Source organism: Stutzerimonas nitrititolerans (assembly GCF_003696285.1).
GTDB classification, from domain to species: Bacteria; Pseudomonadota; Gammaproteobacteria; order Pseudomonadales; family Pseudomonadaceae; genus Stutzerimonas; species Stutzerimonas nitrititolerans.
Genome location: NZ_RFFL01000015.1, coordinates 1 through 56832, shown reverse-complemented (window position 1 = coordinate 56832; position 56832 = coordinate 1). Strand labels below are relative to the sequence as shown.

Below are 56832 nucleotides of genomic sequence, written 5' to 3'. Positions count from 1 at the left end.
TTCGGCGGCAACTGGAAGCTGACTGCAGAGAACGGTGCGGACGGCTACCACGTCACCGCCGTGCACTGGAACTACGCCGCCACCCAGAACCAGCGCAAGTTGCGCGAGGCCGGCGAGGAAATCCGCACTATGAGCGCCGGCGGCTGGGGCAAGAAGGGCGGTGGTTTCTATTCCTTCGAGAACGGCCACCTGCTGCTCTGGACGCGCTGGGACAACCCCGAGGACCGGCCGCTGTACAGCCGCCGAGACGAGCTGGTCGCCGAAGTCGGCGAGGCCCGCGCCGACTGGATGATCGGCAACTCGCGCAACCTCTGCCTCTACCCGAACCTGTACCTGATGGACCAGTTCGGCTCGCAGCTGCGCATCGCCCGGCCGATCTCGGTGGACGAGACCGAAGTCACCATCTACTGCATCGCACCCAAGGGCGAGAGCGCGGCGGCACGCGCCGCCCGTATCCGCCAGTACGAGGACTTCTTCAATGTCAGCGGTATGGCCACGCCGGACGACCTGGAGGAGTTCCGCGCCTGCCAGGCCGGCTTCCAGGGCCGCGCCATGGAATGGAACGACATGTCCCGTGGCGCCAAGCACTGGATCGACGGCCCCGACGAAGGTGCCAGGGAAATCGATCTGCATCCCTTGCTCAGCGGTGTCCGTTCCGAGGACGAAGGGCTGTTTGTCATGCAGCACCAGTACTGGCAGCAGCAGATGATCAAGGCCGTGAAGGCGGAACAGGATCAGCTGATTCATGTGGAGGGCGCATAGATGACCATTTCCTATGAAGCCGCGCGTGATTTTCTCTACCGCGAAGCACGCTATCTCGACGACAAGGAGTGGGACGCCTGGCTCGAACTCTATGCGCCGGATGCCAGCTTCTGGATGCCGGCCTGGGATGATCGCGACCAGCTGACCGAAGACCCCCAGAGCGAAATCTCGCTGATCTGGTACGGCAACCGCAGTGGCCTGGAAGACCGCGTGTTCCGCATCAAGACCGAGCGCTCCAGCGCCACTATTCCGGACACCCGCACCACCCATAACATCAGCAATCTCGAGCTGCTCGAGCAGGCCGATGGCTTCTGCAAGCTGCGCTACAACTGGCACACCATGAGTTTCCGTTACAAGACGGTCGATCACTTCTACGGCACCAACTTCTACACCTTGGATGTGCGCGGCGAGAACCCGCTGATCAAGGCCAAGAAGGTCGTGCTGAAGAACGACTACATCCGCCAGATGATCGACGTGTACCACCTGTGAGGGCGCAGCCATGACCTACAACATCGCACTGAATTTCGAAGACGGCGTAACCCGCTTCATCGAAACCAACCTCGGCGAAACCGTGGCCGATGCCGCCTACCGCCAGGGCATCAACATCCCGCTGGATTGCCGTGACGGCGCCTGCGGTGCCTGCAAGTGCTTCGCCGAAGCCGGCCGCTACGACCTCGGCGAGGAATACATCGAGGATGCGCTGAGCGAAGAAGAAGCCGAGCAGGGTTACGTGCTGACCTGCCAGATGCGCGCCGAGAGCGATTGCGTGATCCGCGTACCGGCCTCCTCGCAGGTGTGCAAGACCGAGCAGGTCTGTTTCGAAGCCGCCATCAGCGGTGTCCGCCAGCTGTCCGAAAGCACCATCGCGCTGTCGGTCAAGGGCGAGGCCCTGAACCAGCTGGCGTTCCTGCCGGGGCAGTACGTCAACCTCAAGGTGCCGGGCAGCGATCAGAGCCGGGCCTATTCCTTCAGCTCGCTCCCCAGGGATGGCGAAGTCAGCTTCCTGATCCGCAACGTGCCAGGCGGGCTGATGAGCAGCTTCCTTACCGGCCTGGCCAAGGCGGGCGACAGTCTGACCCTGGCCGGTCCGCTGGGCAGCTTCTACCTGCGCGATATCAAGCGTCCGCTGCTGCTGCTGGCGGGCGGCACCGGCCTCGCGCCATTCACCGCCATGCTGGAGAAGATCGCCGAGCAGGGCAGCGAGCATCCGCTGCATCTGATCTACGGCGTGACCCTCGATCACGACCTGGTGGAAATGGACAAGCTCGAAGTCTTCGCCGCGCGCATCCCCAACTTCACCTACAGCGCCTGCGTGGCCAGCCCCGACAGCGCTTACCCGCAGAAAGGCTACGTCACCCAGCACATCGAGCCGAAGCACCTGAATGACGGCGAGGTGGACATCTACCTCTGCGGCCCGCCGCCAATGGTCGAGGCGGTCAGCCAGTTCATCCGTGAGCAGGGCTTGCAGCCGGCGAATTTCTACTACGAGAAATTCGCGGCCAGCGCCTGAAGGCAGCGCTCAAGGTTCCTTTGTAGGAGCGAGCTTGCTCGCGAAAAGGTCAGCAGGTTCGCCTGGATCACGTCTCCAAAAGCTTCGCGAGCAAGCTCGCTCCTATAAGGGTTTGTGCGTGGCTTCGACTACATCGAGGGTAGGTAGATGAACAAACGTTTCCAGAACAAAGTCGCGGTCATCACCGGCGCGGCCCAGGGCATCGGTCGTCGCGTGGCCGAGCGCTTCGTCGCCGAAGGCGGACGGTTGCTGGCGGTGGATCGCTCCGAGCTGGTGCACGAACTCGTCGATCAGTTGGGGCAGGGCGCCGAGGTGCTGACCCTGACCGCCGACCTCGAACAGTTCGCCGACTGCCATCGGGTGATGGATGCAGCGAAGGAGCGCTTCGGACGGCTCGACATCCTGATCAACAACGTCGGCGGCACCATCTGGGCCAAGCCGTTCGAGCATTACCAGGAGCACGAGATCGAGGCCGAAGTGCGCCGCTCGCTGTTTCCCACGCTGTGGTGCTGCCATGCCGCGCTGCCGCACATGCTGGAGCAGGGCAGTGGCGCCATCGTCAACGTCTCTTCCATCGCCACCCGCAGCCTCAACCGTGTGCCTTACGGCGCGGCCAAGGGCGGCGTGAACGCGCTGACCGCCTGCCTCGCGTTCGAGAACGCCCAGCGCGGCATTCGCGTCAACGCCACCGCGCCGGGCGGCACCGAGGCGCCGCCGCGGCGCATTCCGCGCAACACGGCCGAGCAGAGCGAGCAGGAACGAGTCTGGTACCAGCAGATCGTCGACCAGACCGTCGATTCCACGCTGATGAAGCGCTACGGCAGCGTCGACGAGCAGGCCGGCGCGATTCTGTTCCTGGCCTCCGACGAGGCCAGCTACATCACCGGCGTCACCCTGCCGGTGGGTGGCGGAGATCTGGGCTGACCGCGAGCCGCGTAGCGGCTTCGGCCCCGAGAGATACGACGCAGTTTCTACAACAAAAACAAAAGAGAGACCGATGCCATGCGAAAAGTAGACGTTCACCCAATCATCGATAACGCCCGTTTCAGCGGGTTCCACTGGCTGGTCATGTGCCTCTGCGCGCTGCTGCTGATCTTCGACGGCTACGACCTGTTCATCTACGGCGTGGTCTTGCCGGTGATCATGCAGGAGTGGGGGCTGACCCCGCTGCAGGCCGGTGCGCTGGGCAGCTACGCGCTGTTCGGCATGATGTTCGGCGCGCTGATCTTCGGCACCCTGGCCGATCGCATCGGGCGCAAGAAGGGCATCGCCATCTGCTTCGTGCTGTTCAGCGGCGCCACGGTGCTCAACGGCTTCGCCAGCACACCGACCGAGTTCGGCATCTTCCGCTTCCTGGCCGGGCTCGGTTGCGGCGGGCTGATGCCCAACGTGGTGGCGCTGATGAACGAATACGCGCCGAAGAAGCTGCGCAGCACACTGGTGGCGATCATGTTCAGCGGTTATTCGCTGGGCGGCATGTTCTCTGCCGGGCTGGGCATCTACATGCTGCCGCGCTTCGGCTGGGAAGCGATGTTCTTCGCCGCCGCCGTGCCGTTGCTGTTGTTGCCGGTGATTCTCTGGAAATTGCCGGAATCGGTGGGTTTCCTGGTGCGCCAGGGCCGTACCGAACAGGCGCTCAAGCTGCTCAATCGCATCGACCCCAGCCTTGCACTCAGTGCCGGCGACGAGCTGGTGATGACCGAGGTGAAGGGCAAGAGCGCTTCGGTGCTGGAACTGTTCCGCGATGGCCGCGGCGTGCGCACCCGGTCGATCTGGATCGCCTTCTTTTGCTGCCTGCTGATGGTCTACGCGCTGGGTTCCTGGTTGCCGAAGCTGATGGCCAACGCCGGCTACAGCCTGGGTTCCAGCCTGTCGTTCCTGGTGGCGCTGAATCTGGGCGGCATGTTCGGCGCGATTCTCGGCGGCTGGCTGGGCGATCGCTTCAACCTGGCCAAGGTCGTGGTGGCCTTCTTCGCGGTGTCGGTGGCGTCCATCAGCCTGCTGGGCTTCAAGACGCCGATGCCGGTGCTCTACACGCTGATCACTATCGCCGGCGCCACCGTGATCGGTACGCAGATCCTGCTCTACGCCAGCGCCGCGCAATTCTACGGCCTGTCGATTCGCTCCACCGGCCTGGGCTGGGCGTCCGGCATCGGCCGCAACGGCGCCATCGTCGGCCCGCTGCTGGGCGGTGCGCTGCTGGGCATCAACCTGCCGCTGCAACTGAATTTCATCGCCTTCGCCATCCCTGGCGTGATCGCCGCGCTGGCCATGACCGTCTTCGCCGTTTCCGGGCAGCGCAGCAGCGATGCCGCGCCGGCTGCGCTGGCGACGGCGAAGGCCTGATTCACTGAAAACTGGGAAATCGGAAGCTGATATGAGCCACACCCTGATCGAAAGCATCCAGACGGTGATCGTCGACCTGCCGACCATCCGTCCGCACAAGCTGGCCATGCACACGATGCAGCAGCAGACGCTGGTGATCATCCGCATGCGCTGCAGCGATGGCATCGAAGGCATCGGCGAATCCACCACCATCGGTGGCTTGGCCTACGGCAACGAAAGCCCGGAGAGCATCAAGACCAACATCGACAGCCACCTCGGCCCGCTGCTGATCGGCCAGGATGCGGCCAACATCAATGCCGCCATGCTGCGGCTGGACAAGGCGGCCAAGGGCAACACCTTCGCCAAGTCCGGTCTGGAGAGTGCGCTGCTCGATGCTCAGGGCAAGCGCCTGGGGCTGCCGGTCAGCGAGCTGCTCGGCGGGCGGGTGCGCGACAGCCTGGAAGTCGCCTGGACCCTGGCCAGCGGCGATACCGACCGCGATATCGCCGAAGCCGAGCAGATGCTCGACATCCGTCGCCATCGCCTGTTCAAACTGAAAATCGGTGCCAACGAGGTCAGCGCCGATCTCAAGCACGTCATCGCCATCAAGAAGGCCCTGGGCGAGCGCGCCAGCGTGCGTGTGGACGTCAATCAGTATTGGGACGAGTCCCAGGCGATCCGCGCCTGCCGGATGCTGGGCGACAACGGCATCGACCTGATCGAGCAACCGATCTCGCGCATCAACCGCGCTGGCCAGGTGCGCCTGAACCAGCGCAGCCCGGCGCCGATCATGGTCGACGAGTCCATCGAAAGCGTCGAGGACGCCTTCAGCCTCGCCGCCGACGGGGCCGCCAGCGTCTTCGCTCTGAAGATCGCCAAGAACGGCGGGCCGCGCGCCGTACTGCGCACCGCGCAGATCGCCGAAGCGGCCGGCATCGCGCTGTACGGCGGGACCATGCTCGAAGGCGCCGTCGGCACCCTGGCCTCGGCCCATGCCTTCGTCACCTTGAACGCACTTACCTGGGGCACCGAGCTGTTCGGCCCGCTGCTGCTCACCGAAGAAATCGTCACCGAGGCGCCGGTCTATCGCGACTTCCAGCTGCAAGTGCCGCGCACGCCGGGCCTCGGCCTGACCCTGGACGAAGAGCGCCTGGCGTTCTTCAGCCGCAAGTAAAACGGAGGTTCGCAAGATGCTGTTCCACGTAAAGATGATCGTGAAGTTGCCGCTGGACATGGACCCGGCCAAGGCCGCCAAGCTCAAGGCCGACGAGAAGGAGCTGGCCCAGGGCCTGATGCGCGAGGGCAAGTGGCGTCATCTCTGGCGCATCGCCGGGCAGTACGCCAACTACAGCGTGTTCGACGTCGCCAGCGTGCAGGAGCTGCACGACACCCTGATGCAACTGCCGCTGTTTCCCTACATGGATATCGAGGTCAGCGCGCTGTGCCGCCACCCGTCCTCGATTCGTGAGGACGACCGCTGATTCCGTTCCAGGCCGGGGTCTGTCCCGGCCAGCCAACCGCGTAACGACAATTACAAGATGAGGCCTGAACCATGACTGTGAAAATCTCTCACTCCGATTCCATCCAGCAGTTCTTCAAGGAAGCCAGCGGCTTCAACAACGACGCCGGCGATAGCCGCCTGAAGACGGTGATCAACCGCATCCTGGTCGACACCGCGAAGATCGTCGAAGAGCTGGAAATCACCCAGGACGAGTTCTGGAAGGCGGTGGACTACATCAACCGTCTCGGTGGTCGCAACGAGGCGGGCCTGCTGGCGGCGGGCCTGGGCCTGGAGCACTACCTCGACCTGCTGCAGGACGCCAAGGACGAGCAGCAAGGCCTGGTCGGCGGCACGCCGCGCACCATCGAAGGCCCGCTGTACGTGGCCGGTGCGCCAGTCGTGGAGGGCGAGGCGCGCATGGATGACGGCAGCGAAGACGCGGTCGCCACCCCGATGTTCCTGCAGGGCCGCGTCACCGGTCCGGATGGCCAGCCGGTGGCCGGTGCGGTGGTGGACCTGTGGCATGCCAACACCAAGGGCAACTACTCGTATTTCGACAAGAGCCAGTCCGAGTACAACCTGCGTCGCCGCATCGTCACCGACGAGAACGGCTATTACCGCGCCCGCAGCATCGTGCCGTCCGGCTATGGCTGCTCGCCCGATGGCCCGACCCAGGAATGCCTCGACCTGCTCGGCCGCCACGGCCAGCGCCCGGCGCATATTCACTTCTTCATCTCGGCGCCGGGCCATCGCCACCTGACCACGCAGATCAACCTGGCGGGCGACCGGTACCTGTGGGACGACTTCGCCTACGCGACCCGCGACGGCCTGATCGGCGACATCCATTTCAACGACGATCCCGAAGCGGCCCATGCCCGTGGCGTGGAAGGGCGCTTCGCCGAAGTGGTGTTCGACTTCCAGTTGCAACAGGCGCCGGCGCCAGAGGCCGAGCAGCGTAGCCAGCGTCCGCGGGCTTTGCAGGAAGCCTGATTGGGTCGGATTGCTGATCGATGTCGTCCGGCGAGCGTAGGGTGGATGACGGTCTTTTCATCCACCTTGTTTTGCGGGTGCCGGCGGTGGACGGGAAAAGCGCCATCCACCCTACGCTTAACCGATTCATATGCCGCGACCCACAACAAGAGCGATCCGGACTGCGTCACGGATGGCCAGGCCTGTCTTGCGAGGCGTCATGAAAAGACTGCTCAGAGATTGTTCCCTCTCCGCCGTGGTTGCCGGCTTCATCGCGACCGTCATTTCCTATGCCGGCCCGCTGGTGATCATCTTCCAGGCGGCCAAGGCGGGCGGTCTGCCCCATGAGCTGATGTCGTCATGGGTCTGGACCATCTCCATCGGCAGCGGTGTGCTCGGCATCCTGCTGAGCCTGCGCTACCGGGTGCCGATCGTCATCGCCTGGTCGGCACCCGGCTCGGCGCTGCTGGTGACCATGCTGCCGGACGTCAGCATGAACCAGGCGGTAGGCGCTTACCTGGTATCGAACCTGGTCATACTGCTGGTGGGGCTCTCCGGCGCTTTCGACAAGGTGATCGGCAAGCTGCCGGCGGCGATTTCCGCGGCGATGCTGGCCGGCATCCTGTTTCGTTTCGGCACCGACCTGTTCGTGTCGGTGAAGGATCAGCCCTGGCTGGTGCTGGCGATGTTCGCCACCTACCTGCTGTTCAAGCGGGCCATGCCGCGCTACGCCGTGATGGCGGTGCTGCTGGTGGGCGTCGCGATGGCAGTCGGCGGCGGCGAGCTGCGCAGCGAAGCGCTGGTGCTGGGCCTGGCCAAGCCGGTCTGGATTACCCCGGAATTCAGCTGGCAGGTGATCTTGGGCGTGGCCTTTCCGCTGGTGATGGTGGCGCTGACCGGGCAGTTCGTGCCCGGCATGGCCGTGCTGCGCAATGCCGGCTACCAGACACCGGCAAGCCCGCTGATCAGCGGCAGTGCCCTGGGTACGCTGCTGCTGGCGCCTTTCGGTTGCCACGGCCTGAACCTCGCCGCGATCACTGCGGCGATCTGCACCGGCAGGGAAGCCCACGAAGACCCGGGCAAACGCTATATAGCCGGTGTTTCCGGCGGAGTGTTCTACCTGCTGCTGGGCATCTTCGGGGCGACCCTGGTATCGGTCTTCACCGCCTTTCCCGCCGCACTGATCGCTGCATTGGCCGGCCTGGCGCTGCTGTCGGCCATCGGTGCCGCCCTGCATGGCGCCATGTCGGTTCCGGCGGATCGCGAGGCGGCGCTGATCACCTTTCTCGTCACCGCCTCGGGCATGTCGCTGCTCGGCCTGTCCGCCGCCTTCTGGGGGCTGATCTTCGGCATCGCGGCGCACCTGCTGCTGACGCTCCGGAAACCGGCAGCGGCGCCGGCGAAGCAGGGCGCCTGCCTGTCACGGGAGCAACCCGCGCGCTGAAGGCCGCGCGCCACGCATCACCGAAAACTCTTGTCGCGCTCATCCGGCTACACCGGAAGGGCACGGCAGCGTGCACCTTGAAAAACAACAACAACGAGGAAAATCATGAAAAACCAGACGCATATCTCTCGACTCTCATTGGCCATCGGCGCGCTTCTCGGCGCCTGCGAAGCGGTTGCCGAAGAGGGCTTCATCGAAGGCGCCAGCGCCACCCTGCAGGCGCGCAACTACTACTTCAGCCGGGACTTCTCCGACATCGTCGGCGCCAACCAGCAGTCGAAGTCGGAGGAGTGGGCGCAGGGCTTCATCCTCAACATCAAATCAGGCTACACACCGGGCACGGTGGGTTTCGGCATCGACGTGCTCGGTCAGTTGGGCATCAAGCTCGACAGCAGCGTCGATCGAGTCAACACCGGCTTGCTGCCTACCGGCGGTGACGGCAAGGCGGCGGACGACTTCGGTCGCATCGGTGCCGCGCTCAAGGCGCGGCTGTCGAAAACCGAGCTGAAGGTCGGCGAGCTGACGCCCAACCTGCCGGTGCTGACCTTCAGCGATATCCGCCTGCTGCCGCCGACCTATCAGGGTGCCAGTCTCGTCTCCCAGGAGATCGAAGGGCTGACGCTGCAAGCCGGCCAACTCCGTTCCGGCAGCCTGCTCAACGAGGCCGGCGATGGCAAGATGCGCGCCAAGCTCGGCCACGTGCCGCAGCTGGCCGGCAACGCCGAGACCGATCGCTTCAACTATGCCGGTGCCGATTACGCCTTCAACGACAAGCGCACTTCGGCGGGCGTCTGGTATGCGCAGCTGGAAGACATCTACAACCAGCGCTTCTACAGCCTCAAGCACAGCGAGCCGGTGGGCGACTGGGTACTGGGCGCCAACCTCGGTTTCTACGATTCGAAGGAAGACGGCAAACGACTGCTGGGCGATATCGACAACCGCGCCCTGTTCACGCTGCTGTCGGCCAAGCGTGGGGGGCACACCTTTTCCGTCGGCTACCAGGCGATGTTCGGCGATGATGCCTTCCCGCGCGTGTTCAACAACATCACGCCGCTGGGCAACGAAGTGCCCACCTATGAATTCGCCGGCGCCGACGAACGTTCCTGGCAGGTGCGGCATGACTTCGATTTCGCCGCCGTTGGCATTCCGGGGCTGGTCTCCACGCTGCGCTACATCCGTGGCGATAACGTCGATACCGGTGCCGGCTTCGAAGGCAAGGAGTGGGAGCGCGACCTGGATCTCGGTTACACCTTCCAGAGCGGCTGGCTGAGCGGCCTCGGCATACGGGTGCGCAACGTGGTGGCGCGGTCCAACTACCGCAGCGACATCGACGAGAACCGGCTGATCTTCAACTACACTTGGCAGCTGCTGTAGCGGGCCATTTCAGCCTGGCCAAAAGAAAAGCCCGCATCCAGCGATGCGGGCTTTTTCGTGGCTTGCCGTGCGGGACTGCTTAGCCGCGCCTGCGGAACAGCGGCAAGGCGTCGTCCGCTGCCGATTGGTAGGTGACCGAGAAATCCTTCAGGCCTTCCAGCGCGTCATAGGGATCGCGATCGGGGCGCACGGCGTAGGCGTCAAAACCGCAGCGGCGCATCAGGAACAGCTGGTCGCGCAGCACGTCGCCAATGGCGCGGATCTCCCCCTTGTAGCCATAGCGCTCGCGCAGCAGGCGCGCGCTGGAGAAATGCCGGCCGTCGGTGAACACCGGGAAGTTCAGCGCCACGACCTGGAAGTGTTCGAGGTCGTTGACTATGTCCTCGATGGCTTCGTCGGCCTCCAGCCAGATACCCAGGCCGCCATCGCGCGCCTTGAGGGCGTGGGCGTGTTCCAGCCAGAGTTGCATCGGCACTATCACATCGTCGCTGTTCGGTATCTCTGCCAGCGGGACGTCCTTGGCCAGCAGGTGCCAGGTTTCGTCGACGACCTGGTCGCCCTTAATGATTCGCTGCATAGACGCGTTCCTTGAAGGGATCGATGCCGATACGGCGGAAAGTGTCGAGAAACTGTTCATCTTCGTTACGTTGCTCCACGTAGACGCCAATGATCTTTTCGATGACGTCGGGCATGTCGTCCTGGGCGAAGGATGGGCCGAGGATCTGGCCCAGGGTGGTGTCGCGACCCGAGCTGCCGCCGATGGAAACCTGATAGAACTCCGCGCCTTTCTTGTCGACGCCGAGGATGCCGATGTGGCCGACGTGGTGGTGTCCACAGGCGTTCATGCAGCCGGAAATGTTCAGGTCCAGGTCGCCGATGTCGAACAGGTAGTCCAGGTCATCGAAGCGGCGCTGGATGGCCTCGGCGATCGGGATCGACTTGGCGTTGGCCAGCGAGCAGAAGTCGCCGCCGGGGCAGCAGATGATGTCGGTCAGCAGGCCGATGTTCGGCGTGGCGACGCCCAGCTCGCGCAGTTCGTGCCAGAGCTCGAACAGGCGCGATTGTTCGACGTCGGCAAGGATCATGTTCTGCTCGTGGGAGTTGCGCACCTCGCCGAAGCTGTAGCGATCGGCGAGGTCGGCGATCATGTCCAGCTGCTTGTCGGTGACGTCGCCGGGCGCAACGCCGGTGCTTTTCAGCGACAGCGTCACCGCGGCATAACCGGGCTTCTTGTGCGCAACCACGTTGCGCTCGCGCCAGCGGGCGAAGCCGGGATGCTCGGCATCCAGTTGACGGAGGGCTTCGTCTTGGTCTTCGAGCGCCTTGTAGGCCGGGTCGACGAAATACTGGGCGACCCGCTGGACTTCCTCGTCGGTCAGGGTGCTGGGGCCGTCCTTGAGGTATTCCCATTCGGCATCGACCCGCTCGGCGAAGACTTCCGGAGTCAGCGCCTTGACCAGGATCTTGATGCGCGCCTTGAACTTGTTGTCGCGGCGGCCATAGCGGTTGTACACGCGCAGAATGGCTTCGAGATAGGTCAGCAGGTGCTTCCAGGGCAGGAATTCATTGATGAAGCTGCCAACGATCGGGGTACGACCCAGGCCGCCACCGACGGCCACGCGGAAGCCCAGCTCGCCTTCGGCGTTCTTCACCGCTTCGAGACCGATGTCGTGCACGCCGATGGCCGCACGGTCGCTCACGGCGCCGTTGATGGCGATCTTGAACTTGCGCGGCAGGCGCACGAACTCGGGGTGGAAGGTCGACCACTGACGGATGATTTCGCACCAGGGGCGCGGGTCGACCAGCTCGTCCTTGGCCACACCGGCGAACTGGTCGGTGGTGGTGTTGCGGATGCAGTTGCCGCTGGTCTGGATCGAGTGCATCTGCACCGTGGCGAGCTCGGCGAGGATCTCCGGCACGTCTTCGAGATCCGGCCAGTTCAGCTGCACGTTGGTACGGGTACTGATGTGGGCGTAGCCCTTGTCGTACTTGCGCGTGATCTCGGCCAGCTTGCGGACCTGCGTCGAGGAAAGCAGGCCATAGGGCACCGCGATGCGCAGCATCGGTGCGTAACGCTGGATATACAGACCGTTCTGCAGGCGCAGCGGCAGGAATTCAGGATCAGTCAGCTCACCGGCCAGGTAACGGCGGGTCTGCTCGCGGAACTGGTTGACGCGTTCTTTGACGATCTGGTGATCGTACTTGTCGTAAACGTACATTGAGTATCCTGTTCAGGCTGTCTACAGCTTGTCAGGCCGTTGAAAAACTTGCCTCGTCTGCGTTTTTCAACGGCCTGTTCTCGCGCGCACGGCCGCGCACCCATCAGGGAGGCGGCAAGATACCAGTTAGCGGTTATACGCAAAAGTGATGTTTGGGAATATGTTTAGAACCAAACACCGCTTTTCGGGCATTTAGAGCATGCGCCTTGAGGCCTTGGCCGCAGTGGTCTTAACTCCAGGAACCCGGGTTTCGCAACGAAGGAGAACGGCCGTGGCCAACCATTCGAACCATAAAGGCAGCGACAGTCTGGTGGATGCCGCCGCGATTTTCATGCTGATCGTGCTGGCGGTGGGCACTGCGGTGTTCTGGGTCAGCCATCAATAGTCCATCGCCGAGCTGCTTCAGAGACCTGCCAGATAGATCACCAGCTTCACGATTCCGAGAATCACCAGAATAAAGATCAGCGTGAAGCCCAGCCCGAAAAGGATGAAGTGGCTGGGCTTGCCGTGACTGAAATCGCGCGCGCGATTCTTTCCGCTCTGCACGCCCAGGGCGCCGGCCAGGATGCTCTGCAGCATCTGGCGAAACGTCAGCTTGTTCTTGTCGTCGCTGTTCATGCCTACCTCGAGAAGCTTGGTCTTCCTAGTCTAGCCGTCCTTGGACGATGAGCAGCTCACGCCTGTATATAGCGAGCCGGTTTTTTCCAGGCGCAGTGATTTACCATTGGCCCGCGTGAAGAAGGCCGGACAGCCGGCACGCGACGCAGCCAACAGCGTACGGGAGATGTGTTTTGAGTCGTTATGCAGTAGATCCGTTGACGGCTTTGCAAGCCAAGGAACAGGCGCAGAAACTGGCCTTCGCCCCCATCGCCTTCCAGGCCGCGCAGAGCCTGCGCGAGCTCGGCATTCTCGCCGTGCTGGACGCCGCCGGGCCGACGGGCCTGAGCGCACAGCAGATCGCCGAGCGCAGCGGGGTTTCCGAGTATGGGGCCAAGGTCCTGCTGGACATGGGGCTCAGCACCCTGGTCGTGACGCAAGATGGCGACAATTACGTGCTGGCGCGCCTGGGCCATTTTCTGCTGCACGATGCGATGACCCGGGTGAACATGGATTTCACCGCGGACGTCTGCTACCGAGCCATGTCGCACCTCACCGAAACCATCCGCAGCGGTCGCCCCGAAGGCCTGCGCGAATTCGGCGACTGGCCCACCATCTATGAAGGCCTGTCGCGCCTGCCGGAGAAGGCACGCAAGAGCTGGTTCGACTTCGATCACTTCTATAGCGACAAGGCATTCCCCGAGCTGCTGCAGCGGATCTTTGCCGAGCGGCCGAAGACCATCGTCGACATCGGCGGCAACACCGGCAAATGGTCCCTGCAATGCTGCGCCCACGACGAAGACGTGCACATGACCATCGTCGACCTGCCGCGGCAACTGGCGCTGGCACTGGACAACGCCCGGGAGCACGGCTTCGAGGCGCGCATTCATGGCCATCCAATGAACATTCTCGACGACAGCCAGCCGCTGCCGGACGAAGCCGATATCTGGTGGATGAGCCAGTTCCTCGATTGTTTCTCGCCGATGGAAATCCTGCGCATCCTGCGGCGGATTCGCGCTGCCATGCGGCCGGATGCCAGCGTCTACATCCTCGAGCTGTTCTGGGATCGCCAGCATTTCGAGGCGGCGGCCTACAGCCTCAACGCCACGTCGCTGTACTTCGCCTGCCTGGCCAACGGCAACAGTCGCTTCTATCACAGCAAGGACATGCTCGATATCGTCGAGGAGGCCGGTTTCGTCGTCGCCGAGCAGGTCGACGATATCGGCCTGGGTCACACCTTGCTCAGGCTTCGCGCAGGCTGAGTTCGCTCAACGGCTGCCCTTGAGCCAGTCCCATAATCCCAGCGAATGGTTGGGCAGCAGGTTGATGCCGAGCGCGGACTTCAGGATGTAGAGCATGACCAGCCCCAGCAGCAGCGAGAAAAGCAGGAACAGGGTGATCGCGCCGGCCTTGGCCGCCATGGAGAGCCTTTTCTGTCCTCGTGTCAGGTCGCGCTTGTTGCGACCGGCAACCAGTACGTAATAGTACTGGGTTCGCCAGAAGCTGAAGGTGCCGCGCAGGTCCAGCTTGTGCCGCGCCCACGAACGGGTCGCGAAGGCAGTGCGCAGGCCCTGCAGTTGTTCGTCGGTGAAGCTTTCGCGCAGCTCTTCGGGGAGCCGCTGTTTCAGCCCGATGACGAAGGGATCGAGGTCCATGGGCTGGGTGTTGGCAGGCGAATCGGATGCAGGCATGAGCGGACCGTCGTTCAGGATGTGAATGGTTGATAACCGCCTAGCCGATGGCGTTGATCTCGCTCACCAGGCTGCCGAAGTCGGGCCGTTGCAGCGGAGTGTCGAGCAGGCACCGTTGCCGGAGCTCGGCCAGCCGCTGCAGACGCGGATCCTGCCCGGCACCCTCGCAACGCTCCAGCAACTCCTCCAGCAAACAGCCGAAGGCTTTGGCTTCGAGTCGCTGCAATGCCCGGCCTTCGTCATCGAGCGGGTCATGGAAGGAAGCCGCGCCGAAATCGCTGAGCAGTGTTCGGCCAGAGGGATCGACGAGCAGGTTGTGGCCATAGAGGTCGCCATGAAGAATGCCGCGCGCGTGGAGGTGCTGCATGACGCTGGCGACGCCGGCAGCGATCTTCAGCACCCGCTCGGCGTCGAATCGCTGCTGCGGCGCGTAACAATCGCGGGTGCAGCTGGCGAGCGATGGCGGGCTGGCCAGCACCCGGAAGGATGGATCGATCAGCTCCATCAGCAAGCCTGGCGGGGCATCGTCACGATCGGCCAGCGGCCCGGCAATCCGAATCAGGTTGGGGTGCTCGCCCGCCGCGATGCAGGTGGCCATTTCGCTGTGGGGCAGGCCGTCGCTGGTCAGGCTGCCTTTGAACAGCTTGGCGGCCATGGCCTTGGTGGCCTGCGTCGGCGGCTGCCAATCGGCGCGATGGATAACGCCTGAGGCGCCCTGGCCGAGAACCTCACCGAAAACGATGTGCTCACGCGTGATGGGCGGTACCGGGTGCTGCGCCAGCGCGGCGGCTTCGATGGCATCGCTGAACGGATTGCCGGCGAAGGCGAGCCAGCTCAGGCGGGGCATCGTCAGCAGCCAGGCGGGCAGGCCAGGCAGGCGGTTGGCGGCGATGCGCAGCAGTTCCAGCCGCTGGCAGTGGGCGAGCGTTGTCGGCAGGGCGCGCAGGCGGTTGCCGGCCAGCATCAGTTTCTGCAGGCGCTGGCAGCGGCCGATTTCGTCCGGCAGGCGTTCCAGCTGATTGTCGGTGAGGATCAGCCAGCGCAGCTTCGGCGGCAGGGCGGCGGCCGGCAGGCTGTGGATCTGGTTGGCCTTGAAGCCCACCATCTCCAGTTCGGCGCAATCGCCGAGCACGGATGGGACTTCGCTGAAGCGATTGTTCGAGCAGAACAGGATACGCAGCCGGTGCAGCCGTGGCAGATCGTCCGGCAGGCTGGAGAGCCGGTTGCCGGAGAGGTTGAGCACCTCCAGGCTGTCGGCCAGGGTGAAGATCTCCCGCGGAAACTCTGTCAGCCCTTGCGAAAGATCGAGCCGGGTGACACCCGCCAGCTCGGCGCGTCTGAGACGTTCCAATGTGTGCATGTCTGTCCTTGTGGGTATCGGCGGTGCGCGTTCTATGACCTTCAACGGCGTGGGACGTGCCTTCAACCGACGGAGATTTTTCTCGGCGCCTTGAGCACGCGCTCGGCGCGGGCGCGCAGCTGTCCGCAACCGCCATCGATATCCTGGCCGGCGGAGTTGCGCACCTTGGTCAGCACGCCGTTCTCGTGCAGGTAACGCATGATCCGCTGGATGCGCTCGGCGGCGGGGCGCTGGTAGGCGTCGTCGTCCAGACTGTTGTAGGGAATCACGTTCATGATCGCGAACTTGCCCTTGAGCAGGCGGATGATGCCGTCCATCTCTTCCTGGCTGTCGTTGATGCCGGCCAGCAGCGTCCACTGGTACTGGATCGGGTAGTCCACCAGGCGCGCATAGGCTTCGCCCAAGTCGACCAGTTCGGCGGGGTCGATCTGTGGTGCGCGGGGCAGCAGTTCGCGGCGCAGGGCGGCATGGGTGCTGTGCAGCGACAAGGCCAGCGCAGGTCTGACCGATTGCTGTGGCAGCCGCTCGAATACGCGGTGGTCACCGACCGTTGAAAACACCAGGTTCTTGTGGCCGATGCCGCCGTCGGTGCCCAGCAGGTCGATGGCCTCGAGCACGTTGTCGAGATTGTGCGCCGGCTCGCCCATGCCCATGAACACCACCTTCTTCACGGGGCGAAAGCGACGGGCGAGGGCGACCTGGGCGAGGATCTCGGCGCTGCCGACCTGGCGCAGCAGGCCGCTCTTGCCGGTCATGCAGAACACGCAACCCACCGCGCAACCTACCTGGCTGGAAACGCACAGCCCACCGCGCGGTAGCAGCACGCTTTCCACCATCTGACCGTCTTCCAGCGCCACCAGCAGGCGCGCCGAGCCGTCTTCGGCAGGGTGCTCCGAGCGCAATTGGAGCAATGCGGCCAGGCGCCGCTCTACCTCGGGCAGACCCTGGCGCACCGAGAGCGGCAGGAAATCCTCGCTCTTCTGGTGGCGGGTGCCAGCGTCCAGCGGCCGGCCCTGCAGCCAGGCACGGGTGATCCGTCCGATGTGGACGGGCTTGGCGCCGATGTCGGCGAGCTGCTGGTGGAAGTCGGAAATGCGCATAGGGCGCGCATTTTAGGGCCTGTTGACGGCGAGGGCCATGGCGTTCAGTCGACGAACCGGCGGCTGCCGATAACCAGACTGGCCAGCAGTAGTGCCAGCAGCACGAAGGCCATGGTCAGGGAGCTGAAATGAGCGATCAGCCCGATCATCGCGGGCCCCACGAGTACCCCGGCGAAGCCCACCGTGGTGGCGGCCGTCACGGCCAGGTGCACCGGCATCGCATCCTGCCGACTGAGGGAGGAAATCAGCACGGGCGAGACGTTGGCGCAACCCAGCCCGCACAGGCCATACCCCAGCAATGCCAGCGCCCAGTGGTCGGTGATGATGGACAGGCCGATACCGGCCGCCGCCAGCAAACCGCCGAAGGCGACGACGCGGGCAGTGCCGAGGCTGTTCACCACCCGACCGCCAGCGAAGCGGCCCACGGTCACCATCAAGGCGAACGCCGCATAGCCCAGGCCACCGCTGGAGGTTTCCAGCTGCTTTTCGCCGGTCAGGTAGAGCGCGCTCCAGTCCAGCACCGCGCCTTCGGCCAGATACACCACGAAGCACAGAGCGCCCACCAGCAGCACCAGGCCGCTGGGACGAACGAAGGCGACGCCACCGGCCGGAGCCTTGCGTGCCAGGTAGCCGCCCATGACCAGGAAATTGGCGATGACGATCAGCGCGATCATCAACAGGGTGCCGCTGGCGGGCGAGAGTCCGAGCGTCAGCAGGCCGGTCAGGGCCAGCGCACCGCAGATCGAGCCGAGGCTGAACATGCCGTGGAAGTTGGACATCATGCGTCGTCCCAACTCGCGCTCGACCAGCAGCGACTGGACGTTGAGCACCACGTCCAGCACACCGAGGCTGCCACCGAAGCAGAACAACGCGATGCCGAGCAGCCATATCGATTCGGTGAGGGCCATGCCGAGCAGCGCCAGCACCAGTGTCGCCACGCAACCGAGGATGACCGGACGGATACCCTGGCGTGCGATCAGCAGGCCGGACAACGGCATCCAGGTCAGCGAGCCGATGCCGATGCACAGCAACAGCATGCCGAACAAGGCATCGCTCATCTCGATCCGTTCGCGCACGTAGGGCACCAGCGGCGCCCATACCGCCAGCCCGAAGCCGGCGATGAAGAACCCGGTCCGCGTGGCATGGCGCACGATGGGTGCGGCGAGATCGGCGCTGGGGGTAAACACTGACATGTAGGGTGGGTCGTCCGGCTGCAGAATATCGGCGATCATTATGCGGTAAAGGCCGGGGCGAGCGCCCGCGTGCTATCGTTCGCGCTTTGTTTCACGGGCTGCCGGAGCCAGAATGAAATTCATACACCAGCGCGAGCACCTCAACGAAGACGACTTCGTGATCATCGAATGCTCGCAACCCTGCAACATCCGTCTGATGAACGACAAGAATTTTCGCAGCTTCAGGAATGGCGGCAGCCACACCTACCACGGCGGCGCGTTCGACAGGTTTCCGGCCAAAATCAAGGTGCCTGGCACCGGCTTCTGGAACATCACAATCGACACCGTGACGCGCCGGGCCATCAGCGTGACCCGCAAGCCCACGCTCACCCATCGCATCAAGATCGTGCGCAATTCGCCCTCGCAGTTGAAATAGCGGCCCGACAGTCGCCGAGGCGACCATGCACGAGGAGCAGGATGATGCCTGAGCAAAAACCACGCATCACGCAGGCCCATCTCGGCATGTTGCTGTGGGCGTTGTTCGTGGGCCTGTCGTTTCCGGCGGTTGGCCTGCTCAGTGAAGGCCTGCCGCCGTTGCTGCTGACCTCCATGCGTTTCGCTATCGCGGCATTGGTGCTGACGCCGCTGGCGTGGAAGCAGAGCGAAGGCCGTCCGGGCGCGATGACCTTGCTGCTTTACGCGCTGATGGGGCTTTGCCTGGCGGGTTTCTTCGGCACCATGTTCTGGGCCGCGCATCGGGTCAGTGCGCTGTCGATGGCGACCCTGTTCGTCAGTGTGCCGCTGCTGGCCTATTGCCTGGGACGAGGACTGGGCGTCGAGCAACCGGCCGGGCGTCTGCTGGCGGTTCTCGCCCTCGGGGCCTGTGGCGCACTGGGGTTGGCCTGGGCGGAGAACGGTGGGAGTTTCTCCGGCATGCAGCTGGGCCTCGGCGAGCTGGGATTTTTCTTCGGTTGCGTGGCTTCGGCGCTCTATCCGGTGCTTAGCAAGTGGGGGCTGGCGCGGGAAATCCTGCCGGCACAGGCCGGGCTGCGGACCTTCTGGAGCCTGGTCTGCGGCGCCGCCCTCATCGGTCTGATGGGCGTGCTTTGGGAAGCGCCACAGGCGCTGCTGCGCATGAACCTGCTCGACCTGCTGCTGGTGGTCTACCTCGGGGTATTTTCCAGCGCCATGACCTTCTTCCTGCAGCAGCGCGCGACCTCGGTGCTGACGCCGGGCGCCGTCACCGCCTACAGCTATCTGGTGCCCTTCGTCTCGATGCTGCTGCTGTTCTTCGACCAGCCTGCGCGCATGGGCTGGCACTGGGCGCCGGGCGCCCTGCTGGTGATGCTTGCCATCGTGCTGCTGTTGCAGCGGGATTCGGCGAGTCGTTAGCCACTCAGCAATGCACGGGTATGGGCAAACGCCTGCCGCTCGCGCTCGGCCCAGCTACCGCGGATTTCCACGAAGGGCTGGTTTCGGCTAATCAGCCAATGCCGGCATTCCTCGTGAAAGCGTAGGCGCTCGGCCAATCCGGGCTGGCATCGCTGGCCGTCGTCTTGCCAGTCGATGCCTTCCGGCGACAGCAGCAGCTGCTGGTGGTAGCGGCGTTGCAGCAACTCCTCCTCCAGCCAGGCTGGGCAGGCGCCGAACAGGGTGCGACTCCAGAGGATATTGCTGAGCAGGTGCGTGTCGAGGATCAGCAGGTGCGGCGCGCGGCTGCGAGCGGCATCTTCCCGGGCCAGCTGGCCGCGGGCGATGGCGGGGATGTCTGCCAGGCAGGTGTCGCGCTGCTCGCTGTCGATGAAGTCGCGCACGTACTCGTCCACCAGCAGCCCACCGAACGCCCGGTGCAGGCGGGCCGCCAACCAGCTCTTGCCGCTGGACTCCGGCCCGGTGAGCACCAGCACCTTCATCGCGCGGGCGCCAGCGCCAGCCGCCATTCCCGCAGCCCCATGATCGCCAGCAGGGTGAAGAGTCCATAGAGCCCGGCGGTGAGCCAGTAGGTTTGATGGGCGAAGAAGCCGATGTAGAGCACGTCGACCGCGATCCACAACAGCCAGCACTGCACCCGCTTGAGCGCCATCCACAGCTGTGCCAGCAGGCTGAACGCCGTGAGCGCAGCATCCGGCCAGGGGAACAGCGCTTCGGTGTAACGGGCCATCAGCCCACCCAGCAGCAGCGCACCCAGCGCCGCACAGGCCAGGCCGATCAGCATTTCCTGCATGCTCGCCCAGCTCACGTTGCGGCGCCCATGTGCGCCGTCAGCACGGGTCCACTGCCACCAGCCGTACAGCTGGAGCAGGGCGAATACGGCGTGCAATAGCACCTGGGAAAACAGCTTCGCCTCGAGAAAGAACCAGGCATAAAGCGACACCATCGCCAGCCCGATGGGCCAGCACCAGGGGTTCTGCCGGACGGTCAGCCATACGGCGATGACGCCGAGGGACGAGGCGATGATTTCCAGAGGTGACATGATGGCTCGGTCAGCGACGCGGTGCGCAGTGGATGGCGGATACGAACGGCCGAACGCCGGCGTTCGGCCGTTCGCATTGTCGCCAGGGTGATGCGGAGTTCTTCGCGGCTCAGTCGTCGCCCACGGCGCCGATCGCCGCGAAGCATCTCAACCGATGACCGCCTTCGAGCTGCCAGCTATCGTCTTCCGGCTGGTGGAGGGCTTCCATCACCTGGTTGTAGCTGAAGTGCCACTGGCGGCGCTGACGGCCATCGAGGGCTTCGATGCGCAATACGACGGCTTCGCTGGCAAAGGGCTGGTCGGCTTCGGCGGCGGCATCGGCTTCATCGAGCAACTGCTCGTCGAGGCTGAAGTCGCTGGCGTGCAGGCCATCGACCTCCAGCATGTCGGCGTTTTCCAGCTGGTCCAGCAGGTAGGGCGTGTCGTTCATCCGGGCTCCGGTCAGATGTCATAGCCAAGGTTGGGCATCAGCCAGCGTTCGCTGGTATCGATGTCCTGGCCCTTGCGCTGCGAGTAGCTTTCCACCTGATCCTTGTCGATCTTGCCGACGGCGAAATACTGCGCTTCGGGGTGGGCGAAATACCAGCCGCTGACGGCAGCGGTGGGGTACATGGCGTAGTGCTCGGTGAGCGTCACCTGGCTGATGCCGTCGGCGTCGAGCAACTGGAACAGCGTGCCTTTCTCGGTGTGGTCCGGGCAGGCCGGGTAGCCGGGGGCAGGGCGGATGCCCTTGTACTGTTCCTTGATCAGGTCCTCGTTGCTCAGCTGTTCCTCCGGCGCATAGCCCCAGTACTGCTTGCGCACCTGCTGGTGCAGCCATTCCGCGCAGGCTTCGGCCAGACGATCGGCCAGCGCCTTGACCATGATCGAGTTGTAGTCGTCACCGGCGTCCTGATAGGCCTTGGCCACTTCCTCGGCGCCGATGCCGGCGGTGCAGATGAAACCGCCGACGTAGTCGGTGATGCCGCTGGCCTTCGGTGCGACGAAATCGGCCAGGGAGAAGTTCGGCTTGCCGTCGGTCTTCAGGGTCTGTTGGCGCAAGTGGTGCAGCCTGGCCAGCGTCTGGCCGTCTTCGCCATAGACTTCCAGATCGTCCTCGGCCACCTGGTTGGCTGGCCAGAAACCGAACACGGCGCGGGCCTTGATCAGTTTCTCGTCGATCAACTTGTCGAGAATCGCCCGGGCGTCCTGGAACAGCGAGGTGGCGGCTTCGCCGACCACTTCGTCCTGGAGGATGCGCGGGTATTTGCCGGCCAGGTTCCAGGAGACGAAGAAGGGCGTCCAGTCGATGTACTTCTCCAGTTCGCGCAGATCGATGTCTTCCAGCAGCTTGCGACCGGTGAAGGTCGGTTCGACCGGGCTGTAGCCACTCCAGTCGAATTGCGGCTTGGCGGCGATGGCCTGTTCGTAGCTCAGGCGCTCGGTGCGGGCGGCGCGGTTGGCGGTGCGTTCGCGGATCATCGCGTATTCTTCGCGGATCTTCGTGGCGTAATCCGGCTTCATTTCCCTGGACAACAGGGTGGTGGCGACACCCACCGCGCGCGAGGCGTCGGTGACGTAGACCACGGCATCGTTCTTGTAGTGCGGGTCGATCTTCACCGCCGTGTGTGCCTTGGAGGTGGTGGCGCCACCGATCATCAGCGGCAGCTGGAAGTCCTGGCGCTGCATCTCGCGGGCGACGTGCACCATCTCGTCCAGCGACGGGGTGATCAGACCGGACAGGCCGATGATGTCGCACTTTTCCTCGATGGCGGTCTTTAGGATCTTGTCCGCTGGCACCATCACGCCCAGGTCGACGACGTCGTAGCCGTTGCAACCCAGCACCACGCCGACGATGTTCTTGCCGATGTCATGCACGTCGCCCTTGACCGTGGCCATGAGGATCTTGCCCTTGGCTTCCGGCTTGTCGCCCTTTTCCGCCTCGATGAAGGGAATCAGATGCGCCACCGCCTGCTTCATCACGCGGGCGGACTTGACCACCTGGGGCAGGAACATCTTGCCCGAGCCGAACAGGTCGCCGACCACGTTCATGCCGCTCATCAGCGGGCCTTCGATCACCTCGATGGGGCGCGCGCACTGCTGGCGGCATTCCTCGGTGTCTTCGACGATGAAGGTGGTGATGCCCTTGACCAAGGCATGTTCCAGACGCTTGTCGACCGGCAGGCTGCGCCATTCCTCGTTCTCGACTTCCTTGACCGATCCGTCGCCGCGGTAGTCCTCGGCGATGGCCAACAGGGCTTCGGTGGCGCCGGCGTTGCGGTTGAGGATGACATCCTCGACCTTGTCGCGCAGATCCGCCGGGATCTGGTCGTAGATTTCCAGCTGCCCGGCGTTGACGATGCCCATGGTCAGGCCCGCCTTGATCGCATGGAACAGGAATACCGAGTGGATCGCCTCGCGCACCGGGTTGTTGCCGCGGAACGAGAAGGACACGTTGGAGACGCCGCCCGAGGTCAGTGCGAAGGGCAGCTCGTCACGGATATAGGCGCAGGCCTCGATGAAGTCCACCGCGTAGTTGTTGTGCTCCTCGATACCGGTGGCGACGGCGAAGATGTTCGGGTCGAAGATGATGTCTTCCGGCGGGAAGCCCACTTCGTTGACCAGGATGTCGTAGCTGCGCCGGCAGATTTCCTGCTTGCGCGCGGCGGTGTCGGCCTGGCCGACCTCGTCGAAGGCCATGACCACCACGGCCGCGCCGTAGCGCTTGCACAGCCGGGCGTGCTGCTTGAATTGCTCGACGCCTTCCTTCATCGAGATCGAGTTGACGATGCCCTTGCCCTGGATGCACTTGAGGCCCGCCTCGATCACTTCCCACTTGGAGGAGTCGATCATGATCGGCACGCGGGAGATGTCCGGCTCGCCGGCAATCAGATTGAGGAAGGTCACCATGGCCTTCTTCGAATCCAGCATGCCTTCGTCCATGTTGATGTCGATCACCTGGGCGCCGGCCTCGACCTGCTGCAGCGCGACTTCCAGCGCCTCGGTGTAGTTGTCCTCGCGGATCAGGCGAGCGAATTTGGCCGAACCGGTGATGTTGGTGCGCTCACCGACGTTGACGAACAGCGAGTCGCGGTCGATGGTGAAGGGCTCCAGGCCCGACAGGCGACAGGCCTTGGGAATCTCCGGGATCACGCGGGGCGGGTATTTGCCCACGGCCTCGGCGATCGCCTGGATATGCGCGGGGGTGGTGCCGCAGCAGCCGCCGACGATGTTGAGAAAGCCCGAGGCGGCGAACTCTTCTACCACCTCAGCCATCTCCGCCGGGCTTTCGTCGTATTCGCCGAAGGCGTTCGGCAGGCCGGCGTTGGGGTGCGCGGAAACCTGGGTGCCGGCCTTGCTGGCCAGCTCTTCCAGGTAAGGCCGCAGTTCCTTGGCGCCGAGCGCGCAGTTCAGCCCCACGGAGATGGGGTTGGCATGGCGCACCGAGTTCCAGAAGGCTTCGGTGGTCTGGCCGGACAGGGTACGGCCGGAGGCGTCGGTGATGGTGCCGGAGATCATGATCGGCAGCTTGATACCGACCTCTTCAAATACGCCCTGCACGGCGAAGATCGCCGCCTTGGCATTGAGGGTATCGAAGATGGTTTCGATCATGATCAGGTCGGCGCCACCTTCGATCAGGCCGCGGGTGGCTTCGCTGTAGTTTTCCACCAGTTCGTCGAAGGTGACGTTGCGGTAGCCGGGGTTATTGACGTCCGGGGACAGCGAGCAGGTACGGCTGGTGGGGCCGAGGATACCGGCGACGAAACGCGGGCGGTCGGGCGTCTCGGCGGTCTTGGCGTCCGCGACTTCACGGGCCAGGCGGGCGCCCTCGCGGTTCAGCTCGTAGACCAGCTCCTCCATGCCGTAGTCGGCCTGGGATACGCGGGTGGCGTTGAAGGTGTTGGTTTCGAGAATGTCCGCGCCGGCATCCAGGTAGGCTTTCTCGATGGCCTGGATGATGTCGGGGCGCGACAGCAGCAACAGGTCGTTGTTGCCTTTCACGTCCTGTGGCCAGTCGACGAAGCGTTCGCCACGGTAGTCTGCTTCTTCCAGTTTGTAGCTCTGGATCATGGTGCCCATGCCGCCGTCGAGAATCAGTATGCGCTCCTTGAGAGCTTGCTGGAGGGCCTGAAGGCGAGCGGTGCGGTCGATCATGGAAACTACCTGAAATACGGGGATGCGAAAGGTGCAGATGATAGCAACCCTGCATGGTTTTTGAGCCTCGTCAGGTTTCTCATGAATATCATTCATGTTCGCGGCTGGGCGTCGGGCAAAGCCTCCCGACATTATCTGGATACAATGCGCGACCACGATCAAGGATGCAGGTCATGCTTCGTCAGCTCTGGGTTGGTTGCGCCTTCGCGCTGTATGGCATCGCTCTGCATGCCGAACCGCTGTCCTATCGGCGCGACATCCAGCCCATCTTCGATGCCAAGTGCATCGCCTGCCACGCCTGCTACGACTCGCCCTGCCAGTTGAACCTGGGCAGTGCCGAGGGCGCGCTTCGCGGCGCGAACAAGGCGCCGGTGTACGACGGTGCCCGTATCGAGGCCCAGGCCACTTCGCGCCTGTATCTCGACGCCCATGGCGAGGCGGCCTGGCGACGCAAGGACTTCTTTTCGGTGCTCGACGCCCAAGGCAGCCAGGCGGCGTTGATGTCGCGCATGCTTGAACTGGGTCGCAGCCAGCCATTGCCGGCCAATGCCAGGCTGCCGGAGGAACTGGACATAGGCATCGGCCGCAGCAATCTCTGCCCGCTGCCGGGCGAGTTCGACGACTACGCCCGCCGTAACGCCCACGGCGGCATGCCGTTCGCGGTCACCGGCCTGAGCGATACGGAGTACGCGACGCTGCAGAAATGGCTGGAGCAGGGCGCCGAGGTGGACCAACAAGCGCTTCAGCCATCGGTGCAGGAGCGAACCCAGATCGAGGCGTGGGAGCGCCTGTTGAATGCACCGGGCGCGCGGGAGCGTCTGGTCGGCCGCTGGCTGTACGAGCATCTGTTTCTCGCGCATCTGCATTTCGAAGGGGGCGAGCCAGGGCACTTCTTCCAGCTGATTCGCTCGCGGACGCCGAGCGGACAACCGGTGGACCCGATCGCCACGCGGTTGCCGAACCAGGATCCGGGAACGGCGTTTTTCTATCGGATCAGGCCGGTCGCCGGAACCATCGTCCACAAGACCCACATCACCTATCCGCTCAGCGCCGCAAAGTTGCAGCGGGTGCGCGAACTGTTCTTCGAAAGTCAGTGGACGATCGAGGCGGTACCCGGCTATGGCACGTACCACCGGGCCAACCCCTTCGAGACCTTCCGGGCGATTCCGGCGCAGGCGCGCTACCAGTTCATGCTGGATAACGCCGAGTACTTCGTACGTACTTTCATCCGCGGCCCGGTGTGCAGGGGGCAGATCGCGACCGATGTGATTCGCGATAACTTCTGGGTGCTGTTCCAGGACCCGCAGCACGATCTCTACCTCACCGATGCGCAGCACCGGGCCGAAGCCACGCCCTTGCTGAGCATGCCCGGCCAGATCGATGACCTGGGCGAGTTGCTGCGGTTCTGGAGAACCTACCGCGACAAGCGCAACCAGTACGAAGAGTTGCGGATGCGCGCCTATGCTGAAATGCCGGCGCAGTGGGCACATGTCTGGAGCGGCAACGAGGATGCGCGGCTGACGGTGTTCCGCCAGCACGACAGCGCCTCGGTGCGCCGGGGGCTGATCGGCGAGATTCCGCAGACGATGTGGTGGATGGACTTTCCGCTGCTCGAGCGCACCTATTATCAGCTGGTGGTGAATTTCGACGTGTTCGGCAACGTCTCGCACCAAGGCCAGACCCGTCTGTATTTCGACCTGATTCGCAACGGTGCGGAAATCAACTTCCTCAGGCTGCTGCCGGCCGATGCGCGTCAGGCAATGCTCGATGACTGGTACGAGAAAAGCGGCCAGCTGAAGCTCCGGCTGAGCTACACCGATATCGACACGGAAACGCCCACGGGTCTGCAGCTGCATGGCGACAAGCCGCGGCAGGCCTTCGCCGAGCAGCTGCTCGGCCCGCATGGACTCGCCAATGCGATTCCTGACCCGATCAACCGTTGTCGAACCAGCCACTGCTACCGCGAGGAACAGCCTGTGGCACTGCAGCGGGTGGAGCAGGCCTTGAGCCGACTGACCAATCGCCTGGCGGCTGGCCTGCAGGTCATTGGCCATCTGCCCGAGGCGACGATGCTGCGCGTCGAATACGGCGAGAATCGCCGCGAGGTGTACAGCCTTTTGCGCAACCGGGCCCACAGCAACGTCGCGTTCATGTTCGGCGAGGAGCATCGCTACCAGCCGCGTCTGGATACGCTGACCGTCTACCCCGGGGTGCTGAGCAGTTATCCCAATTTCATGTTCAGCCTGCGTGCGGAGGAGGTGCCGGCTTTCGTGGTCGCGCTGGAAGGCGTCAAGGACCGGGAAGCATTCGAACAACTCGTCGATAGATGGGGTATTCGCCGCAGCCATCCTCAGTTCTGGTGGTACTTCAACGACCTGACCCGGTACCTGCGGGAAACCGAGCCGGTCGAAGCCGGTGTGCTGGACATGAATCGATACCAGAACCTCTGATCGACAGGTTGGAAATCATAATCCGACTAAAACACTAGGACTTTATCCGCGGCGGTGGTTGGCGTACACTGCGCGACATGTCTGCGAGGAGTTCCCATGAGCGCCATTACCATTACCGAAGCCGCACACGATTACCTGGCCGATCTGCTCGAGAAGCAGAACACCAAGGGGATCGGCATCCGTATCTTCATCACTCAGCCCGGCACCCCCTACGCGGAAACCTGCATCGCCTATTGCAAGCCCGGTGAAGAGAAGCCGGATGACGTGGCGATCGCGCTGAAGAGTTTCACCGCCTGGATCGACGGCACCAGCGAAGCCTTCCTCGAAGATGCGCTGGTCGACTACGCCACCGACCGCATGGGCGGCCAGCTGACCATCAAGGCGCCGAACGCCAAAGTGCCCATGGTCAACGAAGACAGCCCATTGAACGAGCGCATCAACTACTACCTGCAAACCGAGATCAACCCCGGGCTGGCCAGCCACGGTGGCCAGGTGAGCCTGATCGATGTCGTCGACGAAGGCATTGCCGTCCTGCAGTTCGGTGGTGGTTGCCAGGGTTGCGGTCAGGCGGACGTCACGCTGAAGGAGGGGATTGAGAAGACTCTGCTCGCGCGCATTCCCGAGTTGAAAGGGGTGCGTGACGTCACCGACCACACCAACCGCGAAAACGCCTACTACTGAGGCTTGCGCCATTGGCGGCAAGGCGGTTTCCACGCGAAGTTCGAACCCTGTCGTAGCTGAATATGCTGCGGCCGGTTCGATCATCGTTCATGCACGATGCGAACTCTTCTCAAGGAGTTCGGCCTTTTTTGGCTGTAGTGCCACTATTTTGCCTTCATGGTGCATACGCGGCGCGTTGCGTGCGATAAGCTCTGTTGCTTCGTTGAACGAGCAACGTGAGTTCGTACCCGATGGCTGCCGTTTCGCTATTGATCTGTGATGATTCCAGCCTGGCGCGCAAGCAGTTGTTGCAGGCGCTGCCGGCGGGCTGGTCGGTCGAAGTCAGCCAGGCGGCCACCGGCCTGGAAGCGCTGGAGCGCATACGCCAGGGCGGCGTCGAGGTCCTGCTGCTCGATCTCACCATGCCCGAGCTCGACGGCTATCAGGTGCTCGCACAGCTGCGCGAGGAGCGCTTGAGCTGCAAGACCATCGTGATCTCCGCCGACGTTCAGGATGAAGCGGTACGCCGGGTGCTCGAACTGGGGGCGCTGGCCTTCATCAGGAAACCCGCCGATCCCGTTCATCTGCATCAGACCCTGGCCAGCCTCGGCTTGCTGAACGATCTGCCGGCACTGGTCGATCGCAGCAAAGGCGAGTCGATCGGTTTTCGTGATGCCTTCCGGGAAGTGGTCAACGTCGCCATGGGGCGCGCGGCAGCGCTGCTGGCCCGCGTGCTCGGCGTGTTCATCCAGTTGCCGATTCCCAACGTCAACCTCCTGGAAGTAGGAGAGTTGCACATGGCATTGGCCGACGCCGCACGGGGAGAGACGCTGACCGCGGTTTGCCAGGGCTATATCGGTGGCGGTATCGCCGGCGAGGCGCTGCTGCTGTTCCACGACTCCGAGGTGGCCGACATGGCGCGCCTGATGCGTCGGCAGAACTACCGGGAAATGGAAATGCTCCTGGACCTTTCGAGCCTGCTGATCAGCGCTTGCCTCAGCGGCATCGCCGAGCAGATCGAGGTGGTGTTTTCCCAGGGGCATCCCCAGGTGCTGGGTCAGCATGCCTCCATCGACGAACTCATCCGGCTCAACAGCGAGCGCTGGAAGAAGACTCTGGCCGTGGAATTCAGCTACAGCCTGGAAGGTCACGATATCCATTTCGATCTGTTGCTGTTGTTCACGGAAGATTCGGTCGAGCTGTTGCGACGCAAGCTCGCCTACCTGATGGATTGAGCATGAACACCGATTTCAACGAGCTTCACGGGTTGTTGGCCATCGTCCAGAGCATCGACGTGGGTGTCGTGGTGCTGGATCGGGACTACAGCGTAGAGGTCTGGAACACCTTCATGGAGAACCGTTCCGGCCTGCTGCCGAGCCAGGTATGCAAGCGTTCGTTCTTCGAGCTGTTCCCCGAAGTGGACGAGGACTGGTTCCGACGCAAGGTGGAGAGCGTGACGACGCTCGGCACTCCATCCTTCACCATCTGGGAACAGCGACCCTATCTGCTGCGGTTCAAGAATTACCAGCCGATCACCGGGCTGGAAGACTTCATGTACCAGAACACTACACTGCTGCCGCTCAAGGGCATCGACGGCAGAATCGATCAGGTCTGCCTGATCATCTATGACGTGACCGATGTCGCCATCAACCGCCGTCAGTTGCAGGCAGCGAACGCCGAGTTGCAGCGCCTGTCGAGCACCGACCGGCTGACTGGACTCTACAACCGCGGGCACTGGGAAGAGATGCTGCGCCTGGACTATGCCCGCCACCGCCGCTACGACAGTCAGGCTGCGCTGGTCATGTTCGACATCGATCATTTCAAGGCGATCAACGACAACTACGGGCACCAGGCCGGGGATGCGGTCATCCAGCAGGTGGCCGGGCTGATTCGCGAGAACCTGCGCGACTCGGATGTGGCCGGGCGCTACGGCGGCGAGGAATTCGTCGTGCTGCTGCCCGATACCGACAAGGAGGGGGCGCTGATGTTCGCCGAGCGGCTGCGGTACGTGGTCGAAGCCTGCGAGGTCCGGCATGAACAGCATCGAATCCGCTTCACCATCAGCCTGGGTGTCGCCGACCTCAGCGTACCCAGCAACGGGCATGCACAGCTGATCGAATGGGCCGATTCCGCGCTGTACGCCTCCAAGTCCGCCGGGCGCAACCGGGTGACATTGCACCAGAACTAGGCGCTAGACCTGCTGGCGGAGAAACGCCAGCAGGGTGGCTTCCTCTGAACTCAGCCATTTGCGTTTGCGTGCGGCGCGCAGACTGCCCAGCGTACCTTCGCCGAAGGCGTGCAGGATCGCCGGGTGGATGTAGCACTGGCGGCAGACGGCGGGCGTGTTGCCGAGCTGGCTGGCGATCTGTTTGACCGTTTCGAGCAGACTCTTTCGGGTCTCGGCTGCGGAGGCGCATTTCAGCCTGCGCAGATGTTCGAGTGCCAGCGCGCTGCCGGCCCAGGTGCGGTAATCCTTGGCGGTGAAATCGCAGCCGGTCATCTCCCGCAGATAACCGTTCACGTCGCTGGAGCTGACGGTTCGGCGCTGGCCGTCGTCGCCCAGGTACTGGAACAATTGCTGTCCCGGCAGCTCCATGCAGCGGCGCATGAGCCTGGCCAGACGCCGATCGCGCAAGGTGACCTTGTGCTCCACACCGCTCTTGCCGCGAAACTGGAAGCGAATCGACGTGCCATGAATATCGACGTGGCGGGTGCGCAGCGTAGTCAGCCCGTAGGAGCGGTTACTGCGCGCATAACGTGGATTGCCGATGCGAATCAGCGTCGACTCCAGCAGCGTCACCACCAGCGCCATGACCTTTTCACGTGGCATTCCAGGCAGGGACAGGTGCTTCTCCAGGCCGCCACGCAGTTTCGGCAGCGCCTGACCGAATGCGAGCATGCGCTCGTACTTGTCGCTGTCGCGAATCTCTCGCCAGCGCGGGTGATAACGATACTGCTTGCGCCCGCGCGCATCGTGTCCCGTGGCCTGCAGGTAGCCCTGTGGGTCCGGTGATATCCATACGTCCTGGTAGGCCGGCGGAATCGCCAGCTGGTCGATCCGTCGTACCTCCACTGGATCTCGGATGCGCTCGCCCTGCGGATTGAAGTAGACGAACTTGCCCCGCAGGCGTCGGCGACTTACGCCGGGCTGGCTATCGTCGACGTAATGCAGGTCCGGCGGCAGCTCGGGGCAGAGTGGGGTGCCGGTATCGCCGGTTTCATCGAGAGGGACAGGTCGCTCACCTTCGGCAAGCGGCAGGCGCTGGTCACTCATGAGGGCGATCGTCAAACGATGTGTAGTCACCAGGCATGGCGTGCCCCTGATGTTGACCCTGAAGCCCAGGCTGTCTCGGGCACCGAGGCTCGAACAACCGTCTATCTAACTGACCGGATGCGGTTGCGGCAGTTCGGCGTGGATCTGCTCAGGCGGTCGCCACGAGATGCAGGTGGAGCGGACGGATGGGTCGAAGTCAGGCCATGGCCAGCGTGGTGGCGGTGAGCATCTGCTCATCGCTGAGGCCCTGTTCCTGCAACTGCTTGATCAGGTTGGCATTGGCCGAAGCCCATGCGCCGTTGAGCATCGCCAGTTCCGACTGCAATGCCTCCAGCTGGACCTGCCTGGCCTCCGGGGCGAGGTTCTGATCGGCCATGAGGGCCTTGAGCTCGGCTTCCTTCGCGGCGATCTGCGCTTTCAGTTCACGGATCATCTTCAGCAGTTGCTTGATGCTGTCGGGCAGGCCGCTTTCGTCGATGTCCTGGTTCTTTTTCTCGGTCTTGGCGGACAGGCTTCGGCCGAGCTCGGAAAGGCTGACGCGCAAGCCCTCGCGCAGTCCCTCTGGCGTTCGCTCGGCTGTGCTGGCCTGCCGCTGAAAGCTGGTGTTCAGATTGTTCAGCGCACTGGTGATGTCGATACGCATCGTGCGGTTCCTTGCACCTCGATGCCTTCAAGATCGACCGCAACGCCTGGAACTTGAGCGTCCAGACGGATTTCCTGTCGGGCCCGCAATGCGGGCTTCAGCGCCTTGATGCAGCGGTGCGCTCAAGATCCACTTCCTGACGGCATATTCGCTGCAAAGGAGAGAGGAGGGCTCGCCAGTCGACATGCGGCTCCTGACAAGCCGCATGTTCAGCCCTCCAGACGTCTGGCGAGGTATCGTTTTGCTCAGTGGCGGAGGCTCAGCCCTCGCGTTCCTCGCTGTTGCGCATCAACAGCCTGATCGCAGCGACCAGCTCGTCGATGGCTTCACGGTAGAGGGCGGGATCGGCGCTCGTTTCGGCCTGGTCGGCATGCTTGCGAGCGGTATCGAGATGGTCATTTATCGAGGAGTAGTCGCCTATCATCATCAATCTCCTGAAGGGTTGCGGAGCGGGGCGAAGGGATGTGGCTGGAAGCGCGTCCCTGAATTAAGGGACCGGCGTGCAGGCAGGTGGTTCGCGCCATATGTCAGCGCAGCCGCGAATGACTCAGGGCCTTGCTCCAGCGGGTGCCCGCACAGCGGTTGCATTGCGTCTGCTGCTGGCTCTCCAGCGGTTGCAGAAAGCCACAGCGGGTACAGGCATACATGCCGCTTGCCGGTACCTGGCAGTAGACCTGGCGGTGCTCGGCCGGCAGAACGGAGAGCCCGGGCCGCACCTCCGTCGGCTCGAAGAAGAACAGGCTGACGTCACCATCGGTTTCCAGGATGCCCAGGCGAACCTGGCCGAGGTGCTCGACGCCCTGCTGACGCAATTCCATGAAGAACTCGTCCGAGGAAATGTTGTGCCGCTCCAGGCTGTTGAGCTCGTAAAGACCGTCACGAATGATGGTCACCGGTTTGCCTTCCAGCCAGCCCGCGAAACGCTCGCTATGGCTCATGCCGAACATGGTGAGCCGGTACAGCGCGAGCAAGGTGACGAAGACGGCGCAGATCGGTAGCAGCGGCACATCCTCGTAGAAGGAAACGTCGCCCGCCGCCGAGCCCAGTGTCAGGATCACCACCAGCTCGAACACCGACAATTGCCGAATGCCCCGTCGCCCGCTTATTTTCAGGAACAGGAATACGGTGGCGAAGGCGAAACAGGCACGTAGCGCGACTTCGGCAAGGAACAGCAGGGGAAAGTCATCGAGAAGCACTCGCTGCCAATCGAAGGGGGTCATGACTAGTGGCCTGTGTGGTTAGTTTGTTAACTCAAGTTCGGATGATCAGGGTTCTGAGACAAGGCGCTGCGACGAGTCATAGCGGGCTATGGCGAGGAGCAGCAACGCCGTATCGGAGCACTGAGCGCCGAAATCGACTAACTGAACTGACCAGACAGGCCACTAGCCTCGCAACGTCGTTTACCGGCTGGGTGAAGCTCCCGATTGCGTCGGCATCGACCAGGGTGTCAGGTGAATGCCGTCCTTGCTCAATTCCAGTCTCGCCTGTTCGAGCAGCCCGGCCAGATGTACCGGGTCGCTGTACTGGGAGCGCGCAATGTGGGCGATGGTGAGTAGCGCGGCGCCCGTTTCGTCCTCCACCCGTAGCGCATAGCTGGCGTCGCTTACGTCTGCGTCGGTGATGCCCCGGCAGGGCAGGAAGGCCATTTCGCTGATCGCCATGGCCTCTTCGAGATCGAGGTGAGTGGGCATGATCTTCTCCTTCAGTTCGATGCTGGCGCGATCTGGAACTTCAGGTTGATTCCGTCGCCCGTGCCGTCGCCGACCACGGAGCCGACCACCGGTCTGGACGTGACGTTGCGTCCCGGATAAGCCTTTTCGAGATGCTGTCGTGCCACTTCGCTGACGTGGTTGAGGAGGCCGGTGGTCTGGGCGTCACGCGGAATGACGAAGGTGAGCGTCACGCAATGTTCCTGAGGGCCTTCGGGCAGCCTCGCCAGCCCGCTGCTGTGCCATTGGTCGTTGACATAGGCTTCGGCGCCTTTCATAGCTACCTCCGGTAATTGGCTTGTAGTTACGACAATGGAAGCGGCGAATGGATCATTTCCCGGTTGCAGCCACGCCCAGCCATCTAGCCGATACCCGTTTCAGCAGGCGCAAACGAAAAGGCCCGGCGCAAATGCAGCCGGGCCTTCCATGGAGAGAGTGTGGTTACTCGGGCATGTGCCAGGGGGCGCAGTTCATGCCCTCGCGGCTCAGGCTCTCGCGAGTTCTCTCGAGCGTTTCTTCCAGTTTTACCGGGTCGGAGTAGACGCTGCTGGACATTTTGCAGCGGGCCACCGGGCGAGATTCGGCGCCGTCAACGACGGTGATGCTGAGTTCACCGTCACCCTCCAGCAGCGTCCAGGCGACGCATTTGAAAGGTTTGAAGGCGCGATCAGTGATCAGGAGGGCGTCGTTGAAACGAAGCGGAGCGTTCATGTGTGGTCTCTCTATGTGGAACCCAGGGCAACGAAATACGCCTGCGCCACATCGCCGGCGCCAGCGTTACATTCCGTTGATGTCGACAGAGGACCAAGAAGTCACATCGGAATTTCCTGTTGGCTGGTTTTTTTTGCAATTAGCCAAAGGTATTAGATTATTTGTGAGGCATATCACGGGCGAGAAATTCGCTGAAAGCCAGGACTGGCGCGGGTTTGCGTGCGTCAGGACCAATCGCTCACGATTTTCGGCATGACGAGAGCCTGTGGCAACGGGTCGCAAGGCCAAAAACGAAAGCGGGGACGTTGCGTCCCCGTTGAATCGTTCCGTCTCTTCCGAGGCGAGGCGTGCCGTCAGGCCTTGAATTGGCGCAGCAACCGGTTCAGCTGTTCGGCCAGTTGCCCCAGCTGCTCGCCGGCGACACTGGACTGCTGTGCCGCGCTGGCGCTCTGCTGTGCGAGCCCGGCCGCCTGGGTGACGTTCTGGTTGATGTCCTCGACGACGTGCGTCTGTTGCAGCGTGGCGCTGGCGATGGAGGCATTGAGCGCTGACAGGTTGCGCAACGCCTGAGCGATCTGGCCGAGGCTTTCTCCCGCCTGGCTGGCTTGCTCGACCGTGGCCTGCGAAGCCCGGTTGCTTTCCAGAATGACGTTGACCGCAGCGCCGGAATTCTTCTGCAGCCGCTCGATCATCGTGTGGATTTCTGCGGTGGACTGCTGGGTGCGTTGGGCCAGCAGACGCACTTCGTCAGCGACCACGGCAAAGCCTCGACCCTGCTCGCCCGCCCGCGCCGCTTCGATCGCTGCGTTCAGCGCCAGCAGGTTGGTCTGCTCGGCGATGGAGCCGATCACTTCCAGCACCGATCCGATCTTGGTGGTTTCGTCGGCCAGCGACTGGATGACGTCGACGGCCTGGCCGATGGTCGAGGACAGCTCGTCGATCTGACGCAGGCTTGCCTCGATGTTCAGCTGCCCCTGGCCGGCCTCGTTTTCGGCGGCGGTGACTTCAGTGGCCGCGTGCTCGGCATTCTTCGCCACTTCCTGAACGGCATAGGTCACCTCGTTCACGGCGGTCGCGACCTGCTCCATCTGCAGCGATTGCTGCTGGCTCTGGTCCTGAGCCTGACTGGCCAGGTTGCCGAGCGAACGAGAGGATTGTTCCAGCGCGCCGGCGGTTTCGAACAGCTGGCCCATCATGCCGCGCATCTTCTGGACGAAGGTGTTGAAATCGCGGCCCAGAGTGGCCAGTTCATCCTGGCCGGATACATCCAGGTTGCGCGTCAGATCGGCATCGCCGCTGGCGATATTGGCCATCGCCTGCATCGTCTGCCGTAATGGACCGGTAATGCTGCGAATCAGCACGGCAACCAGTGCGGCCATCAATGCGGCGATCGCCAGTCCGATGAGCGAGAAGCGCACGAGGTACTGCTGGAACTCGGCTTCGACATCGTCCACGTAGATACCCGAGCCGATGATCCAGCCCCAGGGTTCGAACAGCTGCACGTAGGAAATCTTCGGTACCGGGTCCTTCTCGCCGGGTTTGGCCCACTCGTAATCCACCAGGCCCGCGCCGTCGCGCCGGGCGACCTTGACCATTTCGTTGAAAAGCTCCTTGCCGTTCGGGTCCTTGTTGGTGGAAAGGTCGGTGCCGTCCAGTTCGGGCCGCATCGGATGCATCAGCATCACCGGGCCCATGTCGTTGATCCAGAAATAGTCATCCTGACCGTAACGCAGGGCGGCCACCTGCTTCATGGCGGCTTTCTTTGCCTCGGCGGTGCTCATGGCGCCGCTGGCTTCCAGCTGCTGGTAATAGGTCAGAACGCCGGTAGCCGCTTCGACCACATGCCGCGTCATGACCTGTTTCCCTTTGTAGAGATCGACGCGGACTTGCTGGATCATCACCAGACCGAGCGTGAACAGCATAGCGATCGCAACCACCGGTATCAGCCACAGGCGTTTGCTGATCGGGAATTTGCGCAGCAGATTCATCTTGATTACCTCTGGGCCTTTAATAGTTTTGTTGGCACGGATGGCGGGGCAGGGCTTGCCTTCATGGGCGGGTGCACCTGAGGGGCCGCGCCGAACGGTCTGCGCAGGCCCTCTGCATAGCTTTTCGGCCGCATCTGGTAAAAAATGAGCGCCGCAAGCGAAGCGAGGTGAATTTACTCGCTCGACATGAGTCAGAACAGCGCTCGGATGGCTATCCGGCACAAGACCTTGGTTGGATTGTTTATTGCGATGACGACATCGCTGATGGGGAGTAGATGGATCTTTGGATTGCCTTTCAGGCATTGATTCTTGGGGTTGTCGAGGGAATTACCGAATTTCTACCGGTTTCGAGTACAGGCCATCAGATCATCGTGGCGGACCTCATCGGGTTCGGCGGCGAGCGGGCCCTGGCCTTCAACATCATCATTCAGCTGGGCGCGATTCTGGCCGTGGTCTGGGAATATCGGCGCAAGATCATCGACATCGTGGTCGGCCTGCCGAAAGAACAGCAAGCGCAGAAATTCACCGTCAACCTGCTGGTGGCCTTCATGCCGGCAGTAGTGCTGGGGGTGGCGTTCGCCGACCTGATTCATGAATACCTGTTCAACCCGATCACCGTGGCGACGGCACTGGTAATCGGTGGGGTGGTCATGCTCTGGGCGGAAAAGCGCCAGCATCGTATCCAGGCCGAAACAGTCGACGACATGCGCTGGACGCATGCGCTCAAGGTCGGCTTCGCGCAATGCCTGGCGCTGGTGCCTGGCACCTCGCGTTCCGGCGCCACCATTATCGGCGGTTTGCTGTTCGGCCTTTCGCGCAAGGCGGCTACCGAGTTTTCCTTCTTCCTGGCCATGCCGACCATGGTCGGTGCTGCGGTCTATTCGGGCTACAAGTACCGCGAGCTGTTCCAGCCGGGCGACTTCATGGTGTTCGCGATCGGTTTCGTGACGTCATTCATCTTCGCCATGCTGGCCGTGCGGGCCCTGCTGAAGTTCATCGGCAACCATAGCTACGCGGCTTTTGCCTGGTATCGGATCGCGTTCGGAGTCATCATCCTGGCCACCTGGCAGTTCGGCGTGATCGATTGGAGTACCGCTGCGGGCTGATGTGACAACGATCGACCGTTGGAGAAGCGCTCATGCACGCATACGAGCATCGGTTACTGTCGGTAAACGGCATCACACTCAGTCTGTACAGTGCCGGGCCGGTGGAGGGCCCCGTGGTCTGGCTGCTGCACGGGTTTCCAGAGAGCTGGTACTCATGGCGCCACCAGATGCAGGCGCTGGCTGAGGCGGGGTACCGGGTAATGGTTCCGGAAATGCGCGGCTATGGGCAAAGCAGCGCTCCACCTGATGTCGCGAGTTACGACCTGCTCACCGTATGTGGTGATATCCAGGCGGCGATGGACCGGCTCGAACAGTGCTCGGTAGCGGTGGTCGGGCATGACTGGGGCGCACCGGTCGCCTGGCATCTGGCGTTGCTCGAGCCGGAGCGCGTTCGCGTGGTTGGGGCGATGGCAGTGCCCTACGGCGGGCGCCCGAAAAGGCCGGCCATCGAGATCATCCGCAGCCACTTCGCCGAACGTTTCAACTACATTCTCTACTTCCAGCAGCCCGGCCTCGCCGAGGCGGAGCTGGACGCCGACATCCCGCGTACCTTGCGCATGATGATGCACAACACCTCAGCGGCGGTACCCAAGGACTTTTTCCTGCAGAACAAACCTGCCGATAGCACTCTATCCCAAGGCATGCAGGATCCGGGTACACCGCCGGCCTGGTGCAGCCCTGAAGCATTCGAGTGCTACGTGCGGACCTTCGAGGGGCGCGGCTTTCGCGGGGCGCTGAACTGGTACCGCAACTTCGAGCTCAACTGGGAAAGGACCGCGCCGCTGGCCGAGCGCAAGGTCGAGCAGCCGGCGCTGTTCCTGCTGGGCGACAAGGACCCGGTGGGTACGCTCGAAGCGCATACGCTGCAGAAGATGCCCGGCTGGGTGCCGGACCTCGAGCAGCATCTGCTGGCTGATTGCGGCCACTGGGTGCAAAGCGAACGACCCGAGCAGGTCAACCGGTTGCTGCTGGATTTTCTCGGGCGCCGTTACACCACAACGGCATAAGCGACTCGTCCTGGATCGAGCGCCGCATTAGAATCCCGGAACCTGCCAGTCGGATCATCAGTCATGGAATTACGCGGTCAGCTGAGAAGCTGGGACGACCAGAAGGGATTTGGCTTCATCCGGCCGGAGCGGGGCGGTGGCGATGTCTTTGCACACATCTCGGCCATGCGCGGCGCGCGGCGCCCCGTGCAAGGCGACCGGGTGCTCTATCTGAGCGAGGCCGACAAAGCGGGGCGTTTGCGCGCGACGCACATCCGCCTGGATGCACCCCTGTCGCTCGATGAGCCCGCCATTCGCCAGAAGCCTGTCAGGCCGGTGACGAAGAGTGCGCCGCGGATGAAGTCCGAGCCACGTGTACGTCGAAACGCTCCGTTGCAGCAGCCCTTGCTGAAGGCGTTGGGGTTATTTCTGCTCTGTCTGCTGCCTGCGCTCGGCATTCTTCGATTGGCGGAGCAGGGCAGCAACTGGCTGCTGCTGGCTTACCCGCTGGCCAGTCTGCTGGCCTTCGCGCTCTACCTGCATGACAAGCGCAGCGCGTTACGTGATGGCTGGCGCACGCCCGAGTCGCGGCTGCATCTGGTCGAACTGCTGGGTGGCTGGCCGGGCGCGTTGATCGCCCAGCAGTGGCTACGACACAAGACCCGCAAATGGTCGTTCCAGTTGGTGTTCTGGCTGATCGTCATCGCCCATCAGGTGGTCTGGTTCGACTATCTGTATCTCCAGCGTCTCTATCGGCTGCTGCCACAGTTCTGATTCGCCATGGAGCGCGGATACGAAAACACCCCGCATCAGCGGGGCGTTTTTTATCGCTGCGATCCGCTTAGATCACGCCGAGGCTGCGCAGGTAATCGTCATAGGTGCCGCTGAAGTCGGTGACGCCCGACTCGGACAGCTCGATGATGCGCGTGGCCAGCGAGCCGACGAACTCGCGGTCATGGCTGACGAAGATCAGCGTGCCCGGGTAGTTTTCCAGCGCCAGGTTCAGTGCCTCGATGGATTCCATGTCCAGGTGGTTGGTGGGTTCGTCCATCACCAGCACGTTGGGCTTTTGCAGGATGAGCTTGCCGAACAGCATGCGGCCCTGTTCGCCACCGGAAATCACCCGCACCGACTTGAGGATTTCGTCGTTGGAGAACAGCATGCGGCCAAGCGTACCGCGCACCAGCTGCTCGCCGCCCTGGGTCCACTGACCCATCCAGTCGAACAGGGTCATGTCGTCTGCGAAATCATCGGCGTGATCCTGCGCGTAGTAGCCGACTTCGGCGCTTTCGGTCCATTTCACCGATCCGGCGTCGGGCTGCAGGTCGCCGACCAGGGTGCGCAACAGGGTGGTCTTGCCGATGCCGTTGGGGCCGATGATGGCCACGCGTTCACCAGCCTCGACAGTGAAGCTGAAGTTCTCGAACAGCGGCTTGCCCTCGAAGCCCTTGGCCAGCTTCTCCACCGTCACGGCCTGGCGGTGCAGCTTCTTGGTCTGCTCGAAGCGGATGAAGGGGCTGACGCGGCTGGACGGCTTGACCTCTTCGAGCTGGATCTTGTCGATCAGCTTGGCACGCGAAGTGGCCTGCTTGGCCTTGGAGGCGTTGGCGGAGAAGCGGCTGACGAAGGTCTGCAACTCAGCGATCTGCGCTTTCTTCTTGGCGTTGTCCGAGAGCAGGCGCTCGCGGCTCTGGGTGGCGGCTGTCATGTACTCGTCGTAGTTGCCGGGGAACAGGCGCAGCTCGCCGTAATCCAGGTCGGCCATGTGCGTGCAGACGCTGTTTAGGAAGTGGCGGTCGTGGGAAATGATGATCATGGTGCTGTTGCGCACCGTGAGCACGCCTTCCAGCCAGCGGATGGTGTTGATGTCCAGGTGGTTGGTCGGCTCGTCCAGCAGCAGTACTTCAGGGTCGGAAAACAATGCCTGCGCCAGCAGCACGCGCAGCTTCCAGCCGGGCGCGACTTCGCTCATCGGGCCGAAGTGCTGTTCCAGCGGAATGCCCAGCCCCAGCAGCAGTTCACCGGCACGGGATTCGGCGGTGTAGCCGTCCAGTTCGGCGAACTCGGTCTCCAGTTCGGCCACCGCCATGCCGTCTTCTTCGCTCATTTCCGGCAGCGAATAGATGCGCTCACGCTCAGCCTTGACCTTCCACAACTCCTCGTGACCCATGATCACGGTATCGATGACGTTGAAATTCTCGTAGGCGAACTGATCCTGGCGCAGCTTGCCCAGGCGCACGTTGGGTTCGAGCATCACCTGGCCGGCGGACGGCTCCAGATCCCCACCGAGGATTTTCATGAAGGTCGACTTGCCGCAGCCGTTGGCGCCGATCAGGCCGTAGCGGTTGCCGTTGCCGAATTTGACGGAAACGTTCTCGAACAGCGGCTTGGCGCCGAACTGCATGGTGATGTTGGCGGTAGAAATCAAGGGATTGTCCTGCGGGTGTTACAGCGGTGGTTAATCGCCTTCCTCCGTTACCAGTACCAGTTCCGTACCATTTTTGATTCTGGCAGGCAGCTTTTCGAGCTCGTTCCAATCGGAGGCCGAGCTCAGCCATTTGGCATAGGTCGAGAGCAACATCTGCACGCTATGCCCGAGCTAGCTTGCGATGAACGCTGGGTTCATGCCGGCCAGCAGGCACATGGTTGCGTAGGTGTGTCGGGCGTCGTATTGCCGGCGCCTACGGATACTCAAAGCATCCAGCGCGGCATGAAAGTGCTTAATGGTAACACTCGGCTCCTCGATCCACAGCCCGCCTTTGCTTGGTGGAAAGACGAAAGGGCTTTTGGCGAACGACGATGCAGAGACCATGTTCTTCAGCTTGGAGATGCGTCTCGCTTCTTGTAGCCCCTTCGCAACCGCAATCCCGAGCGTTTGCCAAGACCATTGCGCAAAAGCGGGGGGACTGGTGCTTACGGATCCAGCGCGCGTGATTGAGTGCTCGGCTTTAGCCTGTTCTAGGCGAATCAGCCATCTTTGCAGCCTTAGCCCAGGGCCCGCACCTGGGCTTCGATGACACACCGCAACCGGGTGCGCCGGTAGTGTCCGAGATATTTACATCACGTCGAATGCGGCCTGCAGATCGTCCTGCCCCGATTTTCCGCTTTGCAAAAGCAGCATCAGCAGAATGCGCGCTTTCTGCGGGCTCAGATTTCCTGCCATGACGGCACCGGCATCGGCAGTCGTTTTACCACCGCCTTCGAAACCGTAGTTGGCCATGACTCGGCCGTTATACACACGTGTCGAGATCACTACCGGAACCTGCTTGCCCAGTGCGTATTTGACCGCCTCGAACATCGGCTGATTCATGTTTCCCATGCCCAGCGCCTGAACCACGATCCCTTTTGCACCCTGGTCTACGGCGCTGCGCAGCAGGCTGCCATCAGCGCCGCCATACATCGCGACTATTTCTACTTTGGGCATGTTGTCGGTGCGGATTTCGATGTGCTGACGCCGCAGCGGCGCCCGGGCGAAAATCACGCGGTCAGGATAGACCTCACCCAGAAAACCGTAATCGCCGGACTGAAAGGTTTCCACGTTCGCCGTATGGGTTTTCGTTACATGGCGTGCGGCATTGATCTGGTTGTTCATGGCCAGCACGGTGCCTTTGCCCTTCGCCTGTTCATCAACCGCGATACGCACAGCGTTGAGCAGGTTGCGTGGGCCGTCGAAGTCGGAAGAGGAAGCGTTGCGCTGCGCGCCGATGACGACGACGGGTTTGTCCGATTCAACGGTCAGGTCAAGCCAGAAGGCGGTTTCCTCCAGCGTGTCGGTGCCGTGGGACACGATCACCCCCGATACTTCGGGACGCTGCAGTGCGGCGTCGACTGCCTTGGACAGCTCGACCCAGCGCGGCGGATCCATGTAGTCGGACGGTACGTTCGACAGGTTGTTGACTTCTATCTTCGCGAGCTCTGCCACTTCGGGCACAGTGGCGAGTAGGTCGTCACCCGAAATGGCGGGTACGGGTGCCTTCTTGACCGGGTCGATTTTCATGGCAATCGTGCCGCCGGTTGCAATGAACTGGACGGTAGGCTTTTCCTGCGCGTAGGCGCTGCCAATCAGGGTCGCGCAAAGCCCGGCCAACAAGAATGAGCGGTTCATGTCGTTTCCTTATTTTATTTATGCGGGGTATAGACCCTTCAGTGCGAGGCATTGTTCTATCCGGTCTCCTGCAAGCGGCAGAAGCAATCCGGCTGATTGCTTGGAGTAGTAGATTCGGCGCGTGGGTGGGATTGCAATCCGATGGATACCCGTGCGTGGTGCAGTGGCTGGCCTTTGGTTCGCCTGGGTCAGACGGTAATACGAAGAGTCTTAGCCGATGCAGCAAGCTTCACCTCATGGTACTTGCCGCATCGGCTTTGATCGGGGCCGACGAGCCCTTTGGGTCATGAGAAGAAGTGTCGTCCAGCCCTCAGCCTATGAACAGGCTGATCACCAGACAGATGGCCAGGCCGGTAAGGCCGACGATCGACTTCATGACCGTCCAGGGTTTCAGGGTATCCGAGACGCTCATGCCGAAGTATCGATTGGCCATCCAGAAGCCCGAGTCGTTGGCGTGCGAGAAGGCGGTGCCGCCGCAGGCAATCGCAATGGTGCACAGGGCGAGCATTTGCGGGCTTGCGCCCAGTAGCTCGGCCACAGGGGCTGTCAGGCTCGCGCCGGTAATCATCGCGACGGTACCCCTGGGAAATGCGCATGATGGCGGCAGTCGCGAAGCCGAACAGTATCAGGGGTATGTTCATTTCCTGCATCGCATCGGCCAGGATCTTGCCGAGCCCCGATTCGACGAGCACCTTGCCGAACACGCCACCGGCGCCCGTGATGGGCGAGCGTGGCGGATGTTCGTGCGGCGGCACTGGGCTCCGGCCATCTACACATCCTTGTGCTCTGCAATGATGCCAAGCCCCTGGTGGTGCACCTTCGCGATACCCTGCTGGAGCCGGATGCACGGCCCGCCCACGAGCTTGCACGTGACGTTCTTGTCCTCGACGCGCAAACCCCTGTCTACGAGGCCCTGACGCAGATGCGCAAGTCGAGTGTTCAATGTGCGGTAGTCATGAAGGATGGCCACATGCGCGGCGTCGTGACGCTTGCCGATATCCTGGAAAGAGTATTGCCGGTGACCACTTCTCGGTAGGTTTCGAGGGTTTCGAGGGTGTTGGTTGGCAGTCCGATAGCCGCCTGCTTTACTCGTGGCTCTTGTGCGCCGGATGAATGCTCATCCATGCCGAAAAACAGTAGCAAGCCGAACTGCGATCAACCGGTTGCCGGATAATGCACCTTCAGCCCACAAATACTTGCCGCGGGGTTAAGGGTGGCTTCATTCGCTTTCCCTGTATCCAGAATGTGGATCACTTTGACGTTTCGTACCAACAAGTAGTCCGCGACTATTCTGCGATGGCATCGCCACCAGACCGCTTCCGCGCACATGATGGCGCAGTTTCTGGTTTCGGCGATTGCCAGCAGCTGATTCAACCCGGTTTCGAATTCGTCGGAAAGCGCGTAATCGGCGTAGTTGTGGAAACTGCGGTTGTTCCAGAAGGCATTGGTTTCGGCAGGAATGCTCTTCGACTTCTTGCGCAAGCCTCCCAGTTCGCCAATCCGGTAATGCCTGATACCGAAGGCTGCAAGGCTTTCCGGTAACGCATCGAGATTGTACTGGGGATTGGTTCGGGATCGTGGGACCGTTCGGATGTCCACAACCGTATCGACGCCAAAGCCGCGTACCAGTTCGACGAACTGTTCCAGAGTTCTCGTCGAATGCCCGACTGTATAGACGGTGAGATCTTTCATAACGGCAAGCCGGCCTATCAGCTAACGCTGCAAGCTTAGGGGCGATGCTTGGGGCCTTGGTTCAATCATGCGGGCGCCCTTTGCGATCAGAATGATCACAAAGGGTGCGTTTACGCGGGAATGGTATTAGGTAACGTTCAGAGCGTGAATCGACCGACAAGGGTGTTGAGGTCGATCGCCAGGCGCGAAAGATCCTGGCTTGCAGCGGTCGTTTGGGTTGCGCCGGCCGATGTCTGAACGGCAAGGTCGCGAATGTTCACGAGGTTTCTGTCTACCTCTCGCGCCACCTGTGCCTGTTCTTCGGATGCGCTGGCGATCACCAGGTTGCGCTCGCTGATCTGGCTGATAGCGTTGGTGATCTCTTTCAGCGCCTGACCGGCGGCTTCCGCAAGGAGGAGCGTTGTAGTGGCCCGCTCTGAGCTCTCGCTCATCGAAGCAACGGCCTGGTCGGCACCCAGGCGAACGCTGGTGATCATCTGCTCTATTTCAGTGGTCGACTGTTGTGTGCGATGAGCCAACGCCCTCACTTCGTCTGCGACGACGGCGAAGCCTCGACCCGCATCGCCCGCTCGGGCGGCCTCGATGGCGGCGTTGAGGGCGAGCAGGTTAGTCTGCTCGGCGATCGAGCGAATGACGTCGAGCACTTTGCTGATATCGTGCACTTTGTCCGCCAGGCTTTTGACCTGAACCGAGGTATCACCGACTTCGTCCGCCAACTTCGAAATCGATATGACGGTGTTGTTGACCTGCTCCTGTCCCTGCTGTGCGTTGGCGTCCGATGCCTTTGAGGCTTCGGAAGTGCTCACCGCGTTGCGGGCAACTTCATCTACAGCAGCGGTCATTTCGTTGACCGCAGTTGCCGCTTGCTCAAGCTCGTGATTCTGCTGGGCGAGCCCACGTGCCGAGTCCTCTGTCACGACATTCAGTTCTTCGGCTGCCGCCGCCAATTGATCGGACGATTGCGCGATACGCTCGAGCGTTTCCCGCAGCTTGCCTTGCATGGTTTTCAGTGCAGCCAACAACTGTGCCGGCTCGTCCCGCCCATGCACGTCGACGGACTTGCTCAGATTCCCGGAGGCGACCGTTTCGGCAACGGACACCGCCAGACGAAGCGGGCGAACAATACTGCGTGTCAGTGCAAACGCCAGCAGGGCCGTCAAAGCCGCAGCAGCCAACATGACCCCCAAGACGACGGAGATTGACAGCTCGTAATCGCTCGTTGCTTTTTTTCCGGATTCCGCGGCGCCCGTCTTGTTGATCTCGACGAGCTTCGTTACCTGTTCCCCGAGCTGGTCCGAAAGCGCTTTATAGGTTGTTCCGAGCAGTTGCTGGATGTCGCTGATTCGCCCTTCATCGGAGAGCGCCAACAGTTTCTCGTTGATGTCGAAGTAACGTTCAAGGGCTGCATCAAACCGCTCATATTGGGCACGCTCGATATCATTGTCGATCAGCGCTTCATATGTGGCTCTGGCCTTTCGCAACTGCTCGGCCAGCTCCTTGGAACGCCTTGCGCTTTCTGCCAGATCCGCAGCTTCGCGATCGACAAAAAGCCTGAACGATACGATGCGCATGCGCAGCATCTTCTCGTTTATTTCTCCTAATGCCTCATAGCTTGGAAGCTTGTTGGCAGCGATGTCGATGGTGGCTGCCCTGATACTCTTCATCTGAATCAGCGCGAATGTACCCAGCGCGATGACCAGCAGCGCAACTATTGAAAAGCACACAGCCGAACGCACGGCAATGTTGTAATGCCTCATCATTTTCGTATTCTCGTCGATTGATGTTACGGCATAGCACTGCTTTTACCGCGGTCGCTTGCGCCGTTCATTTTTATCGACGAGCACATTCTGCTCTTGACGCTCTTTCCCTGACCGGCCGTCGGACACTTCGATCGACCTGCCTTGCTTCATCGAGCCAATGCGTCATGCGCGGGTCAGCCAGGCCCTGTTCTGTTCCTGGGCCGCGAACAGGGCTGCCGATAGTGTCTGGATGGTAAAAGGCTTGGTAAGAACCCGCATACCGAGGTCCGCCGGCAACGTCTCGGTATAACCGGTCGCCAGCACGATGCCGAGCTCCGGATAATGAGACCGGGCCATCTCGGCAAGGCTCACTCCGTCCAGCTGGCCGGGCATGACGATGTCAGAAAACAGCACGTTTACGCGCGGCTGGTCAGAAGTCGCCAGCCTGGCAAGGGCCGCCTCAGCATCATTCGCGACGTCGACCGCATAGCCCAGCTCTTCGAGCATCGAGCCCACGACATCCCGCACCTCTGCATCGTCGTCGACCAACAGTACTCTGGCGGTCCCTTCCATCGGCCCCGATATCTTGTGTTCCAGTTCGGTAACTTCGGCGTTCTCGTTTGCGAACGGCAAAAGCAGGGTGATACGGGTGCCCTGGTCGATTTCGCTGTCAATCGATACCGTTCCATGGGACTGTCTGGCGAAACCGTATACCTGCGCCAGGCCGAGGCCGGTTCCTTCGCCAATAGGCTTGGTCGTGAAGAAGGGTTCGAACGCCCGCTCGCGGACCTCCTCGCTCATCCCGCAGCCGGAGTCCGTGATCTCCAGCCGGACGCATGAGCCTCTGGTCAGCTCCCCGATATCCTGAGCGCCAGCTTCCTGTCGACCAAGACGGATGCTCAGCGAGCCTCCGTCGGGCATCGCATCGCGTGCATTGATTGCCATGTTGAGAATGGCCAGTTCGCATTGCAAGGGATCGACCTTGATGGGCCATGCGCTTTCCGGCAATTCCAGGTTCAGCTCCACGCGGCTGGGCAGGGCGCCATGGAGCAGTTCGCACATGTCCATGATCAGCGTGCGCAGATCGACTTGCTTGACTTCATTAGTGCGACCGCGACTGAACGTCATCAGTTGTCGGGTCAGCTGCGCGCCGCGTTGGGCCGAACGCTGGCAAGCCTCGATGGCGCGCTTCGCCCTAGGGTTGGTGCATAACATGTCGGCCAGTTGCAGACCTACCGTCATGCTTTGCAGCAGATTGTTGAAGTCATGGGCTATTCCACCGGTCAGTCTGCCGAGCGCCTCGAGTTTCTGCCCCTGCAACAGGGCCTGGTGGGATCGCTCGGCCTGGGCGACGGCCTCGGTAACTCGCTCCGCCATTTCCTGATTCGACCTGTTGATCGTCAGGCTTGCCTGTGCCAGCACTCGGGCGGTTCGGTCGGTTTCGTCCATTCCCGTGTCGGGCGCAACGACCAGTTCGCCACGTCCCAGCGCCTTGGCAGCTTGGTCGAGCTGCGCCAATGGGCGCGTGATGGTTCGTCCCAGCACGATTGCGAAAACCAGCGCCAGCGCCAGGACCAGGACGATTCCGAGCAACACCGTGCCGAGGGGCGCGAGGATGCTCGCCAGCACATCCTGTTTGGGAATTGCGATGAGAACCCTCCAGCCGGACGACTCGGCGCGGCTGTAGAAGGTTACGACCTCCTCCCCATCGCGCGTGATCGAGTCGAGCGACCCTTCGCGATCTATCTGGTTCTCGATTTCGTGCTGGAAGCCCGGGCTGGCAGCTTCACCGATGTGCTTCTCGGAATCACGTGTACGGGCCACGATATTGAAGTTGCCGTCCAGGATCACGCCGAGCCAGTTCTCGGGGAGCGCCTGCGCCGCGAGGAGGGCGCCAAGACCAGCCGCCGGAAATTTCAGCGACACGTAATAGATGATGGTCCCGTCCCGAAGCACGGGGCGATGGATCGCGATGGCATAGGTGCGACTCAGGGGGTCGCGAAACAGGGGGCTCACGTCCAGCGATGGCAACCCTCCGACGCGGACCAGTCGCGGGAGGCTTGGGGGCATGGGCAGCGGAAAACCATAGGGATGTTCCGTATCGATCAGGGGAATGCCGTCGGCGTCGAACACCGTTACCCCGCCCCCGAGCGGTTGCACGGTCTGCTGGAGGCGGGCATGAAAGGTGCGAAGGTCTCCTTGCACCAGGCTCGGGTTTGCCGCAATAGTCGAAACGATCGTGCCGTACCGCGCCAGCTCGCGGTCAACGGCTAGCGCGACCGCACGCGTCGTTCCGTTCATGCTCTGTGCGATCCGGACCGACTGGGATTGATAAACCGAATAGGTCGTATACAGCGCGAAGGCGAGTGAGGGCGCAATGACGGCGAAAACCAGCCAGACGAGTCGGGCGCGTATGGACACGGGACGGAAGCTCCTCGGCCGGAGATTTTTAATGCCGGGATCCCGATCCCGTCCGATTTATGACGCTTGCTGAAGAGTGTGACAAAAAGGAGTTGTATTTGTCACGGCAACGAGTCGCACGGTAGAACCAGGCAATGCAGCCGGATCGCTGGTAAATCCGCTTGAGCCGTTCCGTGCAAACCGGCCTTGGCCGTTGAGCCGACTTCCGGCTCGATTCCGTACCCTTACAGCGATCTCGGCTTACCGGCATAGAATCGGGGTGAAAACCCTTCGCTTCCGCTGGAGCAGCCCGTACGCGCAAACGACGCTGGCTACTCCGTCCGGCCAGGGTGTTGTGGACCGATATGCTGAGTTCGATCAGCTCCAGCACCTGCTTCAATCGCTTTTGGTCGGTACTGGAGGCTGGTTCCCATGGGTTCGCCACGGCTTGTCGGGGTTCACCCGCAGAGCCTCGGTCTTGGTCGACCAGGTTACTGAAGCCCGCGTGGAAGGCGGTTCCGGCCCGGCAGTTGCTCCAGTCGACGCTGCCATTCGGCGCGTGCTGTGAGGATTGGGGCAGGCTTTGCTGTCTCGGGTATTACTGCCACCGCCGTCTTCGCTGCTTTCGCGGCTGCTCTCAGTTCGGCAAGGCTGGGTGTCTTGCGGACCGGCTCATCTGTCTTCTTTTCAAGGGTGCGAAGGCAGAGCTTGCATGAAACCTGAGTCGCATCGGAGGTGCCATTGAGGCTCGATCCTGTGCGTCCACACGCGACGATCTCCGGGGAAGTGGAGTAGTGAGTGACCAATGTTTCGTCTCCTGCTTTTTCGGGGCGCGGGATGTTACACGTTCATATCTGCAGGGGGTATAAACGGCGGTGCAAAAGTAGTCGCTGGTAAGTTCTGCCGTCATGGACGGGACGCGTACACCAGCATCATCATCGCGTCGAGAACTTCGCCGATTACGCGAGCGGACCATGCCGAGCGGGGCGATGTGCGCATTGCCGGAAACTCAGTGCTTCCAGAGATGCCCAATGCGAAACGGCCATCAGGTTCCGTTGAATTCCGCGCCTCGCTTCAGCCTGCCCCAAGGTCTCATTCGTCTCATGCATAGATCACGTTCAAGCATTCTTTGTATTCCGCTCATTGCTGTTCTGCTGCAGATGGCCGCGCCGGTGCAGGCTCAGAGCGAGTCGTCGCATCTGTCCGGCGACGTTTCCCGCCAGGATGCCCGGCGGGCCGTGGAGGTGCTGGAGGACGAAGGGCGGCGCGCCGATGTGCTGGCGACGCTCCGGGTGATCGCGGGCGACGCTGCCGTGGCACCGGCAGCGGACGATACCGAGGGGGAGCCGGCGCCAGCCGAGGCGCCGGTTGCGGCCGAGCCGGAGCCGGTGATCACGCCGCTGGAGGAGGGTGGGCTGATCGCGCGGATGCTGGGGCAGGTCGGACGTTGGGCCGATGGTCTTGGCCAGCAGGTGGGGCAGGTCAGGGATGCGCTGCTGGAGCTTCCCGCATGGTTCGATTCGATCTTTCGGTCACAGGCGGAGCGGGCGTTGCTTGTCGATGCGCTGATAGCCTTGGCCGTGGTCTTTGTGCTCGGCCTGCTGGTCGAGTGGGCGCTGCGACGTCTGCTGCGCAGACCTTGCCTGGCCTTGCAGGAGCATGCGCGGCAGGTCGAGGAGCGTGCGCGCGTCGCCGAGGTGGTCGAGGGCTCACTGCCTGGCCAACAGCAGGCCGGACAGATCGATGCCGAGCGCGCAGCGGTAGCCGCTGCCACCCAGCCCGAGCAGCCCGGCGTCGCGCTGGTGCAGACCATCCGAGACGGCGTCGAGAGGGTCGAGGCCATTCCGATAAACGCTCCTGAGCAGAACGTCGCCGAGCCGGATAGAAGTGCGGTGGCGGAGCCGGCCCCGACGGAGCGCAAGGCCAAGGCTAAGGCCCGGCGTGACGGCAGAGTCAGCGAACACCGCGGTGCGCTGCGGCACCTGCCGTTCGCGCTTGGCATCTTTCTTCTGGACCTGCTGCCGCTGGCCCTGTTTTTCTGCGTCGCCGCGCTGGTCATGCATCTGTATCCCAGTCTCGACGAGCGGACCCGCGAGGCCGCCGGCGTATTCGTGCTCGCCTACCTGTTCACCCGCCTGAGCATGGCGGTGGTGCGCTTGTTGATATCGCCAAGCGGTTACGGCCTGCGGGTTTTCCGGTTGAGCGGCGAGACGTCGCGACTGCTGAACCACTGGGCGCTGTACTTCGTGGCGCTGGCAGCCTTCGGTATCGCCGTGGCGGATGCGTTGCAGACGCTCGGCGGCGGGGCGGCGGGGCGCACCGCGATCCTGAAGTTCGTCTCGCTGCTCGCTCACCTGATGATCGTCATGCTCATCTTCAGGCTGCGGCGGCCGGTACGCGATGCCATCGCACCCAAGGCAGGCAGCAGCGGGCCGCTCGCGACCCTCCGTCATTGGGCCGCGCAGATCTGGGCCATTGCCGCCGCCGTGTTCGTCATGGGCATGTGGGTGGTCTGGGCGCTTGGCGTCGAGAACGGTTTCCCGAGGCTGATCGAATTCATCGGGGTAACCGGTGGCATCGTGGTGCTCGGCCGCCTGGCCGCGGTGCTGCTGCTCGGAGCCCTTGAGCGGGGCTTTGTCGGCGGGCCCAGCGACGAGAGCGATGCCGCGCAAGCGGCCAATGGCATGCGTAGCCGGTTGGCCGAACAGCTGTATCCATTGGTGCGCTGGCTCATGTCGGTACTGATCGCCGTCTGCGTGCTGGTCGCGCTCTTTCAGGCCTGGGGCTTCGATGCGATCGGCTGGTTCGCAGCGGGAACAATCGGCCGCAGCCTGGCCAGCGCCGCGATCACCATCGTGGTCGCGGTGATCCTGGCGCTGGTGGTCTGGCAGCTGACCAATGCCGTACTCGAGCGGCGCATCGCCCGCTGGAGCGAAAGCGGGGAGCTGATGCGGGCCGCGCGGCTGCGCACGCTGCTGCCGATGTTGCGGACGGGGTTGATGATCGTGATCCTGCTGATCGTCGGCATGACCGCCCTCAGCGAGATCGGCATCAATACGACGCCGCTGCTGGCGGGCGCGAGCATCATCGGCGTCGCCCTGGGCTTCGGCTCGCAGAAGCTGGTCCAGGACTTCATCACCGGCATCTTCCTGCTCATGGAGAACGCCATGCAGGTGGGCGACTGGGTGACGGTCGCGGGCGTCTCCGGCACGGTGGAGAACCTGTCGATCCGCACGGTGCGCTTGCGCGCGGGCGACGGTTCGCTGCACATCGTGCCGTTCAGCTCGGTGTCCACGGTCAACAACACCAACCGCGGCATCGGCAACGCGGCGGTGCGGATCAGTGTCGGCTACGACACCGACATCGACCAGGCGATCGCCGAACTGAAGAAGATCGGCGCGGAACTGCGTGCGGACCCTGCGTTCGCCGACCTGATCATCGACGACCTGGCCGTCTGGGGCGTCGACTCGGTGGACGGCTCGATGGTGACGCTGGCCGGGCAGATGCGTTGTGTCGACAAGGGCCGCTGGGGTGTGCAGCGCGAGTTCAACCGGCGCATCTTCGAGCACTTCCGCGAGCTGGGCATCCAGATCGCGGATCCGCGTGAGCGTTTCATGATGGCCCAGGAGCCGATGGCGTAGCTTTGTCGCGCGGTGGCGACGGCACGGCTAGCGCTGGTCGGCGACCTGCCAGCCACCGCCCAGCACCTGGTAGAGGTCGATCAGGGCGTTGAGCTGACGCTCACGCAGTTGCACGGCCGTCAGCTCGGTGTTGAACAGGTTGCGCTGGGCGTCGAGGGTTTCCAGGTACGACGAGTAGCCCGCGCGGTAACGGTCCTCGGCAAGGGTCAGCGACCTTTCGAGCACGGCGCGGCGCGCCTCGATCCGCTCGATCTGCTGCCGCAGATTGCCCTCCGCCGAAAGGCTGTTCTCCACTTCACCGAAGGCCTCCAGCGCGGCGGCGCGGTAGGCGAAGGCGGCCTGATCGCGCTGCGCGACGGCGATGTTGACCCCTGCCTCCAGGCGCCCCGCATCGAAGATCGGTGCCAGCACGCTGGCGCCGATGTCCCAGACGCGGACCGGGTCGTAATCGCGTGAGTTGACGAACAGCCGGCCAAGGCTGGCCGATACCTGTACCTGGGGCAGAAAGCGATCGCGCTGGGCTTGCAGGTTGAGGTCGCTGGCAGCCAACAGCAGCTCGGCCTGATGAATATCCGGTCGCCGCCGCAACAGCTCCGACGGCAGCACGCCGGGCACCGCGGGTGGTTCGATGGCGAACAATCCGGCGCCGCGCTGGACCGCACCCGGCAGCGCCCCGCTGAGCAGGCGCACGGCATGTTCCTGTTCGCGAATGGCCTGCTGCAACTGGGGCAACAGCTGTGCCGTGGCTTCGTATTCGGATTGCGCCTGGGTCAACTCCAGCTGCGAGGTGTAGCCAAGGCTGGCACGGTCCTCGGCGACCCGCAGCGCCTGGCGGCGCGATTCGAGCGTCTCGCGGGTCACGTGCAGCTGGCGATCCAGCGACAGCAGCGAGACATAGGCACGTGCGGTGGTGCTGGCCACGGCCAGGCGCACCGCATCGCGTTCGGCTTCGCTGGCCTGGTACTGCAGGGTGGCCGCCTCGCGTAGGCGCCGCAGCCGACCCCAGATGTCTACCTCGTAAGACAGCTGCAACGACGGCTGTACGGCCGTGGTTTGAGTGATGCCGAGCACGCTGAGCTCGCGCGTACGTTGCGCGCCCAGCACCGCGTCCAGATTCGGCAGCAGTGCGGCGTGGGACAGGCGGATCTGCTCGCGAGCCTGTTCGACCCGAGACGCGGCGATCAACACGTCGCTGTTGTGCGCCAGTGCTGCCTCGACTAGTGCGGTCAGTTGCGCATCCCCGAACGACTGCCACCAATGAGCCGATATTTCCGACGCCCGCACGCCCTCGGCGCGCCAGCTGTCCGGCGGGGTGAAGGCGGCCTCGGTCGGCGGTGGCTGATGCGGCGGCATGCAGCCAGCCAGGCTGGCCAGCAGCAGAGGTATCAGCCATGCGGGCGGACGAGTCATCGCGTGCCGTCCGCTGCGGCGTCGGTAGTGGCTGCATCGGCGCCCGTATCGACGCTGGTGATCACCGACAGGCCTGGGCGAAGCCGTTCGCTCAAAGGCTGGTCCGGGTCGATGGAAATGCGCACCGGAATCCGTTGCACCACCTTGGTGAAATTGCCGGTGGCGTTATCCGGGCGCAACACGGCGAATTCCGAGCCGGTGGCCGGCGCCATTCGCTGCACGCGCCCGCGCAGTCGAGCGCCGTCCACCGCGTCGACTTCGATGGTCACCGGCTGGCCCGGACGCATCGCGAAGGTCTGGGTTTCCTTGTAGTTGGCGATGACCCAGAGCTGTTCCGGCACCAGGTAGAGCAGCTGCGTGCCGGCCGCGACATACTGCCCCTGACGCACGGTAACCTCGCTTACCCGGCCGTCGCGCGGCGCCTCGATGGCGGTGTTGTCCAGGTCGATCCGGGCCCGTTTCAGCGCGGCCTGGGCGATTTCCACCTGCGCTTGCAGGCCCCCGCGCGAAACCTCGCTGGCCTTCAGGGTCTGTTCGGCAATGGCGATAGCGGCCTGGCTCTGCTTCACTTTCGCCCCGGCCGCGCGCGCGGTGGCACGAATCTGGTCGCGCTCGCGGATCGACACCGAGCCGCGTTCGGCCAGCTCGTTGACGCGTCTTTCATCGGCCAGCGCCCGTTGCAGTTCGGCTTCTACGGCAGACAGTTCGGCGCGACGTGACGCCAGCGTGGCGCGGTTGGAGGCCAGCGTCTGCTCGAGATTCTCCAGCTGGAAGCGTTGCGCCGCCAGCTCGGCACGGCGCTGCTCGACCAGCTGGCGATACTGCCGGTCATCGATGCGCACCAGCGGCTGACCACGGGTAACCTCCTCGAAATCCTGCACCAGCACCTCGGTGACATAACCGTTGACCTGGGGCGCCAGAACGGTGATCTGCCCGCGTATGTAGGCGTTCTCGGTAACCGCAACACCGCCGCTGAAGGGCCACAGCTGCCAGGCATAGAGGATCGCCACGACACCGACCAGCGCGACCAGGGCCATCAGGGTCACCGAGCGCCGGCTCGGCTTGATGGTTTTCGGCGGGTCGTCCGGTGTCGGGCCGGCATCGGTAGCCGCCGCCGATGCTTGCGGTGGTTGCGCCGTCTGCAGGGTTTCTTCCTCTTCCGCTTGCTTGGTCTCACTCATGGCGACGAACCATTCCTGTTCTGCTGTGCGATGCGCAGGGTGCGATAGAGCGTCCAGCCGAACACGCCTATGGAGAGCATGCCGATCAGCCGGAATACGTCATTGAAGGCGAGCACGTTGGCTTCGCGCGTAGCGGCCTGGCTGAGTTGCGCCACGCTTTGCGCCTGGCGCAACTGCGGGTCGTTCTGGTGCGGGGCAAGTGCCTGGCTCTGTGCCTGCAGCCGTTGCAGGACACGCGGATCGCCCGCTATCACCTGCTCGGTCAGATGGCTGGAGTGGTATTTCTCGCGCACCACCTGATAGGTGCCGAACAGCGCCGGAGCCGCCAGCCCGCCCAGGCTCTGGGTCATGGTGAACAGCACGATGAAGCTGACCAGGTAGTTCGGCCCTTTGCGCAGGGCCATACCCATGCCCGTGATCATCAGCGGGCCGAGGAACATGCCGCTGGCGAAGGACAGCAGCCCCTGGCTGACGAATATGTCGTGGGGGCGGGTCAAGCTGGTGGATCTGATGTCGAGGAAACTGGCGGTGGCGATCAGCAGGGTCGACAGCAGGATCTGCGGCAGGGCATTGCTCGGGCTGAAGGTCATGGCGCTGCCGGCGATACCCAGGGTCAGCCCGAGCAGGATCACCGCATACAGTGGCTGCAACTGGTCGGTGCCCATTCCCAGGGTCTGCAGCAGGCCGACGGCGCCGTAGGTCTGCTCCGAGAGCAGCAGGCGCAGAGCGAGCGCGCCGAAGGCGAAGCGCAGCATCTCCGCCGTACCCAGCCAGCGGGTGTGCAGCAGCGGATTGCGCCGATGATGTTCGATCATGAATGCAGCGCAGAACAGCAACAGCGCAGCGAGCAGTGCATAGCCAAGCCAGGGTTGTTCGGTCCACCAGAGGATTCGCCCCTGTGTCAGTACCGCGGCGATCAGCGCCAGCGCTGGTGCGAGCAGGGCGAAGGTGAGGAAATCCAGCGGCTCGAAGGCCTGGATTCGCTCCCCCAAAGGCAGCTTGAGCACCACCACCGCCGCCAGCGAGCAGAGCGCCAGGCCGCTCTCGAACATATAGAGGCGGTGCCATTCGCCCATGTCCAGCAGCGCCGGCGACAACAGCCAGGCCAGCGGCGTGCCCAGCTGGGTAATGCCGAACCCGAGAATCACCGCCTTCGGCAGGTCCGCTTTGCGGAACGCCTGCAGCATGTAGAACAGCGCCAACGAACTCGTGGTGGCCGCCGCCAGACCGCTGGCGGCACGCACGAAGATCGCCATCTCCAGCCCTTCGACGAAGACATGGGCGACGGTCAGCAACGCATACAGCAACAGCCCGATCTCGGCGAAGCGCCGCAGGCCGTACTGCTGGCGGAACTTGATCAACAGCAGATTGGCGGAAACATTGACCATGAAATAGGCCGCCGGCAGCCAGGCACCTTGCGACGGCGTCAGCCCGAGATCGCCCTGGATGCTCGGCAGGTTGGCGATGACCAGCGCATTGCCCAACCCGCCGGTGATCCCCACCAGCACCGCGACACAGGCATAGGCGATGCGCACCGGCATCGGATGCAGCAGGATCGCTGGCGAACCGGGCATGGATGGGCGTTCATGGGGCTCCCAGCGGGGAACGGGCGCAAGGTATTCCGGCATTTCGCAGGGCTCGACGGCGTTGAATCGGGATGAGCGGGCGCCGCTACCGAGTCGGCAGACATAGTTGGGACAGCCGTCGGCGCAAAATGATTGGCCGCGTTTTCACAGATGACCTTCTGTCGAGCCGAATTCAGCTGCAGTTCCCGGCTCTGGTCAGTGCCTCCGCCTGACGACGAGGCGCGAACGCGCGTCGGCGTACCCTGTCCAATATGCATGGAAAGGCGAGCGGAGCGAGGCGGTTCCGTTGGCTGGATTGGTATGGCTAATGGCCTGAAAGCATCCAAGGTTGTCTTCCGGGTCGATAGCAAGGGGAGTGTGATCGCCACACACTTCCGGACAGTCAGTGGGCTGGCTTCAGATTCAGCTCGAAGCTTCGATCATTCGAACGAGATGGACGTTTGGGATTCGATCATGAGTGCCCGGTGGCGAATCACTGCCACCTGCCTTCCGATCGAGCAGCGAACTGTCTCGCTCCAAGGAGAGCACCATGAGTCGCAAGACCCCCATCAACCGCTACCGCAACATCGGCATCGTGGCCCACGTGGATGCGGGCAAGACCACTACCACCGAGCGGATCCTGTTCTACACAGGCGTCAACCACAAGATGGGCGAGACTCATGATGGTGCGTCGACCACTGACTGGATGGTGCAGGAGCAGGAGCGTGGTATCACCATCACCTCCGCGGCCGTTACCGCGTTCTGGCAGGGTTCGCAGAAGCAGTACGACAATTACCGGGTGAACGTCATCGACACCCCCGGTCACGTTGACTTCACCATCGAAGTGGAGCGTTCGCTGCGCGTGCTCGACGGCGCCGTCGTCGTGTTCTGCGGTACTTCCGGCGTCGAGCCGCAGTCCGAGACCGTCTGGCGTCAGGCCA

51 protein-coding genes and 1 pseudogene (1 of these 52 only partly in view) are annotated in these 56832 nt (G+C 62.9%); 23 read left to right on the top strand and 29 right to left on the bottom strand.

Annotated elements, in window-relative coordinates:
- The 10 genes from benA to EA795_RS17430 form a co-directional block, all read left to right on the top strand.
- Positions 1 to 762, top strand: partial view of a benzoate 1,2-dioxygenase large subunit gene (gene benA / locus EA795_RS17475; RefSeq protein ID WP_122078673.1) — the 3' portion only. Its footprint begins 600 nt before the window's first position; the window shows 762 of its 1362 coding nt (coding positions 601-1362); its start codon lies off the left edge, out of view; its stop codon occupies positions 760 to 762.
- Positions 763 to 1251 carry a benzoate 1,2-dioxygenase small subunit gene (benB, locus tag EA795_RS17470; protein ID WP_122078671.1) on the top strand — a complete coding sequence of 163 codons (489 nt, stop codon included), beginning with the start codon at positions 763 to 765 and terminating at the stop codon, positions 1249 to 1251.
- 10 nt (positions 1252 to 1261) lie between these two features.
- Complete coding sequence (benC, locus tag EA795_RS17465; protein ID WP_122078669.1) at positions 1262 to 2272, top strand: benzoate 1,2-dioxygenase electron transfer component BenC; 1011 nt, start codon at positions 1262 to 1264, stop codon at positions 2270 to 2272.
- A 147-nt stretch (positions 2273 to 2419) separates the two neighbouring features.
- Positions 2420 to 3196 (top strand): 1,6-dihydroxycyclohexa-2,4-diene-1-carboxylate dehydrogenase, encoded by a 777-nt coding sequence (locus EA795_RS17460; protein ID WP_122078667.1) that lies wholly within the window; start codon positions 2420 to 2422, stop codon positions 3194 to 3196.
- A 78-nt stretch (positions 3197 to 3274) separates the two neighbouring features.
- A complete protein-coding gene (locus tag EA795_RS17455; RefSeq protein WP_122078665.1) occupies positions 3275 to 4618 on the top strand; it encodes an MFS transporter in 1344 nt (447 codons plus the stop codon).
- A 31-nt stretch (positions 4619 to 4649) separates the two neighbouring features.
- Positions 4650 to 5771, top strand: a complete 1122-nt coding sequence (locus EA795_RS17450) for a muconate cycloisomerase family protein (protein WP_122078663.1) — start codon at positions 4650 to 4652, stop codon at positions 5769 to 5771.
- Positions 5772 to 5787: 16 nt separating this feature from the next.
- Positions 5788 to 6078 (top strand): muconolactone Delta-isomerase, encoded by a 291-nt coding sequence (gene catC, locus EA795_RS17445; protein WP_014852654.1) that lies wholly within the window; start codon positions 5788 to 5790, stop codon positions 6076 to 6078.
- Positions 6079 to 6149: 71 nt separating this feature from the next.
- Complete coding sequence (gene catA, locus EA795_RS17440; protein ID WP_122078661.1) at positions 6150 to 7088, top strand: catechol 1,2-dioxygenase; 939 nt, start codon at positions 6150 to 6152, stop codon at positions 7086 to 7088.
- A gap of 199 nt (positions 7089 to 7287) precedes the next feature.
- Positions 7288 to 8511 (top strand): benzoate/H(+) symporter BenE family transporter, encoded by a 1224-nt coding sequence (locus EA795_RS17435; protein ID WP_122078659.1) that lies wholly within the window; start codon positions 7288 to 7290, stop codon positions 8509 to 8511.
- A 105-nt stretch (positions 8512 to 8616) separates the two neighbouring features.
- Positions 8617 to 9885 (top strand): OprD family porin, encoded by a 1269-nt coding sequence (locus EA795_RS17430; RefSeq protein ID WP_122078657.1) that lies wholly within the window; start codon positions 8617 to 8619, stop codon positions 9883 to 9885.
- 79 nt (positions 9886 to 9964) lie between these two features.
- Here EA795_RS17430 and EA795_RS17425 read toward each other — a convergent pair whose 3' ends face one another.
- The 3 genes from EA795_RS17425 to EA795_RS17415 form a co-directional block, all read right to left on the bottom strand.
- Complete coding sequence (locus EA795_RS17425; RefSeq protein WP_122078655.1) at positions 9965 to 10462, bottom strand: DUF934 domain-containing protein; 498 nt, start codon at positions 10460 to 10462, stop codon at positions 9965 to 9967.
- Positions 10446 to 12104 carry a nitrite/sulfite reductase gene (locus tag EA795_RS17420; protein WP_122078653.1) on the bottom strand — a complete coding sequence of 553 codons (1659 nt, stop codon included), beginning with the start codon at positions 12102 to 12104 and terminating at the stop codon, positions 10446 to 10448. The genes EA795_RS17425 and EA795_RS17420 overlap by 17 nt, the downstream gene beginning before the upstream one ends.
- A 402-nt stretch (positions 12105 to 12506) precedes the next feature.
- Complete coding sequence (locus tag EA795_RS17415) at positions 12507 to 12722, bottom strand: DUF2970 domain-containing protein (RefSeq protein ID WP_014852661.1); 216 nt, start codon at positions 12720 to 12722, stop codon at positions 12507 to 12509.
- Positions 12723 to 12895: 173 nt separating this feature from the next.
- Here EA795_RS17415 and EA795_RS17410 point away from each other — a divergent pair, with 173 nt between their 5' ends.
- A complete protein-coding gene (locus tag EA795_RS17410) occupies positions 12896 to 13963 on the top strand; it encodes a methyltransferase (protein ID WP_122078651.1) in 1068 nt (355 codons plus the stop codon).
- Positions 13964 to 13969: 6 nt separating this feature from the next.
- Here EA795_RS17410 and EA795_RS17405 read toward each other — a convergent pair whose 3' ends face one another.
- From EA795_RS17405 to EA795_RS17390, 4 genes are all read right to left on the bottom strand, one after another.
- Positions 13970 to 14392, bottom strand: a complete 423-nt coding sequence (locus EA795_RS17405; protein WP_122078649.1) for a 3-phosphoshikimate 1-carboxyvinyltransferase — start codon at positions 14390 to 14392, stop codon at positions 13970 to 13972.
- Positions 14393 to 14432: 40 nt separating this feature from the next.
- Entirely contained in the window at positions 14433 to 15752 is a 1320-nt protein-coding gene (locus tag EA795_RS17400; RefSeq protein ID WP_122078647.1) for a leucine-rich repeat-containing protein kinase family protein, read from the bottom strand.
- Positions 15753 to 15814: 62 nt separating this feature from the next.
- Positions 15815 to 16852 (bottom strand): RNA methyltransferase, encoded by a 1038-nt coding sequence (locus tag EA795_RS17395; RefSeq protein WP_122078645.1) that lies wholly within the window; start codon positions 16850 to 16852, stop codon positions 15815 to 15817.
- A gap of 44 nt (positions 16853 to 16896) precedes the next feature.
- Positions 16897 to 18045, bottom strand: coding sequence for an MFS transporter (locus tag EA795_RS17390; RefSeq protein WP_122078732.1), 1149 nt, complete (start codon positions 18043 to 18045; stop codon positions 16897 to 16899).
- Positions 18046 to 18157: 112 nt separating this feature from the next.
- Between EA795_RS17390 and EA795_RS17385 the strand changes: the two genes are divergently transcribed.
- Positions 18158 to 18460, top strand: a complete 303-nt coding sequence (locus tag EA795_RS17385; protein ID WP_014852667.1) for a DUF1883 domain-containing protein — start codon at positions 18158 to 18160, stop codon at positions 18458 to 18460.
- 44 nt (positions 18461 to 18504) lie between these two features.
- Positions 18505 to 19416: a DMT family transporter gene (locus tag EA795_RS17380; protein WP_115028547.1), complete on the top strand. Its 912-nt coding sequence runs from the start codon at positions 18505 to 18507 to the stop codon at positions 19414 to 19416.
- Here the strand turns inward: EA795_RS17380 and EA795_RS17375 are convergent.
- The 4 genes from EA795_RS17375 to metH all read right to left on the bottom strand — a co-directional run bounded on the left by EA795_RS17375 (position 19413) and on the right by metH (position 24631).
- The gene (locus EA795_RS17375) at positions 19413 to 19937 is read right to left on the bottom strand and encodes an AAA family ATPase (RefSeq protein ID WP_115028546.1); all 525 of its coding nucleotides are present in this window, start codon (positions 19935 to 19937) and stop codon (positions 19413 to 19415) included. The two genes, EA795_RS17380 and EA795_RS17375, sit on opposite strands and share 4 nt — an antisense overlap.
- Positions 19934 to 20497: a nicotinamide riboside transporter PnuC gene (pnuC, locus tag EA795_RS17370; RefSeq protein ID WP_058077211.1), complete on the bottom strand. Its 564-nt coding sequence runs from the start codon at positions 20495 to 20497 to the stop codon at positions 19934 to 19936. Before pnuC ends, EA795_RS17375 begins: the two co-directional genes overlap by 4 nt.
- Positions 20498 to 20606: 109 nt before the next feature.
- Positions 20607 to 20927 (bottom strand): DUF5629 family protein, encoded by a 321-nt coding sequence (locus EA795_RS17365; RefSeq protein WP_115027790.1) that lies wholly within the window; start codon positions 20925 to 20927, stop codon positions 20607 to 20609.
- Between the two features lie 11 nt (positions 20928 to 20938).
- Complete coding sequence (gene metH / locus EA795_RS17360; protein WP_115027789.1) at positions 20939 to 24631, bottom strand: methionine synthase; 3693 nt, start codon at positions 24629 to 24631, stop codon at positions 20939 to 20941.
- A gap of 173 nt (positions 24632 to 24804) precedes the next feature.
- On the opposite strand from metH, the gene EA795_RS17355 reads away from it, so the two are divergent.
- The 4 genes from EA795_RS17355 (at position 24805) to EA795_RS17340 (ending at position 29929) form a co-directional block, all read left to right on the top strand.
- A complete protein-coding gene (locus tag EA795_RS17355) occupies positions 24805 to 27081 on the top strand; it encodes a fatty acid cis/trans isomerase (RefSeq protein ID WP_058077242.1) in 2277 nt (758 codons plus the stop codon).
- Positions 27082 to 27177: 96 nt separating this feature from the next.
- Entirely contained in the window at positions 27178 to 27762 is a 585-nt protein-coding gene (gene nfuA, locus EA795_RS17350; protein WP_014852674.1) for a Fe-S biogenesis protein NfuA, read from the top strand.
- 230 nt (positions 27763 to 27992) lie between these two features.
- Entirely contained in the window at positions 27993 to 28976 is a 984-nt protein-coding gene (locus EA795_RS17345; protein ID WP_058077208.1) for a response regulator, read from the top strand.
- Positions 28977 to 28978: 2 nt separating this feature from the next.
- Positions 28979 to 29929 carry a sensor domain-containing diguanylate cyclase gene (locus EA795_RS17340; RefSeq protein ID WP_376778223.1) on the top strand — a complete coding sequence of 317 codons (951 nt, stop codon included), beginning with the start codon at positions 28979 to 28981 and terminating at the stop codon, positions 29927 to 29929.
- A gap of 3 nt (positions 29930 to 29932) precedes the next feature.
- On the opposite strand, the gene EA795_RS17335 is transcribed toward EA795_RS17340, so the two are convergent.
- The 8 genes from EA795_RS17335 to EA795_RS17305 all read right to left on the bottom strand — a co-directional run bounded on the left by EA795_RS17335 (position 29933) and on the right by EA795_RS17305 (position 36066).
- Positions 29933 to 31015: a DNA topoisomerase IB gene (locus tag EA795_RS17335; RefSeq protein ID WP_115027787.1), complete on the bottom strand. Its 1083-nt coding sequence runs from the start codon at positions 31013 to 31015 to the stop codon at positions 29933 to 29935.
- Positions 31016 to 31211: 196 nt separating this feature from the next.
- Positions 31212 to 31658, bottom strand: a complete 447-nt coding sequence (locus EA795_RS17330; protein ID WP_115027786.1) for a hypothetical protein — start codon at positions 31656 to 31658, stop codon at positions 31212 to 31214.
- Positions 31659 to 31917: 259 nt separating this feature from the next.
- Complete coding sequence (locus EA795_RS21235) at positions 31918 to 32082, bottom strand: hypothetical protein (protein ID WP_014852679.1); 165 nt, start codon at positions 32080 to 32082, stop codon at positions 31918 to 31920.
- 103 nt (positions 32083 to 32185) lie between these two features.
- Positions 32186 to 32878 carry a DUF421 domain-containing protein gene (locus EA795_RS17325; protein WP_115027785.1) on the bottom strand — a complete coding sequence of 231 codons (693 nt, stop codon included), beginning with the start codon at positions 32876 to 32878 and terminating at the stop codon, positions 32186 to 32188.
- 180 nt (positions 32879 to 33058) lie between these two features.
- On the bottom strand, positions 33059 to 33349 hold the full coding sequence (locus EA795_RS17320; protein ID WP_115027784.1) for a DUF1652 domain-containing protein: 291 nt from the start codon (positions 33347 to 33349) through the stop codon (positions 33059 to 33061).
- Positions 33350 to 33360: 11 nt separating this feature from the next.
- On the bottom strand, positions 33361 to 33645 hold the full coding sequence (locus EA795_RS17315; protein WP_014852682.1) for a hypothetical protein: 285 nt from the start codon (positions 33643 to 33645) through the stop codon (positions 33361 to 33363).
- 163 nt (positions 33646 to 33808) lie between these two features.
- Entirely contained in the window at positions 33809 to 34078 is a 270-nt protein-coding gene (locus tag EA795_RS17310; RefSeq protein WP_014852683.1) for a hypothetical protein, read from the bottom strand.
- A gap of 353 nt (positions 34079 to 34431) precedes the next feature.
- Positions 34432 to 36066 (bottom strand): methyl-accepting chemotaxis protein, encoded by a 1635-nt coding sequence (locus EA795_RS17305; RefSeq protein WP_122078643.1) that lies wholly within the window; start codon positions 36064 to 36066, stop codon positions 34432 to 34434.
- Between the two features lie 275 nt (positions 36067 to 36341).
- Here EA795_RS17305 and EA795_RS17300 point away from each other — a divergent pair, with 275 nt between their 5' ends.
- The 3 genes from EA795_RS17300 (at position 36342) to EA795_RS17290 (ending at position 38932) form a co-directional block, all read left to right on the top strand.
- A complete protein-coding gene (locus tag EA795_RS17300; RefSeq protein WP_115027782.1) occupies positions 36342 to 37172 on the top strand; it encodes an undecaprenyl-diphosphate phosphatase in 831 nt (276 codons plus the stop codon).
- 32 nt (positions 37173 to 37204) lie between these two features.
- Positions 37205 to 38179, top strand: coding sequence for an alpha/beta fold hydrolase (locus tag EA795_RS17295; RefSeq protein WP_115027781.1), 975 nt, complete (start codon positions 37205 to 37207; stop codon positions 38177 to 38179).
- Positions 38180 to 38242: 63 nt separating this feature from the next.
- The gene (locus EA795_RS17290; protein WP_115027780.1) at positions 38243 to 38932 is read left to right on the top strand and encodes a DUF1294 domain-containing protein; all 690 of its coding nucleotides are present in this window, start codon (positions 38243 to 38245) and stop codon (positions 38930 to 38932) included.
- A gap of 67 nt (positions 38933 to 38999) precedes the next feature.
- On the opposite strand, the gene EA795_RS17285 is transcribed toward EA795_RS17290, so the two are convergent.
- From EA795_RS17285 to EA795_RS21445, 3 genes and pseudogenes are all read right to left on the bottom strand, one after another.
- Positions 39000 to 40586 (bottom strand): ABC-F family ATPase, encoded by a 1587-nt coding sequence (locus EA795_RS17285; protein ID WP_058077199.1) that lies wholly within the window; start codon positions 40584 to 40586, stop codon positions 39000 to 39002.
- 627 nt (positions 40587 to 41213) lie between these two features.
- Complete coding sequence (locus tag EA795_RS17275; RefSeq protein ID WP_014852689.1) at positions 41214 to 42263, bottom strand: asparaginase; 1050 nt, start codon at positions 42261 to 42263, stop codon at positions 41214 to 41216.
- A 310-nt stretch (positions 42264 to 42573) separates the two neighbouring features.
- Positions 42574 to 42955, bottom strand: a pseudogene (locus EA795_RS21445) (GntT/GntP/DsdX family permease).
- A 38-nt stretch (positions 42956 to 42993) separates the two neighbouring features.
- Here EA795_RS21445 and EA795_RS17260 point away from each other — a divergent pair.
- Positions 42994 to 43299, top strand: a complete 306-nt coding sequence (locus EA795_RS17260) for a CBS domain-containing protein (protein WP_122078641.1) — start codon at positions 42994 to 42996, stop codon at positions 43297 to 43299.
- Between the two features lie 119 nt (positions 43300 to 43418).
- Here the strand turns inward: EA795_RS17260 and EA795_RS17255 are convergent, their stop codons facing one another.
- The 4 genes from EA795_RS17255 to EA795_RS21440 form a co-directional block, all read right to left on the bottom strand.
- Complete coding sequence (locus EA795_RS17255) at positions 43419 to 43955, bottom strand: DUF488 domain-containing protein (protein ID WP_058077195.1); 537 nt, start codon at positions 43953 to 43955, stop codon at positions 43419 to 43421.
- Between the two features lie 137 nt (positions 43956 to 44092).
- Positions 44093 to 45715, bottom strand: coding sequence for a methyl-accepting chemotaxis protein (locus EA795_RS17250; RefSeq protein ID WP_058077194.1), 1623 nt, complete (start codon positions 45713 to 45715; stop codon positions 44093 to 44095).
- A 162-nt stretch (positions 45716 to 45877) separates the two neighbouring features.
- Entirely contained in the window at positions 45878 to 48115 is a 2238-nt protein-coding gene (locus EA795_RS17245; protein WP_122078639.1) for a hybrid sensor histidine kinase/response regulator, read from the bottom strand.
- 470 nt (positions 48116 to 48585) lie between these two features.
- Entirely contained in the window at positions 48586 to 48900 is a 315-nt protein-coding gene (locus tag EA795_RS21440; RefSeq protein ID WP_080586030.1) for a hypothetical protein, read from the bottom strand.
- A 102-nt stretch (positions 48901 to 49002) separates the two neighbouring features.
- Here EA795_RS21440 and EA795_RS17235 point away from each other — a divergent pair, with 102 nt between their 5' ends.
- Positions 49003 to 51735: a mechanosensitive ion channel domain-containing protein gene (locus tag EA795_RS17235; protein WP_147456319.1), complete on the top strand. Its 2733-nt coding sequence runs from the start codon at positions 49003 to 49005 to the stop codon at positions 51733 to 51735.
- 27 nt (positions 51736 to 51762) lie between these two features.
- Here EA795_RS17235 and EA795_RS17230 read toward each other — a convergent pair whose 3' ends face one another.
- The 3 genes from EA795_RS17230 to EA795_RS17220 are packed head-to-tail and all read right to left on the bottom strand — an operon-like array spanning position 51763 to position 55900.
- The gene (locus tag EA795_RS17230; RefSeq protein ID WP_122078638.1) at positions 51763 to 53145 is read right to left on the bottom strand and encodes an efflux transporter outer membrane subunit; all 1383 of its coding nucleotides are present in this window, start codon (positions 53143 to 53145) and stop codon (positions 51763 to 51765) included.
- Positions 53142 to 54326, bottom strand: coding sequence for an HlyD family secretion protein (locus EA795_RS17225; protein ID WP_240645037.1), 1185 nt, complete (start codon positions 54324 to 54326; stop codon positions 53142 to 53144). The genes EA795_RS17230 and EA795_RS17225 overlap by 4 nt, the downstream gene beginning before the upstream one ends.
- The gene (locus tag EA795_RS17220; RefSeq protein WP_014852698.1) at positions 54323 to 55900 is read right to left on the bottom strand and encodes an MFS transporter; all 1578 of its coding nucleotides are present in this window, start codon (positions 55898 to 55900) and stop codon (positions 54323 to 54325) included. Before EA795_RS17220 ends, EA795_RS17225 begins: the two co-directional genes overlap by 4 nt.
- Before the next feature lie 541 nt (positions 55901 to 56441).
- Here EA795_RS17220 and EA795_RS17215 point away from each other — a divergent pair.
- Positions 56442 to 56832 (top strand): GTP-binding protein (locus EA795_RS17215; protein WP_122078636.1); only part of this gene is annotated, 391 nt, incomplete at its 3' end.

Excerpts from the sequence above, each read along its gene's own strand:
- metH (WP_115027789.1), bottom strand. The coding sequence starts at position 24,631 with ATGATCGACCGCACCGCTCGCCTTCAGGCCCTCCAGCAAGCTCTCAAG.
- catA (WP_122078661.1), top strand. The coding sequence starts at position 6,150 with ATGACTGTGAAAATCTCTCACTCCGATTCCATCCAGCAGTTCTTCAAG.
- EA795_RS21235 (WP_014852679.1), bottom strand. The coding sequence starts at position 32,082 with ATGATAGGCGACTACTCCTCGATAAATGACCATCTCGATACCGCTCGC.
- EA795_RS17390 (WP_122078732.1), bottom strand. The coding sequence starts at position 18,045 with ATGTCAGTGTTTACCCCCAGCGCCGATCTCGCCGCACCCATCGTGCGC.
- EA795_RS17315 (WP_014852682.1), bottom strand. The coding sequence starts at position 33,645 with ATGAAAGGCGCCGAAGCCTATGTCAACGACCAATGGCACAGCAGCGGG.
- EA795_RS17295 (WP_115027781.1), top strand. The coding sequence starts at position 37,205 with ATGCACGCATACGAGCATCGGTTACTGTCGGTAAACGGCATCACACTC.
- benC (WP_122078669.1), top strand. The coding sequence starts at position 1,262 with ATGACCTACAACATCGCACTGAATTTCGAAGACGGCGTAACCCGCTTC.
- EA795_RS17375 (WP_115028546.1), bottom strand. The coding sequence starts at position 19,937 with ATGAAGGTGCTGGTGCTCACCGGGCCGGAGTCCAGCGGCAAGAGCTGG.
- EA795_RS17235 (WP_147456319.1), top strand. The coding sequence starts at position 49,003 with ATGGACGGGACGCGTACACCAGCATCATCATCGCGTCGAGAACTTCGC.
- EA795_RS17335 (WP_115027787.1), bottom strand. The coding sequence starts at position 31,015 with ATGAGTGACCAGCGCCTGCCGCTTGCCGAAGGTGAGCGACCTGTCCCT.
- EA795_RS17355 (WP_058077242.1), top strand. The coding sequence starts at position 24,805 with ATGCTTCGTCAGCTCTGGGTTGGTTGCGCCTTCGCGCTGTATGGCATC.
- EA795_RS17325 (WP_115027785.1), bottom strand. The coding sequence starts at position 32,878 with ATGACCCCCTTCGATTGGCAGCGAGTGCTTCTCGATGACTTTCCCCTG.
- EA795_RS17365 (WP_115027790.1), bottom strand. The coding sequence starts at position 20,927 with ATGAACGACACGCCCTACCTGCTGGACCAGCTGGAAAACGCCGACATG.
- EA795_RS17450 (WP_122078663.1), top strand. The coding sequence starts at position 4,650 with ATGAGCCACACCCTGATCGAAAGCATCCAGACGGTGATCGTCGACCTG.
- EA795_RS17290 (WP_115027780.1), top strand. The coding sequence starts at position 38,243 with ATGGAATTACGCGGTCAGCTGAGAAGCTGGGACGACCAGAAGGGATTT.
- EA795_RS17405 (WP_122078649.1), bottom strand. The coding sequence starts at position 14,392 with ATGCCTGCATCCGATTCGCCTGCCAACACCCAGCCCATGGACCTCGAT.
- EA795_RS17455 (WP_122078665.1), top strand. The coding sequence starts at position 3,275 with ATGCGAAAAGTAGACGTTCACCCAATCATCGATAACGCCCGTTTCAGC.
- EA795_RS17310 (WP_014852683.1), bottom strand. The coding sequence starts at position 34,078 with ATGAACGCTCCGCTTCGTTTCAACGACGCCCTCCTGATCACTGATCGC.
- EA795_RS17415 (WP_014852661.1), bottom strand. The coding sequence starts at position 12,722 with ATGAACAGCGACGACAAGAACAAGCTGACGTTTCGCCAGATGCTGCAG.
- catC (WP_014852654.1), top strand. The coding sequence starts at position 5,788 with ATGCTGTTCCACGTAAAGATGATCGTGAAGTTGCCGCTGGACATGGAC.
- EA795_RS17330 (WP_115027786.1), bottom strand. The coding sequence starts at position 31,658 with ATGCGTATCGACATCACCAGTGCGCTGAACAATCTGAACACCAGCTTT.
- EA795_RS17385 (WP_014852667.1), top strand. The coding sequence starts at position 18,158 with ATGAAATTCATACACCAGCGCGAGCACCTCAACGAAGACGACTTCGTG.
- EA795_RS17400 (WP_122078647.1), bottom strand. The coding sequence starts at position 15,752 with ATGCACACATTGGAACGTCTCAGACGCGCCGAGCTGGCGGGTGTCACC.
- EA795_RS17340 (WP_376778223.1), top strand. The coding sequence starts at position 28,979 with ATGAACACCGATTTCAACGAGCTTCACGGGTTGTTGGCCATCGTCCAG.
- EA795_RS17420 (WP_122078653.1), bottom strand. The coding sequence starts at position 12,104 with ATGTACGTTTACGACAAGTACGATCACCAGATCGTCAAAGAACGCGTC.
- EA795_RS17230 (WP_122078638.1), bottom strand. The coding sequence starts at position 53,145 with ATGACTCGTCCGCCCGCATGGCTGATACCTCTGCTGCTGGCCAGCCTG.
- EA795_RS17460 (WP_122078667.1), top strand. The coding sequence starts at position 2,420 with ATGAACAAACGTTTCCAGAACAAAGTCGCGGTCATCACCGGCGCGGCC.
- benB (WP_122078671.1), top strand. The coding sequence starts at position 763 with ATGACCATTTCCTATGAAGCCGCGCGTGATTTTCTCTACCGCGAAGCA.
- EA795_RS17430 (WP_122078657.1), top strand. The coding sequence starts at position 8,617 with ATGAAAAACCAGACGCATATCTCTCGACTCTCATTGGCCATCGGCGCG.
- EA795_RS17435 (WP_122078659.1), top strand. The coding sequence starts at position 7,288 with ATGAAAAGACTGCTCAGAGATTGTTCCCTCTCCGCCGTGGTTGCCGGC.
- pnuC (WP_058077211.1), bottom strand. The coding sequence starts at position 20,497 with ATGTCACCTCTGGAAATCATCGCCTCGTCCCTCGGCGTCATCGCCGTA.
- EA795_RS17275 (WP_014852689.1), bottom strand. The coding sequence starts at position 42,263 with ATGAACCGCTCATTCTTGTTGGCCGGGCTTTGCGCGACCCTGATTGGC.
- EA795_RS17425 (WP_122078655.1), bottom strand. The coding sequence starts at position 10,462 with ATGCAGCGAATCATTAAGGGCGACCAGGTCGTCGACGAAACCTGGCAC.
- nfuA (WP_014852674.1), top strand. The coding sequence starts at position 27,178 with ATGAGCGCCATTACCATTACCGAAGCCGCACACGATTACCTGGCCGAT.
- EA795_RS17320 (WP_115027784.1), bottom strand. The coding sequence starts at position 33,349 with ATGCCCACTCACCTCGATCTCGAAGAGGCCATGGCGATCAGCGAAATG.
- EA795_RS17345 (WP_058077208.1), top strand. The coding sequence starts at position 27,993 with ATGGCTGCCGTTTCGCTATTGATCTGTGATGATTCCAGCCTGGCGCGC.
- EA795_RS17395 (WP_122078645.1), bottom strand. The coding sequence starts at position 16,852 with ATGCGCATTTCCGACTTCCACCAGCAGCTCGCCGACATCGGCGCCAAG.
- EA795_RS17225 (WP_240645037.1), bottom strand. The coding sequence starts at position 54,326 with ATGAGTGAGACCAAGCAAGCGGAAGAGGAAGAAACCCTGCAGACGGCG.
- EA795_RS17305 (WP_122078643.1), bottom strand. The coding sequence starts at position 36,066 with ATGAATCTGCTGCGCAAATTCCCGATCAGCAAACGCCTGTGGCTGATA.
- EA795_RS17300 (WP_115027782.1), top strand. The coding sequence starts at position 36,342 with ATGGATCTTTGGATTGCCTTTCAGGCATTGATTCTTGGGGTTGTCGAG.
- EA795_RS17220 (WP_014852698.1), bottom strand. The coding sequence starts at position 55,900 with ATGCCCGGTTCGCCAGCGATCCTGCTGCATCCGATGCCGGTGCGCATC.
- EA795_RS17380 (WP_115028547.1), top strand. The coding sequence starts at position 18,505 with ATGCCTGAGCAAAAACCACGCATCACGCAGGCCCATCTCGGCATGTTG.
- EA795_RS17250 (WP_058077194.1), bottom strand. The coding sequence starts at position 45,715 with ATGATGAGGCATTACAACATTGCCGTGCGTTCGGCTGTGTGCTTTTCA.
- EA795_RS17255 (WP_058077195.1), bottom strand. The coding sequence starts at position 43,955 with ATGAAAGATCTCACCGTCTATACAGTCGGGCATTCGACGAGAACTCTG.